Raw genomic sequence first — 49,727 nt, forward strand, 5'->3', positions numbered from 1 at the left:
AGAGCGTCACGCTTGTCGCGTTGAGGAGGCGCATATTACGCTTCTCACTTCGAAAGTCAAGCGATTGTTTTCGCTTTTCTTTCGGCGCCCACTTCACTAGGAAGCTGGCTCATCAGTTCGGCGTGTTCCGCCGTGCTGGTAGGGGCGCATTATAGGGAGCCGCGCCGGGATGACAAGGGCTTTTTGCAAAAACGCGTTCGTTTGCTGAAAAAGCGAACTGAACGCCCCAAAACAACCCCTTGGCATCTCTTTTACGCCGCTTTTTTGCTCAATTCTTCGCTTTGTGCCCGGATATAGTTGACCCAGCTGGTTGCCTTCTGCTGCCAGTTATCCTGTTGCTGCAGCTCACGGGCCAGTTCCAGCGCCTGGGCATACTGCTCCTTATTAAGGTGTGCCAGCACCAGCAACGCTTTGGCGCGATTGCCTTGCTCGCCCTTCACCGACTTGATGGCAGCGAGCTGGGTCATGGCAGCATCAGTCTTGCCCTGTTGCAGCAGCAGTTCGGCGGCGCGCATGGCGGCTTTGGGCTGACCGTGCTGGTTGGCGAGCAGCTGCCAGCTATCGACCGCTTGTGACCACTCCCGGGCACCTTCCCACAATTGGGCAAGCAGTTGGCGGTTTTCAGCACTTTGCTTCATCTGTCCCTTGGCCATGGCCGCTTCCAGCAGACGGGCACCACGATAAGGCAGCCCTTGCCAGGCATAGAGACGAATCAGCTGATTGCGGGCTGACGCATCATCCATCAGTTTTCTGTCGATAGCTGTTTGCAACAGAGCCAACGCCTGATCGCCACGTTTGGCGGAGAGGTTGAGCGACACCGACTGCTGCCACCATTTGCTCTCTTTGGGTTCGTGGCTGATCAACTCGGCCGCCTGATCGGCAGCCACGCCATAACGTTGCTGAGCGGTGAGGGCGGAGAGACGAATGATGGCGGCCTGCTTCTGCCAACCCTTCTTCAACAACTGTTCGCTCTGGCTGGCAGCGTCACCATACTGTTTGTTGTGGTAATAGAGGCCAGCCAGACGCAGGCGCAGTGCATCGTCTTGCTTGAGCGCCAGTGCCGCCTTGTAGCTGGCAATGGCACCAGACCAGTTGGATTGCTGGGCCTGAATATCGCCGCGCAGTCGCAGCAGCTGGAGCTGTTGTTGCTCGGGCCACTCTTTATAGGCAAGGGCCTGTTCGACATAACGGCTCGCCTGGGCGGTCTGTTGCAGATTGGCCGCCAGCGAGGCTTGCAACTGCGCCAGCCAGGCACGCTCGGCATCGCTATTTGGCTTGAGGCCGGATGCCTTGCTCTGGGCTTGTTGCCACTGACCGGACTGATAGAGCTTCATCAGGGGTTCAAGCTGACGGGAGAAGTGAGGGCTGACCTCCATCGCCAGACAGGCTTGGCCGACCAGGGCCAGCAGACAGATCCAGATCCGCAACATAGTTATGACTCCAGTTTGAATTTGAGCGTGATGACTTGCACCAGCTTGTCGGTGGCGCCCGGTCTCGGCTGATAGCGCCACTTGTTGATCGCCTGAATGGCCGCCCGCTCGAACTGACGCTTGGGTTTGGCCTCGACCACTTCCACATCCTGCACGCCACCTTCCGCATTCACGCTAAAGCGCAGGGTGACGAAACCTTCGATCCCTGACTGTTGGGCACGATAGGGGTAGACCGGCTCGATCCGTTGCAACGGCATCAGCATGTCACCGACGCCGATACCCGCACCCTGCTGCTGGCCGTGGTAGTTGCCACTCAATACCGGTGCGGTACTGGTCGCCACTCCGGGGGCATAGACCTGCACCGCGCTGAGGCTGGAAACCAGATCCAGACTCGGCTCAACGGCCGCCAAGGGGGCCGCAGCAGGCATCGGCAGCGGTGTCGAGGCCAATGCCGCGGGAGGCTCTGGCAGAGGCTCGGGTTCCTGCGGTACCGGACGCTCGCGTACCTGCACCTCGGTCACCTCGTTCTGCATATTGATGACGATGGGCTTCTGTTCGCTCGCCACCTTCTCGCCCTGGGGCGGTTCAACCAGCGTGGCCATGAACAGCAGGATGCCCAGACTGAGGGCAATCCCCAGCCCCAGGCTCATCAGCTTGTATTTCATTTCGGCGCCACCGCCACGGCGATATTGGCGATACCCGCCGCCTTGGCCTCATCCATCACCCGCACTACCTTGCCGTGGGGCACTCGCTCATCGGCCTGGATCACTAGACTGGCATCGGGTTGCTCCGCCAGCAGGCGGGCGATGGTGGCCTGTACCCGCTCCACATCGACCTGCTTGCGGTCGAGGAAGATCTGACCCTGAGCCCCGATCGCCAGCATGATGCTGGAAGATTTCTGCGCCTTGGCCTGACTGGCCTGAGGTCTGTGTACCTCGAGCCCGGCTTCGCGCACAAAGGAGGTGGTGACAATAAAGAAGATCAGCATGATGAACACGATATCCAGCATGGGGGTCATGTCGATCTGCACTTCGTCACGCTGGCGTTTGGATTGCCGTCTCATTGCATTACCTTCTCTTCTCGCAGGCCGTCCCGGGTCTTGGCCAGCGCGCGCTTGGCCTGACTCTCGAGCCGACTGAGTAACAACACGCCGGAGAGCGCCACCACCATGCCTGCCATGGTGGGGATGGTGGCACGAGAGATCCCGCCCGCCATGCTCTCCGGGTTAAAGCGGTTGGCCGCAGCCAACGCATCGAATACGCCGATCATGCCGGTCACAGTGCCCAGCAACCCCAGCATGGGACAGAGCACCACCAGGGTGCGGATGAAGATCAGATGACGGTTCAGTTCCAGCTCCGCCTGCGCCAGCCAGCGGCTGCGGATCGCCCGGGCGTGCCAGCTGTGTCGCTCGCTGCGGGCCTGCCAGCGGCCGAGCAGCTGTTGCTGCAAGGGGCCGAAACCCAGATTGAGGTAGAGCAGCCGCTCGATCATCAAAATCCACATCAGCACCAGCAGGGCCAGAATGACCCAGAGCACAGGGCCGCCACGGCCCATGAAACTCTGCAGCTGTTGCCAGACGTCGAGCATCATGCTGCTCGCTCCATCCCGCCGTTATTGCTCTCGGCGCGCTCGGCCAGAATGCCAGCCACCTGCTGCTCCAGCACATTGGAGAGCTCGGTGAAGCGCGATTGCAGCAGGCTGTGGGCCAGGATCAGCGGAATGGCCGCAACCAGTCCCTGTACCGTGGTGACCAGCGCCATGGAGATGCCGCCCGCCATGATCTTGGGATCGCCGGTGCCAAACTGGGTGATGGCCTGGAAGGTGCCGATCATCCCGGTCACGGTACCGAGCAGACCCAGCATGGGGGCGATAGCCGCGATCACCTTGACCATGCCGATGCCGCGCTCCATGCGAGGAGTCTCCTGCAGGATCGCCTCATCAAGACGCAGTTCGAGGGTCTCCATGCTCAGCTCGGGGTGTTTGTCTGCCACCGTCAGCACCCGGCCGAGGGCGTTGTCGGCGTGATACTCGCCGCTCTTGAGCTGGCGTCGTACCAGAGTCAGTTCGCGGGAGAGACTCCACAGCCGTACCGCAGCAATTCCCAGACCGATAGCGGCCAGCAGCACGATAATGGCGCCGACCTGACCACCTTGCTGTACCTGCTGCCAGAAGGTGGGCGCTTGCGCCAGCATCGCCAGCAGAGTGCCATGAGAAGGATCCAGCGGCAGCGCTTCCCCTTCCTGACCCTGATAAGCCGCAACGGCCGAGAGCACGCTACCGGGCAGACCCAGTACCGGGCTCAACCCTTCGGCGGTCGGTTGCAGGAAGCCTTCGCGCCCCAGCAGGGCAAAACTGCCAACCCGGGTCAGCGACTGCTCGCTGGCAGCCCCCTGGGCATCGAGCACCTTGCCGTTGAACTGGGCAATCCAGCCAGATTCGCGGATCTCCTGCAGCAGCGTGGCGGGCAGCAGGGCGAGAGCGGCACGATCCGGCACCTGTTTATCCTGTGCCATGGTTTTCAGCGGGGCGAGACGCTCCGGGTACTGGCCCTCGACGGCGGATTCGCTCAGCATCTTGACCGCATCGCTGGCGCCCTGACGGGTGACCGCGAAGATCTCGTTCATGTCGCCGGAGGCTTGCTCCCACTGGGCGTTAAGCTCGACCAGCTGCTTCTCGTTGCTGGCGAACTTGCCGGCCAGCTCCTTGCTCAGGCGCTGGGCCTCGGCCAATTTGGCGCGGGCACTGTTCAGCTCTTTGGAAACAGATGCCAGATCTTGTTGAGCCTGCTGTTCACGAGCCTGTTCCTGCTGCTGCCACTCATCGGCGACAGCGGCGTTGGCACCGCAGGAGAGGGCAATAAGGAGGGGGAACCACTTCATGGTGACTCTCATGATTGGGCCTCCTGACTGCGGCTGACAGAGAGGGGGACATTGAGCAACTGGGGAACTTTCTTGTCGGCGGCCACATCCATCGCCTCGGCGATAGGGGAGAGCCACTGGCTGTCGAGGGCTTGCCATTGCTTCGCCTCGGCGGACCAGCGCCATGCCTGACTGCGATCGGCCGTCATTGCCAGCAGGGAGACCCGCCCCAGCGCCAGCACATCAACCCGACGCGGGGCACCATCCAACTCCAGCTCTGCGGAATAGCTGTCCATCCGGCTGCCATATTCGGCTTCAATCTGATAGGCCTGCAGCAGCTGACGGAATTTCTCCGCCTCGCTAACGTCTGCGCGAGCCAGGGTCGCTTTCAACTGTTCAACCCGCGCCAGCCGATCTTCCTTGCGCAGCGGGATGTCGTTTTGCACCAGCTGTTCCAGATCTGCCTGCATCTGCAACATCAGCGGGATCAAGCCCTGACGGGTCTCTTGCACCGCTTCCAGCTGCTGGCTCAATTTACCTAGCTCATTTTGCTGATCGGCCACCAGAGATTGCATGTAGCGATTGTAGGCTTCGAGGTCACGCAGTTGCAGCTGGGCATTTTGCAGCTCCAGTCGTGCGGCAACGGCGGCATCGGCCGCTTTTTCCACTCGCTGCTGGGAGGCTTTCCCGGCAGCTATGCTGTTCTTGAGGGCGGGAGCAACCAGCTCATCCCCGATGGCAGCAAAGTGGACTGACAGTGGCAGCAGGGCCACACCCCATAATTTGTTCATTGAAATACATCTTACTAATGATAACTATTATCATTATCTCAAATGCAGGGCGGACTGGCAACGAGAGGATTTTCTTGGCCTTTATGCACAAAAACAGGATAATTTTTAAGCACGCACGGAATAAGTGGCGCCAATAGCCACCGCACAAATATAAATAACGATAAAAAATCTTTTCGATCAGTGTGATAGAGATCGAAAAAGGAGAAAGTAATGCTCAACGATGCGATCTGGGAACATATCGACAAGTTCACCAAGGCAACAAAAACCAGCGATATCCAGCAACTGCTGGAGCGCTTCAGTCATCAAATGGGCTTTGATTACTTTCGGCTGCTGATTATTTTCCCCATCAGCATGCAAAAATCCCACGTGGCACTGTTCAACAACTGTCCGACCACCTGGTTTGACGCCTACAGCGAAAACCAGTATCTGACCCAGGATCCGGTGGTCTATCTGGGGCTGAAACAGACCCAGCCGATCTTCTGGAACAAGCTCGACTGCGACTCGCCCTGGCTGCCCAGCGCCAGCCGCGATGTGATGAACCTGGCGGCTGATTTCGGGGTACGCAATGGCGTCTCCTTTCCGCTGCACACCCCGCAGGGGGAGCACGGCATCCTCTCATTCATCACCAAGGAGAAATCCAACTCCGATCTGATGTTTGAAAATGTTCCGCTGCTGTCATTCTGCGCCAGCTACATCTTCAACTCCGCACTGCAACTGATCAAAAGCAGACCGGATATGATGAAATACCTGACCGAACTGTCGGATCGGGAGAAGGAGTGCCTGTTCTGGGCCAGCGAGGGCAAGACCTCCTGGGAGATCGCCACCATCCTCGGCATCAGTGAGCGGACGGTCAACTTCCACCTGACCCAGGTGACCAACAAGACCGACTCAAAGAACCGCAGTCAGGCCATCGCCAAAGGGATCACCAGCGGCATCATTGTGCCTTCCCTCGATGAGGTCACCATCACCAACCTGCGGCTGTCGTAACCCCTCAGCAGCAACAAAAAGAGCCGCAATTGCGGCTCTTTGTCATTTCAGAAAGTGACTTACTCAACGGTCACCGATTTTGCCAGGTTGCGCGGCTGGTCGACGTCAGTCCCCTTGATCAGGGCAACGTGATAGGAGAGCAGCTGCAGCGGCACGGTATAGACGATGGGGGCTATCATCTCTTCCACATGGTTGAGGTTCATGACCCGCATGGTCTCGTCGCTCTTGAAGCCGGTATCGGCATCGGCGAACACGTAGAGGATACCGCCACGGGCGCGCACCTCTTCCACGTTGGACTTGAGCTTCTCCAGCAGATCGTTGTTCGGCGCCACCACAATGATGGGCATCTCGGCATCGATCAGCGCCAGCGGGCCATGCTTCAGTTCACCAGCGGCGTAGGCTTCGGCGTGGATGTAGGAGATCTCTTTGAGCTTGAGCGCCCCTTCCATGGCGATGGGGTACTGGCTGCCACGACCGAGGAACAGGCTGTGCTGCTTGTCGGCAAACTCTTCGGCCAGGGTTTCGATATCCTTGGCCAGCGCCAGACTCTCTTTAATACGCAGCGGCAGGGCTTGCAGCGCCTTGACCAGTTCAGCCTCGGCGGCGGCGCTCAGGTGGCCACGGCAGTGACCGACGGAGGCCACCAGCATAAGCAGGCCAGCCAGCTGGGTGGTGAACGCCTTGGTGGAGGCTACGCCGATCTCGGCGCCGGCACGGGTCATAAAGGCCAGATCCGATTCACGCACCAGCGAGGAGCCCGGCACGTTACAAATAGCTAGCGAGCTCATATAGCCGGATTCCTTGGCCAGACGCAGGGCGGCCAGGGTATCGGCGGTCTCGCCACTCTGGGAGAGTGTCACCAGCAGGCTGTTGGGGCGCACTACCGACTTGCGATAGCGGAACTCGGAGGCGATCTCTACATCGCAAGAGACGCCAGCGATCTCTTCGAACCAGTAGCGAGCCACCATGCCGGAGTGATAGGAGGTGCCGCAGGCGACGATCTGCACGTGCTCGACCTTGTCAAAGATGGCGCGCGCGCCGTTACCGAACGATTCGACCACCACGTGATCGCTGCCCAGACGCCCTTCCAGGGTGTTGGTGATCGCTTTGGGTTGCTCGTGGATCTCTTTGAGCATGTAGTGACGGTATTCGCCCTTGTCACCGGCATCGTGGGAGAGTTCGGACTCCTGCTCTTCGCGCGCCACGGCGTTGCCGTTGGTATCGAAGATGTGCACGTCACGGCGGGTCACTTCGGCCACATCACCCTCTTCCAGGAAGATGAAACGACGGGTCACCGGCAGCAGCGCCATCTGGTCGGAGGCGATAAAGTTCTCGCCGATACCGCGGCCGATCACCAGCGGTGAACCGGAGCGGGCCACCACCACGCGGCTGTCGTCGCGGCTGTCCATCACCACGGTACCGTAGGCACCGCGCAGCTGCTTCACCGCAGTCTGCATGGCTGCCAGCAGGCTACCGGCGCTCTTCAGCTCGTGATGAACCAGATGGGCAATCACTTCGGTATCGGTGTCGGAGCTGAACACATAGCCCAGCGCCTTCAACTCTTCCCGCAGCTCTTCGTGGTTCTCGATGATGCCGTTGTGCACCACCACGATATGCTCGGAAACGTGGGGGTGGGCATTGCGTTCGGAGGGCTCGCCGTGAGTGGCCCAGCGGGTATGGGCGATGCCGGTACCGCCGTGGACGGACTGCTCGTCAAGCGCCTTGGCCAGCTCGGCCACCTTGCCCAGACGGCGAACCCGCTGCAACGGCTGGTTGGCGCTGAACACGGCCACACCGGCTGAGTCATAACCGCGGTACTCCAGACGGCGCAGGCCCTCTACCAGAATTTCAGCCACATCACGTTGGGCAACAGCCCCGACGATGCCACACATACACTTCTCCTTGAGATACAAATCGTAAAGTCAGTTGGATGGTTCAGAGCTCGATGTCAGCAAGTGACCGGGGCGCAGATAAGCGTCACCCCCTGGGCTTGAATCTGTTCTCTGGCCTCGCTGGCCAGCCCCTCGTCGGTCACCAGGGTATGGATGCTCGACCAGGGAAGTTCGAGATTGGGGATCTTGCGGCCGATCTTTTCCGATTCGACCATCACAATGACCTCCCGCGACACCTCGGCCATGACCCGCGACAGGCCCACCAGCTCGTTGAAGGTGGTGGTGCCACGCTCCGGGTCGATACCGTCGGCACCGATAAATAGCTGGTCGAAGTCGTAGGATCGCAACACCTGTTCCGCCACCTGCCCCTGGAAGGATTCGGAGTGAGGGTCCCAAGTGCCACCGGTCATCAGCAGGGTAGGCTCATTTTCCAGCTCGCGCAGGGCACCGGCCACATTGAGGGAGTTGGTCATCACGATGAGGCCGCGCTTGTTGCCCAGCATGGGGATCATGGCGCTGGTGGTGCTGCCACTGTCGATGATGACGCGGTTGTGATCACGCAGCCGCTCGGCCGCCGCACGGGCAATCGCCAACTTTCGGTTCGAAACTTGTTCAGGATTGGCCTCGACCACCATCTCGCTCGGCAAAGGGACAGCGCCACCGTAACGGCGCAGCAGCAGACCACCGGTCTCCAACACGGCCAGATCTTTACGGATGGTCACTTCGGAGGTAGAAAAGTGTTTGGCGAGGGCGTCGACACTCACTTCACCCTGCTCTTGTACCAGGGTCACTATGGTGTGTCGGCGTTGTTGAGTATTACGTTTGGTCATTTTTAAGTTTCGATTCGAAAGAACATCGAAATATTAGCCCCTTTTTCGGAAAAATAAAACAGCAAATAGGATCCGATTTGGTTCGATGCCAGAATGGGGTGCCAATTTGCGACGAGGATGCCATGCAAAAGAGAGTCATCTGGCTGGTGGAGGATGAGGCCAGCATCGCCGACCCCCTGATTTACGCCCTGCAGACCGACGGGTTCGAGGTAGAGTGGTTCATGCTGGGCCAACAGTTGCTGACACGACTGGAACAGACGCGACCCGACTTCCTGATCCTCGATGTGGGGCTACCCGACATCAGCGGCTTCGAACTCTGCAAGCAGGTGAGGGCGCTGACCGATATTCCCCTGATGTTCCTCACCGCCCGCAGCGAGGAGATAGACCGGCTGATCGGGCTGGAGATCGGTGCCGACGACTATGTGGCCAAACCCTTCTCGCCAAGGGAAGTGTGTGCCCGGGTGCGTGTCATCCTGCGCCGCAGCCAGCCCGTCGCCCCTCAGCCCAGCGCCCTGCTGGTATTGGATGAAGAGCGGGCCCGCATCCATTTTCGCGGCCAGTTGCTGGCCCTCACCCGCTACGAATATCTGCTGCTCAAGACCCTGATGCTTGCGCCGGGCCGGGTCTACTCCCGCCAACAGCTGATGGATCTGGTGTGGCAGGATGCGGAGGAGAGTCTGGATCGCACCGTAGATACCCATATCAAGACCATCCGCGCCAAGCTGCGCGAACATGATCCCGAGGCCAACCTGATCCTCACCCACCGCGGGCTGGGCTACAGCCTGGAGCTGGCATGAGACTCGGGTTGCAACTGCTGTGCGGCCTGCTGCTGATCTTCGCCCTGGCCGCCTGGTTCGTGCTGGAAATCTTCGTCGAGGAGATAAAACCCGGGGTGCGCAGCGCCACCGAGGATACTCTGGTAGACATGACCCAGCTGCTGGCGCCGCTCGCCCTCGATGATCTGCAAGAGGGGAATATGATGAACGGGCGGTTGGCCAGCGCCTTCGCCCGCCTCAACCAGAATCCCATCAATGCGATGATCGACGGCCACCTCAAGCAGCAGGCGGAGTACCGCATCTATGTCACTGACCAGAAGGGCATGGTGATTTACGACTCCGACGGCACGGATCTGGACAAGGATTATTCCCGCTGGAACGATGTCTACCGCACCCTGCGCGGCCAATATGGCGCCCGCAGCACCCGCACCGATCCCGACGATGCCGCCAGCTCGACCATGTATGTGGCGGCGCCGCTGCGGGAAGGGGCCGAGATCATCGGCTCCCTCACCGTCGCCAAACCCAATCGCACCCTGATGCCAGCCATCGAGCGCGGGGAACAGGAGCTGCTGCGGGCCGGCGGCCAGATGCTGCTCATCTCGCTGCTGATCGGCAGCCTGCTGGTGTGGTGGCTAAACCGCGCCATCGGCAAGCTGGTGCACTACGCCGACTCGGTCAGCAAGGGGGAGACGGCACCGCTGCCACGGCTGCACACCGTCGAGCTGGATAGGCTCGGCCGCTCGCTGGAGACCATGCGCCACCAGCTCGATGGCAAAAGCTACATCGAAGCCTATGTCCACAGCCTGACCCACGAGCTGAAGAGCCCGCTGGCCGCCATTCGCGGGGCAGGGGAGATTTTGGCCGAAACGCCGCCTCCCGAAGTCGCCAAACGCTTTATCGGCAACATCAATCTGGAAACCGCGCGCATGCAGCAGCTGATCGAGCGAATGCTGCAACTCGCGCGGCTGGAGTCGGGCCAGGGGCTGGATCGTCAGTCGGTGGAACCGGCAAAACTGGGCAAGCGCACCCTCGACGCCCGCCAGATAATTGCCCAGCGCCGTCAGGTCGAGTTGGTGGCCGAGCTGGCCAGCGCGCCGAAACAGAAGTGGGATCCGCTGCTGGTGGAGCAGGCCATCGGCAACCTGCTGGATAACGCCATCGACTTCTCTCCTGCCTACGGGCTGGTCACCCTGAGCGGCAGCCAGCAGGAGGAGGGCTACTGTTTTCGGGTCACCGACTGCGGCCCCGGCATTCCCGACTACGCCCTGCCGCGCATCTTCGAGCGCTTCTACTCCCTGCCGCGCCCGGACAAGGGCAAGAGCAGCGGTCTGGGGCTTAGCTTCGCCCATGAGGTGGCCCACCAGCATGGCGGCCGTCTGACCCTGAGCAACCGGCCGGAAGGAGGCGCGCTGGCGGAACTCTGGCTGCCGTTCGCCTAGTCCCCCCGCAACTTCACATTCCCCACACAAAGCGGCATTAGACTGCCGCTTTCTCTCATCCATTTGCTCAAGGAAATGCTATGTCCCGCCTGCTTCTCTCCAGCCTGCTGGCTGCCGGTCTGCTCGCAGCCCTGCCTGCCTCCGCCGCCAGCGGCTGCTTTCTCTATGCTGACGGCAACGGCCAGACCCTCTCCAGCGAAGGGGACTGCTCCAGCCAGCTGCCGCCCGCATCTACCTTCAAGATCCCGCTGGCACTGATGGGTTATGACAGTGGCTTTCTGGTAGATGAAGAGCATCCGGCGCTGCCCTACAAGCCGAGCTATGACGGCTGGCTGCCCGCCTGGCGCGAAACCACTACCCCGCGCCGCTGGGAAACCTACTCGGTGGTCTGGTTCTCCCAGCAGATCACCGAGTGGCTGGGGATGGAGCGCTTCCAGCAATACGTCGACCGCTTCGACTATGGCAACCGGGATCTCTCCGGCAATCCGGGCAAACATGACGGCCTGACCCAGGCCTGGCTCAGCTCGAGCCTCGCCATCAGTCCGGAGGAGCAGGCTCGCTTCCTCGGGAAGATGGTGAGCGGCAAGCTGCCAGTCTCGGCGCAGACCCTGCAATACACCGCCAATATCCTCAAGGTGAGCGAGATCGACGGCTGGCAGATCCACGGCAAGACCGGCATGGGCTACCCGAAGAAGCTGGATGGCAGCCTCAACCGCGATCAACAGATCGGCTGGTTCGTCGGCTGGGCCAGCAAACCGGGCAAGCAGCTCATTTTCGTTCATACCGTGGTGCAGAAACCGGGCAAGCAATTCGCCTCTATCAAGGCGAAAGAAGAGGTGCTGGCCGCCCTGCCCGCGCAACTCAAGAAGCTCTGATCCCCACATAACCTGACGACAGGGCTGGAGGCCAAAGCTTCGCAGCCCGCTCCGATCATCAGGGTCAGCCCGCCGACACCGGGCTGACCGCCATCCGCACAAGAGACAAAAATGAAATTATTCCTGTGGCTGCTCTGGCTTCCGGCCAGCATGGCGCTGGCCGCCTGCGACCTCTCCGATCGCCTGAGTCGGCAAGGGGGAATCATCCATGATCGGCTCAACCAGCTCGAATGGCAGGTGTGCAGTCTGGGCAGCGAGTGGCAGGAGGAGAAAGGGTGCATGGGCACACCGGCCCTGCTGACGCTGCTTGAAGCCAAGGATGAAGCGGCCCGCCTTGGCGAGGGGTGGCGACTCCCCACCATCGAGGAGCTCCTCACCCTGCTCGACGAAGATTGCCGGGCGCCGATGACAGACCCCAACTTCTTTCCGGACATCCATGACAACGGGGAAAATGCCGCCCCCTACTGGACATCCAGCACCATCGAGGAGATGCCGGAACTGGTCTACTACATCGACTTTATACACGGAGTGATCGATGGCCATACCGATCGCTTCGCGCAAGCCGCCCGGCTGGTGCGCACCCGCCCCTGAACAATCAGACGGCGCCTGATGGCGCCATTTTGCAACAAGTTCACCTCCACTTCACACAAGCCCATCACCACTTCACGCCAGACTGACAGACTCGCTCCACAGAACAAGGAGACGAGTCATGGTCAAACAGATATTCACACACAAAATCTTTCTGCTGCTGTTGCTCAGCCTGCTGCTGATGGTACCGGTGCAATCCATCATGGAGCTGAACCGGGAGCGGCAGATTTACCGCAATCAGGCGATCCAGAGCATCATGGCCAGCAGCAGTGGCCCGCAACGGCTGATGGGGCCGGTTATCGTGCAGCCCTATACCCGTTCGGTGACGGTCGAGCAGGATGGCAAGCGCTTCGTCCGTCAGGAGCAGACCTATCGCTACCTGCTGCCGGAACAGCTCGACGTGCAGGCCACCATGGAGGTGACTCCGCGCAAGCTCGGCATCTATCAGGCGCAGGTCTATCAGACCCGCCTCACCCTATCCGGCCGCCTGCCCACCCGGCAGAGTTTGCTGAATGACGCGACCTCACCGCTCGGTGAAACGGCCGAGCTGGTGGCGGGCAAACCCTACCTGAGCCTGGTGCTCTCCGATGCCCGCGGTATCAACAGCGTCCCCGAACTGCAACTCGGCACACAGCGGATCCCGTTTGCCCCCGGCGCCCGCCTCGGTGATGCGCTGGCGGGTATCCATGCCCCACTCGACAGCCTGCCGCAGCAGGATGGCACCTTCCATCTGGAGCTCAATCTACAGGGGATGAACGCCCTCGACATAGTCCCGCTGGGCAAGGAGAGCACCCTGCAGCTGGCGGGCAACTGGCCCCACCCCAACTTTATCGGTGACTTTCTGCCGGGCAGTCGCACCCTGAGCCCGCAAGGGTTTGAGGCCAACTGGCAAACCAGCTGGTTCGCCAGCGACATGGAGACCCGCTTCAACCGGATGATGAACGGTGGCGATAGCAATCTCTCCACCTTCAGCGTCAGTCTGGTGCAGCCGGTGGATCACTATCAGCTCAACGAACGGGCAGCCAAATATGCCCTGCTGTTTATCGGCCTCACCTTTATCAGCTTCTTCATGTTCGAGCTGCTCAAGGGGCTGAGGGTTCACCCGATCCAGTACGCGCTGGTAGGGATGGGGCTGGCCATTTTCTATCTAGTGCTGCTGGCGCTGACCGAACACCTCGGTTTTGGCTGGGCCTATCTGGTGGCCGCGCTGGCCAGCGTGCTGCTCAACGGCTTCTATCTGAGCCATGTGCTGGGCGGCCCGAAGCAGGGGATCGGCTTCGCGGCGCTGCTCGGGCTGGTCTATGCCATCCTCTACAGCCTGCTGCAGGCCGAAGAGATCGCCCTGCTGCTCGGTGCCCTGCTCTTGTTCGCCACCCTGACGCTGATCATGATGCTGACCCGCAAGCTCGACTGGTATCAGGTGATGGACTACAGCGCACCCGCGACCACATGGGCGGCCCCCCAGTCATCGACCAGTGACCCCAGCCATCAGTCATAAGCCAAAAAAAACCGGCGCCATCAGGCGCCGGTTCTATTTTATTGATCGGGCATCACTTCTTCTTGACCGGACGAGCCCAGTTTTTAATGTGACGCTGGGGCACCCGGGTGATCACCAGCTCGTTCTCGGCCACATCCTTGGTGATGGTAGAACCCGCCCCCAGAGTCGCCCCCTTGCCGATACGAACAGGCGCTACCAGCTGGGTATCAGAACCGACGAATACATCGTCCTCGATGATAGTCTGGAATTTGTTGACCCCGTCGTAGTTGCAGGTGATGGTACCGGCACCGATATTCACCCCAGCTCCGATCTCGGCATCACCCAGATAGGTCAAATGACCGCACTTGGAACCGACACCAAGACGGGCCTTCTTCATCTCGACGAAGTTGCCAACGTGCGCATCCTGCTCCAGCACGGCACCCGGGCGCAGACGGGCAAACGGGCCGACCGAGCACTGATCCGCCACCTGAGCCCCTTCAACGATGGAGTAGGGCTTCACTTCGGTGTGATCGCCAATGACGCAATCCTTCAGCACGGCACCGGCACCGATACGGACGTGGTTGCCGAGGGTTACCTTGCCTTCGATGATGACGTTGACGTCGATCACCACCTCTTCACCGATCTCGAGGGTTCCGCGCAGATCGAAGCGGGCAGGGTCAATCAGGGTGGCACCGGCGATCATCAGCTTCTCGGCCTGCATCTGCTGGTAGCTGCGTTCAAGGGCAGCCAGCTGGACCCGGTTGTTGGCCCCTTCCACCTCGGCGGCACGCTCCGGATGGACCGCCGCGATCGGACAGCCATCGCCGTGCGCCATGGCGATCACGTCGGTCAGGTAGAATTCGCCCTGGGCATTCTTGTTGTCGAGACGAGACAACCATTGACGCAACTGGCCCCCATTGGCCACCAGCACGCCGGTGTTCACCTCACGAATGGCCAGCTGTTCGACATTGGCATCCTTCTGCTCGACGATGCCGACTACCTGACCATTTTCACGAACGATGCGGCCATAGCCGGTGGGGTTGTCCAGTACCACGGTCAGCAGTGCCATCCCGTTTTCAGCCTTGGCAGCCAGCAGTCGCTGCAGGGTCTCTGGCTGGATCAGCGGGGTATCGCCGTAGAGCACCAGCACATCGTCTTCATCCTTCCAGAACGGGATGGCCTGGGCGACGGCATGACCGGTCCCCAGCTGTTGCGCCTGCACCACCCAGTTCACATCGGCCGCCACGATCCGCTCTTTCAGCAATTCGGCACCGTGGCCATAGACCAGATGCAGCTGCTCGGCGCCGACCTGACGGGCGGTATCGATCACATGGGAAACCATGGGTTTGTTGGCTACCGGGTGCAGTACCTTGGGCAGAACGGAACGCATGCGGGTACCTTTACCCGCCGCCAGGATCACGACGTTGAGAGACATGACTTCGACCTTGAACTTGTGTGGAAATACTCGGCGGAGTCTATCCAACGGGTAAAAAAAAAGCGACCCGAAGGTCGCTTTTTACATCACCGTTATTAGCGGTAATTCTTTTTGACGATATCGATGACTCGCAGTTGAGCCATCGCCTTGGCCAGCTCGGTGGCGGCCTGGGCGTAGTCGATATCACCATGGGAGCTGTGGATCCGCTCTTCGGCTGCGCGCTTGGCTTCCTGGGCTTTCGCCTCATCCAAGTCGTCAGCACGAATCGCAGTGTCCGCCAGCACGGTCACGGATTCAGGTTGTACTTCCAGCATACCGCCGGAGATGTACAGCACCTCTTCAGTTCCGTTCTGCTTCACCAAGCGGACCAGGCCCGGCTTGATGGCAGTCAGCAACGGAGCATGACCGTGGCGGAGACCCAACTCACCTTCGGAGCCTGATACCTGAGCGGATTGCACGCGACCGGAAAACAGTTTTCCTTCGGCGCTCACCACGTCCAGGTGAAAGGAGATCATCTCTGCCATGGGCCCTCCTGTCGAGGCTTACAGTTTCTTGGATTTCTCGACGACTTCGTCGATACCGCCAACCATGTAGAACGCCTGCTCGGGCAGATCGTCATACTCGCCTTTCAGGATGCCCTGGAAACCACGGATGGTCTCTTTCAGCGGCACGTATTTACCCGGAGAACCGGTAAACACTTCTGCTACGAAGAACGGCTGGGACAGGAAACGCTCGATCTTACGGGCACGGGCTACGGTCAGTTTGTCTTCTTCTGACAGTTCATCCATACCCAGGATGGCGATGATGTCCTTCAGCTCTTTGTAGCGCTGCAGTACGGTCTGAACGCCACGAGCGGTCTCGTAGTGCTCTTTGCCAACCACCAGCGGATCCAGCTGACGAGAGGTAGAGTCCAGCGGGTCAACGGCCGGGTAGATACCCAGTGCCGCGATTTGACGGGACAGTACCACGGTCGCATCCAGGTGGGCGAAGGTGGTCGCCGGAGACGGGTCAGTCAAGTCATCCGCAGGCACGTAAACGGCCTGTACGGAGGTGATGGAACCAGTCTTGGTGGAGGTGATACGTTCTTGCAGAACACCCATCTCCTCGGCCAGGGTCGGCTGGTAACCTACTGCAGAAGGCATACGGCCCAGCAGTGCGGATACTTCAGTACCGGCCAGGGTGTAACGGTAGATGTTGTCCACGAAGAACAGCACGTCACGACCTTCGTCACGGAACTTCTCGGCCATGGTCAGGCCGGTCAGCGCAACGCGCAGACGGTTTCCGGGCGGCTCGTTCATCTGACCGTAAACCAGAGATACTTTGTCCAGTACGTTGGACTCCATCATCTCGTGGTAGAAGTCGTTACCCTCACGGGTACGCTCACCAACACCGGCGAACACAGAGTAACCACTGTGCTCGATCGCGATGTTACGGATCAGCTCCATCATGTTTACGGTTTTGCCTACACCGGCACCACCGAACAGACCAACCTTACCACCCTTGGCGAACGGGCATACCAGGTCGATAACCTTGATGCCGGTCTCCAGCAGATCGTTGCTGTTGGACTGATCTTCGTAGCTGGGGGCAGCGCGGTGGATAGACCAGCACTCTTCTTCACCGATCGGACCTTTTTCGTCGATTGGCTCGCCCAGTACGTTCATGATCCGACCCAGAGTCGCAGTACCGACCGGAACCTGGATGGATTTACCGCTATTCACTACTTCCAACCCACGACGCAGACCGTCGGAGGAGCCCATGGTGATGCAACGAACGACGCCGCCACCGATCTGTTGCTGAACTTCCAGCACCAGACCCTGGCCTTGACCTTCGCTAACGACCTTCAGTGCATCGTACACCTGGGGCACGGCATTCTGCGGGAACTCGATGTCCACCACAGCGCCGATGATTTGGACGATGAAACCGTTACTCATGTCAAATCCTCTAAACCTTTGATAACCCTTGCCTTACACCGCAGCAGCACCGGATACGATCTCTGTCAGCTCCTGGGTAATACTGGCCTGACGGGCCTTGTTGTATACCAGTTGCAGATCGTTAATCAGGTTACCGGCGTTGTCAGTCGCGGCTTGCATGGCAACCATTCGGGCTGCCTGTTCACTTGCCAAGTTTTCCACTACACCCTGGTAAACCTGAGATTCGACATAGCGAACCAGCAGGGTATCCAGCAGCTTCTTGGGATCCGGCTCATAGAGGTAATCCCAGTGGTGTTTCTTGGCGAGCTTGCTGTCTTCAGTTACGGGCAAAGGCAGCAGTTGATCGACCCGTGGTTGCTGCACCATGGTGTTGACGAACTTGTTGTACACCAGATACAGCTTGTCAATCTCACCGTTGTCGTAAGCCTTCAGCATGACCTTGACTGAACCAATCAGGTCATTGACGCTCGGACTATCGCCCAGTCCTGCGACATGAGCTTTAACCTTGGCGCCGTGCCGTTCAAAGAAGTTGGAGGCCTTGTTACCGATCAGTGCCAGGTCAACCTTGGCACCTTTCGCGCTCCATTGCTTCATATCATTGAGGGCAGCCTTGAACAGGTTGATGTTCAGACCACCACACAGGCCACGGTCGGTGGAGACGACGATGTAACCCACTCGCTTGACCTCACGTTCGATGAGGTAGGGGTGCTTGTATTCCAAGTTCCCCTGAGCGATATGGCCGATCACCTTGCGCATGGTTTCAGCGTACGGACGGCTGGCAGACATGCGTTCCTGCGCACGGCGCATTTTGCTTGCTGCCACCATTTCCATAGCGCCGGTGATCTTCTGAGTGTTTTTCACACTCCCGATCTTGTTACGTATCTCTTTTGCGCCGGCCATCTCTTACTCTCCATCAAGTGGCAGCTCACGCTGCCACACACGCTTACCAGGTCTGGGTTGCTTTGAAGCTATCCAGCAACGCAGTCAGCTTGCCAACGATCGCGTCGTTGTAGTCGGCTTTGGCATTGATTTCAGCCATCAGCTCGGCATGCTGGGTATTGGCGTAAGAGAGCAGAGCGGCTTCGAAGTCGACGATTTTGTTCAGCTCGACATCGGAGAGATAGCCTTTCTCGGCGGCGAACAGCACCAGAGACTGGTGAGCCACGCTCAGCGGAGAGTACTGCTTCTGCTTCATCAGCTCGGTCACTTTCACACCGTGATCCAGCTGCTTGCGAGTCGCCTCGTCCAGATCGGAAGAGAACTGGGCGAAGGCCGCCAGTTCGCGATACTGGGCCAGCGCGGTACGGATACCACCGGACAGCTTCTTGACGATCTTGGTCTGAGCAGCACCACCTACACGGGATACAGAGATACCCGGGTCAACCGCCGGACGAATACCGGAGTTGAACAGCTGTGAAGTCAGGAAGATCTGACCATCGGTGATGGAGATCACGTTGGTCGGAACGAACGCTGATACGTCACCCGCCTGGGTTTCGATGATCGGCAGCGCGGTCAGAGAGCCGGTCTTGCCTTTCACTTCACCCTTGGTGAACTTCTCTACGTACTCGGCGTTAACGCGAGCAGCACGCTCCAGCAGACGGGAGTGCAGATAGAAAACGTCACCCGGGTAAGCTTCACGTCCTGGCGGACGGCGCAGCAGCAGGGAGATCTGGCGATAAGCTACGGCCTGCTTGGACAGGTCATCATAGATGATCAGCGCGTCTTCACCGCGGTCACGGAAGTACTCACCCATGGAGCAACCGGCATACGGAGCCAGGTACTGCAGGGCAGCCGCTTCGGAGGCAGAGGCAACGACCACGATGGTGTTGGCCAGGGCGCCGTGCTCTTCCAGCTTGCGCACCACGTTGGCGATGGTGGAGGCCTTCTGGCCAATCGCAACGTAGACACACTTAATGCCGGAATCTTTCTGGTTGATGATGGTGTCGATCGCGATGGCGGTCTTACCAACCTGACGGTCACCGATGATCAGCTCACGCTGGCCACGACCGATAGGGATCATGGCATCGATGGCTTTCAGACCGGTCTGGACCGGCTGGTCAACAGACTTACGCTCGATAACGCCCGGTGCGATCACTTCGATCGGCGAGAAGCCGTCGTTGTCGATCGGACCTTTACCGTCGATCGGCTGACCCAGGGTGTTCAACACCCGGCCCAACAGACCACGACCTACCGGCACTTCCAGAATACGGCCAGTACCTTTTACTTTCATTCCTTCTGACAGACCGTCATAGGAACCCATAATCACCGCACCGACGGAGTCACGCTCCAGGTTCAATGCCAGAGCGTAGCGGTTGCCCGGCAGCTCGATCATCTCACCCTGCATGGCATCAGCCAGGCCGTGAATACGAATGATACCGTCGCTCACAGAGACGATAGTACCTTCGTTACGCGCTTCGCTCTTTACATCAAACTGCGCAATGCGCTGCTTGATCAGCTCGGCGATTTCAGTGGAATTCAGTTGCATGCTCTAATACCCCAATCAAGATTGCAGCGCGTCAGCCATGCGATCCAGCTTACCGCGGACTGTGCCGTCGATTACCAGATCACCGGCCTTGATGAGCACCCCGGCCATCAAGGACGCATCGATGCTGCAATTCAGCTTCACTTTGCGCGCGAGACGTTGTTCCAGAGAAGCCTGAATATTGGCTTTCTGCTGGTCGGTCAGTTCGATCGCCGAAATCACGTCAGCCTGAACCTCTTTATCCAGTTCAGCTTTGAACGCTACAAATTCAGCAACGACCGCCGGCAGCACACCCAAGCGACCATTCTCGGCCATCACCCGGATCAGGTTCTGGCCATGCACGTCGAGTTGCTCACCGCAGACACCGACAAACAGCGTTGCCAGCTCTTCGGCGGCCACAGAGCCGTTTACCAGGTTGTGCATGGTCTCGTTTTCCACTACTTGCGCAGCAAAACCGAGCATACCCAGCCACTGGTCAACCGCCTTGTGCTCAACGGCAAACTCGAAAGCAGCCTTGGCGTAGGGGCGAGCGATTGTAGTCAGTTCAGACATAGCCCCGTTCCCGTTACAGTTCTGCTACCAGTTTGTCGACGATGTCGCTGTTGGCAGCCTGGTCGATTTGACGCGCCAGGATCTTCTCTGCACCAGCAATGGCAAGAGCAGCAACCTGCTTACGCAGTTCTTCTTTGGCACGATGACGTTCAGCTTCGATCTCGGCACGGCCCTGAGCCAGGATTTTTTCCCGCTCAGACTGGGCACCAGCGGCAGCTTCATCAATGATCTGGGCTTTACGTTTGTTAGCCTGCTCAATGATTTCAGCAGCCTGCAGCTTGGCTTCTTTCAGCTGATCGGTGGCGTTGGCCTTGGCCAAATCCAGATCTTTCTTGGCACGTTCGGCAGAAGAGAGACCGTCAGCAATAGCTTTCTGACGGGCTTCGATGGCAGCAATCAGCGGCGGCCATACGTACTTCATGCAAAACACTACGAAGAAGAAAAAAGCAATTGCTTGGCCGAGGAGGGTGGCATTGATATTCACAGCCGATGTCCTCTTAAGTTAGTTAATGGGTTATGCCTGGAGAGTCGTAACGACTTAGCCAGCAACCGCAAACATCACGTACAGACCCAGACCAACGGCGATCATCGGGATCGCATCCACCAGACCCATTACGATGAAGAACTGGGTACGCAGAACAGGGATCAGATCCGGTTGACGAGCAGCACCTTCCAGGAACTTGCCACCCAGGATACCGATACCGATGGAAGCGCCGATAGCAGCCAGACCCATCATCATTGCAGCAGCGATGTACAGCAGGTCCATGTTCAAGTTTTCCATGAGGATCTCCAGTTATTTAGATGTAATTGATTGTATAAAAAGGATTATTTGAGTTGCATCAACCATGGTCTTCCTGCGCCATCGACAGATAGACGATGGTCAGAACCATGAAAATGAATGCCTGCAAAGTGATGATCAGGATGTGGAAAATTGCCCAAGGCACGGACAGGATCCACTGTGACCACCAGGGTAACAAACCAGCAATCAGGATAAAGATCAGTTCGCCAGCATACATGTTGCCGAACAGTCGAAGACCCAGAGAAACAGGTTTGGAAATCAGCGTAACAGTTTCCAGGATGAGGTTAACCGGGATGGCCGCCGGGTGGTTGAAAGGCTGAAGCGTCAGCTCCTTCACAAACCCGCCGATACCCTTGACCTTGATGCTGTAATACAGGATCAAGAAGAACACGCCCAAAGCCATGGACATGGTGATGTTAACGTCAGCAGAGGGAACCACACGCAGATAGGGAATACCCATCAATTGTGCAGCGTGAGGGATAAAGTCAACGGGGATCAGATCCATGAAGTTCATCAGGAAGATCCACACAAACACCGTCAGCCCCAAAGGTGCGATGACCTTGTTGCGACCGTGAAAGATGTCTTTGACGTTACCATTCACAAACTCGACCAGCATCTCCACAAAGCACTGCAGCTTACCCGGCACCCCGCTGGTAGCGTTAACGGCTACTTTGCGGAACAGCAGGATAAACAGGGCGCCTAGCACGACGGAAAATACCATTGAGTCGATATTGACCGTCCAGAACCCGGACCCGACTTGAAGGTGGGTCAGGTGGTGGGAGATATATCCCTGAGGAGTCAGGACTTCTCCGGTTGCAGACATGAGTTTTCCTAATAGTGGTTGTTAAGCGTGAATGAAACCATCCACTGTACAACGAGGGCGAGGATATAAGTGGCGAAAAACGAGACGGTAACGACCTCGACTCCCGCACCAAACATCAGGGCGAATAGACCTGTTGTAGAAATGAGCTTAATCCCTGCCCCACCATAAAAGTCCCGCAAAACCAAGCCCACACTCTCGGTTGTCACCTTGCGGCGCAGCACCCAGACAGTAAACAAGGCTTGAGGAACCCAGTACATCCCCCCTCCATAGAGGGCGGAATAACCGGCGCTGGCACCAGTCAGGTAAAACCAGACGGCACTCATCGCCAGGATCAGGATGAGCTGACAAACGAGCATAACCAAGGCCAGTGTCAAACCTTCCAAGGCTATTTTCTGCTTCACCAACCTACCCCTGAACATTACAGAACTGTAAAAAATCGGGATCCGAAGACCCCATGTTAACAGCTCTTAAAGCCGGTCAAATTATACCCTTGAGGGCAGCTATTGCAATATGACAAAAATCCTTAATTTTTGCGGCTTTCCGCGGCAAATCAGGGTTATGGTCATATCAAAAGGAATGGATGTTTTATTACTACAAAAAGCGTAAAAATCACGATTCCGACACGCCAAAATAGCCCAATATACGGTCCAAATCGGACAAATTCTCGTAACTTATTACTAACTTCCCGCTATCCCGCTTGCCAGGCTGAAGTTGCACCTGATTGCCAATTTTTTCTGCCAGTTGGCGCTCCAGGTAGCCGATCTGCGGATCACGGGCCGGTTCGACCCTGGCTTTTGCCGGTTCGAGCGCTTTTTGCACCAGCTTCTCGGTATCGCGCACGGTCAGCCCTTTCTGGGCAACCAGCTTGGCAAGTTCGGACTGGGCCTGGCCGCTCAGAGCCAGCAGGGCACGGGCATGGCCCATGTCGAGGTCGCCGTGCTCGACGAAACGCTTCACATCGTCGTTGAGCTGGTTGAGACGCAACAGGTTGGTCACAGTGGTGCGGGACTTGCCCACCGCCTCGGCCACTTGCTGGTGGGTGAGTTCGAATTCGGTCAGCAGTCTTTGTAAAGCGACAGCCTCTTCGATGGCATTGAGGTCTTCCCGCTGAATATTCTCAATCAGCGCGATGGCGACGGCAGCCTCGTCGGGTACATCCTTGACGATACAGGGCACCACCTCAAGCCGCGCCAGCTGGGACGCGCGCCAGCGCCGCTCACCGGCAATGATTTCGAAGGATTGTTCGCCGAGAGGGCGTACCACGATGGGCTGGATCACCCCTTGGGCACGGATGGAGTTGGCAAGCTCTTCCAGTGCATCCTGGGACATATCCTTGCGGGGCTGGTACTTGCCGGACTGCAACCACTCCACCGGCAGCTTGCGCAGCTCGCCCTGATTGGTGGGGGCCATGGCCTCTTCAGTACGTTGATCGCTCATCACCTGTTTCTGGCGGGCAGCCGTGCTGGTACTGAGCAGGGCATCCAGCCCCTTGCCCAGTCCACGTTTTTTCGGAGTCATATGCTCTCTCGGTCTGCGATGGTCGCCTGACGTTCCTGCTCCTGGCGGCGCAGGATCTCGCCAGCCAGTGCCAGGTAGGCCTTGGCGCCCACCGATGATTTGTCATAGTGCATGGCCGGGGCACCGAAACTCGGGGCTTCAGCCAGTCTAACGTTGCGGGGAATGATGGTGCGGTAGACTTTGTCACCAAAGTGCTGTTTTAGCTGATCGGACACATCATTGGCCAGCCGGTTGCGGTGATCGAACATGGTGCGCAGCACCCCTTCGATCTTGAGCTCCGGATTGACCACGGCGGCCAGCTTGCTGATGGTGTCGACCAGGGCGGTGAGCCCCTCCAGCGCGTAATATTCGCACTGCATGGGCACCAACACGGAGTCGGCGGCGGCCATGGCGTTCACGGTCAGCATGTTGAGAGAGGGCGGGCAGTCGATGAAGACGTAGTCGTATTTGTCCCGCACCGAAGCCAGCGCATTGCGCAGGCGAATTTCGCGGGCGAAAAATTCCATCAGACGGATTTCGGCCGCGGTCACGTCGGCGTTGGCGGCAATCAGGTGATAGCCCCCGGTGGTTTCGGGGATGATCACTTCGCTGATGGGGGCATCCTCGATCAGCAGCTCATAGGCGGTGCGCTCGACGTCATACTTGTCGACACCGCTGCCCATGGTGGCATTGCCCTGCGGATCCAGATCGATCACCAGCACCTTGCGCCGGGTGGCAGCCATGGAGGCGGCCAGATTCACACAGGTGGTGGTTTTACCCACTCCACCCTTCTGGTTGGCTATGGCGATGACTTTTCCCACACGATCCCCTAAATGAAACTGCGACCCTATTCGGGCTGGATATGTTTGAATTCCAGCAGATGACGTTCGCCTTCCAGCTCCGGCACCCGCAACTCATGACAGGCTACCAGACGGATATTGGCAGGCAACTGGGCCAGCTCCTGCTCGGGATATTGTCCCTTGAGCGCCAGGAAGCTGCCCTGTTCTGACGGCAGGTGGTGACACCAGCTCAGCATGTCCTCCAGAGAGGCAAATGCCCGACTCAGTACACCATCAAATCCCACCTCGGGTTGATACTCTTCAACCCGGGATTTGACCGGCGTCACATTGGTCAGACCCAGCTCCTGGATCACCTGGCGGATGAAGTTGATCCGCTTGCCCAGACTGTCGAGCAGGACGAACTGCTTGTCCGGATTAATGATCGCCAGCGGCAATCCCGGCAGGCCGGGACCTGTCCCCACGTCGATGAAGCGCTCACCGTGCAAGTGGGGGCTTACCACCAGGCTATCGAGAATATGCTTGACCAGCATGGCGTCCGGATCTCGTACCGAGGTGAGATTGTAAGCCTTGTTCCACTTGTGCAGCAACTCGACCAACTGCACCAGTTGGCTCTTTTGGGTATCGGTGATAACAATTTCGGCCTGCTTGAGCAGGCCGTTCAATCTTTCCAGCATATTTTCCAACGGTAAGAATCCTCAGGCGGTTTTACGCAGCAGGCCGTGTTTTTTCAGGTGAACCAGCAGGATGGAGATGGCCGCCGGGGTGATACCGGAGATGCGGGAAGCCTGACCAATGGTCTGCGGCTTGGCATCGTTCAGCTTGGCTTTCACCTCGTTGGAGAGGCCGTTCACCTCGCGATAGTCCAGATCCAGTGGCAGCAAGGTGTTCTCGTTGCGCAGCTGCTTTTCCACTTCATCGTGTTGACGCTCGATGTAACCGGCGTACTTGATCTGGATCTCAACCTGTTCGGCCGCGGCAGGATCGGTCACGGAAGGGCCGACCCCTTCGATGGCCATCAGCGCATCATAGGTTACCTCGGGGCGACGCAGCAGCTCTTCCAGACTCTGTTCGCGGGTCAGCGGGGTGTTGACCAGGGCGTTAACCGCTTCCAGTGACGGATGTTGCGGGTGGATCCAGGTTGAACGCATGCGCTGACGCTCCAGCTCGACCTGCTCCATCTTGGCGTTGAATTTGCTCCAGCGCTCGTCATCCACCAGACCCAGTTCGCGACCGATGGCAGTCAGGCGGATATCGGCGTTGTCTTCCCGCAGCAGCAGGCGATATTCGGCACGGCTGGTGAACATGCGGTAAGGCTCGCGGGTCCCCAGGGTGGAGAGATCGTCCATCATCACGCCCATGTAGGCCTGATCCCGACGAGGGTTCCAGGGATCCTTGTCCTGGGCACGCAATGCCGCGTTCAGACCGGCCATCAGGCCTTGTGCCGCCGCCTCTTCGTAACCGGTCGTGCCATTGATCTGGCCGGCGAAGAACAGGTTTGGAATGCACTTGCTCTCCATGTTGGCCTTGAGATCCCGCGGATCGAAGAAATCATATTCGATGGCATAGCCGGGGCGGGTGATGTGGGCGTTCTCGAAGCCGCGCACAGAACGGACGATCTGCACCTGCACGTCAAACGGCAGGCTGGTGGAGATCCCGTTGGGATAGAGTTCGTGGGTGGTCAGGCCTTCCGGCTCGACGAAGATCTGGTGCGCCGTCTTGTCGGCGAAACGGGTGATCTTGTCTTCGATCGACGGGCAGTAGCGCGGGCCGATCCCCTCGATCACCCCGGCGTACATGGGGCTGCGATCCAGGTTATTGCGGATCACCTCGTGGGTACGCTCGTTGGTGTGGGTGACGTAGCAGGGCACCTGACGGGGATGCTGGCTGGCATCGCCGATAAACGAGAAGACCGGACGCGGATCGTCGCCGTGCTGTTCCTGCATGACGGAGAAATCGACGCTGCGGGCATCGATGCGCGGCGGGGTGCCCGTCTTGAGACGATCGATACGCAGCGGCAGTTCACGCAAGCGTTGGGCCAATGCGATCGAGGGAGGATCCCCGGCACGGCCGCCCTTGTAGTTTTCCATCCCGATGTGGATCAAACCATTCAGGAAGGTACCGACCGTCAGCACCACAGTCTTGCCGCTGATGCGGATCCCGCTCTGGGTGACCACACCGGCAACACGATCCCCGTCCATGATCAGATCGTCACAGGCTTGCTGGAAGATCTTCAGGTTCGGGTAGTTCTCCAGCATCTGGCGAACGACGGCCTTGTAGAGCAGGCGATCCGCCTGGGCACGAGTGGCTCGCACTGCCGGGCCCTTGGAGGAGTTGAGGGTGCGGAACTGGATCCCGCCAAGATCGATGGCACGCGCCATGATCCCGCCGAGTGCGTCAACTTCCCTGACCAGGTGTCCCTTGCCGATCCCGCCGATCGCCGGATTACAGGACATGTGTCCCAGCGTATCGATATTGTGGGTCAGCAACAGGGTGTTCATGCCCATACGGGCTGCCGCTGTTGCTGCTTCGGTTCCGGCATGACCGCCACCGACGACGATCACATCAAATTGTTCATGGTATTGCATTGGGATCACCTTGATCTGCACGCCTGAAGATCTTTATTTGCCTGGGCTAAAGGGCGGAACATTCTATCTGTTTCGCGTCCTGAGGGGAACGTCTACTTAACGTTCAGTATGAAGGGAGGATCCACTAATTAGATCTTAAGGATCTTTAGATCGATCTTTTACTGGATCTCTTATTAGGATCCGCCCTTTCTGTTGATAAGCACTTTTTGATCATAAAGATCATTAATTTAAGGACGATCCTAGCTTGTGGAAAAGCTTGGATCCTGGCCCGGTGAACGAGGGGATAACCAGGACTTTTATACACAGAGGTCTGTCAGTCTGGATCTAATACATGGATAACTATAGGTTTTGCAGAGCTTTACACCGTAGTTATGCACATTACCCCTGGGCGTTGTGGGTAACCGTGTAGAACAACTCCCCCGGATCAATCTGTTAATAACATGGTGGATAGTCGATCTGGGGATAAGTGGGGAGATCAAGCTTTTTTTCAGGATCTCCCGCACTCTGATCAGGCGATCACCGTCATCCAGTCGCGGATCCACACTTCTGCTGCATCTTCGGGGATCTCGTGTTGGGTCACATCGATGTCGAGCCGCTCGCCGATCCGGCTGGCACCGCACTCGGCCAGCAGCCGATCCAGCGTCTTGCCACCCTGGCAAAAGGTGTCATAACTGCTGTCACCAAGGGCGATCACGCCATATTTCAATGAATTAAGATCCGGATGCTGCTCGGCAAGATCCTTGGCGAAGGGTTGCAGGTTATCGGGCACATCCCCGGCACCATGGGTGGAAGTGACCACCAGCAGGATGGATCCCGCATCATCCAGCACCTCTGCCAGCTTGGCCGGGTTGTGGATCCGGGTCTGGTGGCCAGCCTGTTCCAGCAGGTTGGCGACGTGGTCTGCGACATATTCGGCGGCGCCCAGCATGGAGCCGACGACGAGATTGAGTTTGGCCATGGAATGGATCCTGATTTCAGACAAAGAAACGGAAAGCCGGATTCTACCGCCAAAGGGTGTGGATAAATATGGATAAAGCTTGGGGATAATGGATCCAGTCAGATAATGTCACCGGATCCATCCTGCCGATCTTTTTTCTGCTTCTTTATATTCCTCTCCATTTTCTTCTCCTCTCATAGCTCTCCTGATGGCTCCCATCTCCCGCGAAATCCTGCCAACGATGCAGCTAGATAACAATGTAGATGCAAATGATTAGCAATTATTGAATCGATTCGATCACGGCTCCTGTAGTAGGATTGCGCTGCTTTATTCGCCCATGGAACGGGGTGATGTCGTGACAAACGACCACAAATAACAATTAAAACAACATAACTCATTGATAAACGAGACTTTAATATGATTGCGCAAAAATACACTACAGGACCCGGCAAGAAGGGCGCCTTCGGCGTGCTTTCGCTCTCCGGTTTGCTCGTCTCCCTGCCGCTGATGGCCGAACAAACCACCGCTGAGCTGCCCAAAGCCAGCGAAACCATGGTGGTGACCGGTACGGCCATGAAGGTGGAAGTGCCGATGGCCGAGACCCCTCGCGCCGTCTCCGTGGTTAATCGCGAGGAGCTGGATCAGCACGCCGTGTTGCAGCTGGATGAAGCGATTCGCTACCGTTCCGGCGTATTGACCGGCCTCTATGGCTCAGACAACAACACCGATTGGTTCAAGGTGCGTGGCTTCGATGCCGCTTCTTATCTGGATGGCAACCGCTTGTTTGGTACCGGCTACTACGTCTGGACGCCGGAACCGTTTGGTCTGGAGAGTGTGGAAGTGCTGAAGGGGCCAGCCTCGATCCTTTACGGTGAGGCACCTCCGGGCGGGGTGATCAATGCCATCAGCAAGCGGCCGACCGCCACGCCGCAAGGGCAGGTGGATCTGCAGCTTGGCAGCCGGGATCATCGTCAGGTCGGGGTGGACGTCTCTGACGCGCTCTCCGACAACAGCCGCTACCGCATGGTTGCTCTTTATAAAGAGCGTGATGGCGTGCTTACCGGCACCTACAACGATCGGGTTTATCTGGCGCCGAGCGTCACCTTCGATCTTTCGGATCGTACCAGCCTGACCCTGCTGGCCAGTTTCCTGCACGACGAAGGGGTCCCGACCAACGGCTTCTTCCCGGTCTATGGCACCCTGAATACGTCAGGTGGCCAGATTGATCCCTCCACCAACCTGAGCCAACCGGATTACGATCGCAACCGCAATACCCAGATCTCCACCGGTTACGAGCTGGCCCACCAGCTCAACCAGACCTGGGAGTTCAAGCAGAACGTCCGTTTCAACTATAACGATCTGCTGCTGCGCCAGACCTATATCTTCCCGACCTATGAAGGCACAACTGCCAGTCGTGGCCTGGTTTACCGTGATGGCAATACCAAGAGTGCCACCATGGATAACCAGATGGTGGGCTACTGGAACACCGACAGCACCGAGCAGACCTTGCTGCTGGGGGTGGATCTGCAGCGTCACGTCAATGAAGGGGTCGAGGCCGACAACTACGCCATGGGCTCCATCAATACCATGAACCCGGATTACAGCGGCTTCCCCGGTTTTGACGAATCGACCGCCACTCACCAGAAGAGCAGCAAGGGCCAGAGCGGCCTCTATGCCCAGCACCAGATCCGCTGGGACGATCGCTGGTTGCTGACTGCCGGTGGCCGTTTCGACTATGTGGAGACCCACAACACCAATACCAGCAAGGACGAGCGCCAGTACGATCACGAGCTTTCCCTCTCGGGCAGCCTGATGTATCTGGCTGACAACGGCCTCTCTCCCTACTTTGCCTATGCCGAGTCGTTCGAGGTGCTGCCGGGGATCGATCCCAACACCCGAAACTCCTACAAGCCGCTCAAGGGCAAGCTCTACGAGACCGGCGTGAAGTATGCGCCTGCCTTCCTCGACGGTTACATCAATCTGGCGCTGTTCGATCTGGCCCAGACCAACTCGCTGGTCTCTACCGGTTCCGGCCAGCAGACCCAGGCGGGTGAAGTGACCTCTCAGGGGATTGAGCTGGAAGGGAGCGTGCAGGTGACAGATGCGCTGCGTCTGACCGCTGCTTATACCTACACCGATGCCAAAACCAACGACACCGGCAGTGGCGATCGCCGTGCCAGCCTGATCCCGCGCCACCAGGCCTCCTTCTGGGGTAACTACAAGGTGCAGCAAGGGGTGGCTTCGGGTCTGGAGCTGGGTACCGGTGTGCGTTATATCGGTTCCAGCGTGGGTATTGGCGCCGTGAATGCGGACTATACCCCCATCTACGGCTCTGCCGAGGTGCCGGCCCATACCGTCTGGGATGCGATGATCGGGTATGACTTTGCCAAGAACTGGCGTGCCCAGCTCAACGTCAACAACCTGCTGGGTGAAACCTACGTGGCCAGTTGTGACTACTACTGCTACTACGGCGAGCCGCGCAGCGTAGTGGGCAGCATCAACTACCGCTGGTAATCGCAGTCGGGCGGGAACCGGGTTCCCGCCCTTCTTTTCACCCGCAGTTGTTCTGATCTCTCTGGAATACCGGTCCGTTATGGAACTCTTGTCTCTTGTTTATCGCCAATATCGTTGGCCTTTTATTGCCATTACCCTGCTCACTCTGCTCAGTGCCGTCAGCGGGATTGGCGTCATTGCTTTTATCAATCAGTCTCTTATCGAATCTATAGGTGATCCGCTGCCGATCCTCGGTCAGCTGGTCGGTCTGATTGTGTTGCTGCTGGTGATCACGCTCGGATCTCAGCTGGCCCTGACCACCCTCGGTCACCATTTTGTCTACCGGTTGCGTGGACGCCTGCTCAAGCAGTTGCTGGATACCGATGTCGCCCGCATCCGCCAGATTGGTCAGGGGCCACTGCTGGCCTCCCTCTCCAGCGATATCGGCCAGATCACCATCGCCTTCGTGCGCCTGCCGGAGCTGGTGCAGGGGCTGGTGCTCACGCTGGGTTCTGCCCTTTACCTCGGCTGGCTTTCTCCGGCCCTGCTCGGGGTGACCGCACTCTGGGTCACCGTCACCATGGTGGTGGGCTGGTTGCTGGTGAACCGTGTTTATCGCCATCTCTCCCACATGCGTCAGGCTGAAGATCGGCTCTATCAGAACTATCAGGCCATCATCGCTGGCAGCAAGGAGCTGGCGCTCAACCGCGAGCGGGCTCACTTCGTTTACCACCAGCTCTATGAGCAAAATGCCCGTGACTACCGCCAGCAGATCATCCGCGCCGACACCTATCACCTTAGCGCGGTGAACTGGTCGAATATCATGATGCTGGGGGCCATCGGTCTGGTCTTCTTTCTGGCCAACGGCCTTGGCTGGGCCAACACCAATGTGGCCGCCACCTTCGCCCTGACCCTGCTGTTCCTGCGCACCCCGCTGTTGCAGGGGATTGGTGCCCTGCCGACCCTGCTTGCCGCTCAGGTGGCGTTCGACAAGATTGCTGCCCTCAATCTGGCCGAGCCGGATGCGGACTTCCCGCTGCCGCCCGCCATCCGCCCCTGGCAGCGTATCGAGTTGGAGCAGGTGAGCTTTCACTATCAGGGGGAGGGCGGTTTTGCCGTTGGCCCCATCGATCTGGTCATCGAAAAGGGGGAGCAGATCTTCATTATCGGTGGCAACGGATCCGGCAAGTCGACCCTGGCCATGCTGCTGACCGGCCTCTATCAGCCGGTATCGGGCCGGATCCTGCTGGATGGCGAGCCGATCACCGATCGCAACGGCTATCTGGCGCTCTTCTCCGCCATCTTCACCGACTATCACCTGTTCCAGCACCTGCTGGGGCCGGAACCCAAGGATGAGCTGGTAGCCGAGTGGCTGGAGCGATTGCAGATGGGCAGCAAGCTCACCATCGAGGATGGTTTTATCGCCGATATCGATCTCTCTCAAGGGCAGCGCAAGCGGGTCGCCCTGCTGCTGGCGCTGGCCGAGCAGCGCGAGGTGATGCTGTTTGACGAGTGGGCTGCGGATCAGGATCCCCAGTTCCGCCGCATCTTCTATCAGGTGCTGCTGCCGCGCCTCAAGGAGATGGGCAAGACGGTGATTGCCATCAGTCACGACGATCACTACTTCCCGCTGGCCGATCGTCTGCTGGAGATGCGTCAGGGCCAGCTCACCGAACTGACCGGCGCGCGCCGCGCCGAAGTGAGCCGCGATGCGATCGCCCATCTGGATTGCGAGGTGCCGGCTTGATACCGGCACCGATGAGACTGGCGGCAAGCCAGCACAGGAATTGCTTATGTTCGAGATGAAATCAGCCAGCTTCACGGTCAATAACCGCACGCTGCTGCACCCCACCGACCTGCGTTTCGAGCAGGGACAGGTCTATGGCCTCATCGGCCACAATGGTTCGGGTAAATCGACCCTGCTCAAGCTGCTGGCTCGCCAGCAACCCCTCAGCGACGGCGAGATCCTGTTCGATGGCAAGCTGCTACCCGACTGGGGCAACCGGGAGTTTGCCCGTCAGGTGGCCTATCTGCCCCAGCATTTGCCGAGCGCCGAGAATCTGCTTGGGCGGGAGCTGGTGGAGATGGGCCGCTACCCTTGGCGCGGCTTGCTGGGCCGGATGGGGGCGGAGGATCACCGTCAGGTCGATCGGGCCATCGCCCTTACCCATACTGAACGCTTTGCCGATCGGCTGGTGGATACCCTCTCCGGCGGCGAGCGGGGGCGGGTCTGGCTGGCGATGCTGCTGGCCCAGGAGAGCCGCTTTATCCTGCTGGACGAGCCGCTGGCCGCGCTGGATGTGGCCCATCAGGTGGAGGTGCTGACGCTAGTCAAGCAGTTGAGCCGTCAGCTAAACCTTGGGGTCATCATCGTCATTCACGACATCAATATGGCCTCCCGCTTCTGTGATCGGCTGGTGGCGCTCCACTCCGGCCGCCTGCTCACCCACGGCGAACCTGAGGGGATCATGACCAGCGAGACTCTGCACGCCATCTATGGCATTCCGATGGAGGTCATTCGCCACCCGGCTCATGCTCATCCCATCGCCATCGTCTGACCGGGGGGCTCTCTTGAACCGTTTATTGAAGAAGATGGCACCCTGCCTTATTAGCCTGCTGCTGCCACTAGCGGCGCAGGCCGACACATCCCCGATCGCCTCTGCACCGCTACCCCGTATCGCCACTGTCGATTGGACCATTGCCGAAACCTTGCTGGCGCTCGGGGTGACGCCGCTGGCGGTGGGGGATGCAGGCCCCTATCAGGCATGGGTTGGCGAGCCACGGCTACCCACCGGAGTGGTGGATATCGGCCTGCGCACCCAGCCCAACCGTGAGCTGCTGGCAGAGCTCAAACCCGATCGCATCCTCATCTCGCCGCTGGCGGCCCCGCTGGCGCCAACTCTTTCCCGCATTGCACCGGTGAGCACCATCGCCCTCTATGATGGGCAAACCGATCTGTGGCAGCGGCTGCACGAGGTGACCCTGACCCTCGCCCGTATGGTGGGCAAAACCGCCGAGGGCGAACGGCTGCTGGCCGGGCTGGATCGGGATCTCGCCAGTATGCAGGCCGGATTGCCTGCGGATCTGCCGCCCCTGCTGGTGGTGCAGTTTATCGATGAGCGCCATGTGCGGGTGTTTGGTCGCCACAGCCTGTTCGATGCGGTGATGACGCGGCTTGGGCTGCGTAATGGCTGGCAGGAGCAGACCAATGACTGGGGTTTCTCGGTGGTCAGCATCGAGCAGTTTATGACCTTGCCCACCGCGCGGCTGGTGGTGGTCGATCCCATCCCGGTAGGGGTGAGCGAACGGCTGCAGGAGCCTGGGCTGTGGCAGCATCTGCCGCTGGTACGCCAAGCCCCCGTGCTGCATCTGCCTGCGGTCTGGAGTTTTGGCGGCGTACTTGCAGCCCGCCGTTTCGCCGGTCTGCTCAGCGATGCATTGCTGCAAGATGCCGAGCGTATGGAGGCTAGCCGATGAAGCGACTGCTCACATCGCCGCTGCTGCGGCCGGTCTCGATCCTGCTGGGGTTGATCCTCTTGCTCGCGTATTGGGAGCTGGCTCGCCAGCTGCCCGGTGCGCTCTGGTGGCAGAGCCTCTTCGCCCCCAATCTGAATGACGTCAGCCAAGCAGTGGTGCATTTCAGCTGGCTGCCCCGCTTGGCTGTCACCCTGCTGGCCGGGGCTGCGCTCGGGCTGGCGGGCACCCTGATGCAGCAGGTGCTGCGCAACCCGCTCGCGTCACCGACCACCTTGGGGGTGGCCTCCGGTGCCCAACTGGCGTTGATGATGGTGACCCTGTTTGCCCCCTCCTGGTTGCTGTTGGGGCGGGAGTGGATCGCCATGGCCGGTGGCAGCCTCGCGATGGCACTGGTGTTTGCCCTGGCCTGGCGTCGCCAGCTCAATCCGGTGGTCATCGTCTTTGCCGGGCTGGTGATCAACCTCTATCTGGCGGCCATCAGCATGGGGCTCTTGCTGTTCTTTCAGGAGGAGCTGAAAGGTTTGCTGGTGTGGGGCAGTGGCTCGCTAGTGCAGAACAGCTGGAGCGGGGTGAGTTACCTGTTACCCCGCCTGCTGGCAGCCGCTGCGCTGGCCGCGGTACTGGTGCGCCCGCTGGCGGTGCTGGAGCTGGATGATGCCAGCGCCCGCAGTCTGGGGGTCTCCCTGCAGCATCTGCGTTTTGCCGGACTGGGGCTGGCGGTGTTTGTCACCGCTTGCGTGGTGAGCGTGGTGGGGTTGATCGGCTTTATCGGGCTGGCGGCGCCCGCCATGGTGCGGCTGCTCGGGATCCGCCAGCTTGGCCAGCGGCTGCTGTGGGCACCGATCCTCGGCGCCCTGCTGCTGGCGGCGACCGATCTGCTGCTGCAGAGCCTGAGCCGCTTCTGGCCGGTATTGATCCCCACCGGCGCCATGACCGCCCTGCTGGGGGCGCCGCTGCTGCTCTGGCTGATCCCGCGCCTTGGCATCAAGTCGGGTACGCCGAAGGCAAACGCCGGCCTGCTGGTGGCCCGCCATCCGGCACCGGCTCGCCTTATTGGCCTGTTGCTGGTCGGGCTGCTGTTGGCCATGGTCGCCTCCCTGCTGGTTGGTCAGGGGATGGACGGTTGGAGCTGGCCAAGCTGGCTCCGCTGGCAGGCCCAGCTGGAGTGGCGGTTGCCGCGCAGTTTGGCGGCGGGGGCGGCTGGCGTGCTGCTGGCGCTGGCGGGCACCCTGTTGCAGCGGGTCAGCAACAACCCGATGGCGAGCCCGGAGCTGCTGGGGGTGAGCGGTGGCACCTTTATGGGGGTGATAGCGACGGCCTTACTGCTGCCAGCTTTGCCGTTGCCCATAATGCTGCTGGGCGGCCTGATCGGGGCCTTCGCTTGTCTCTTGCTGCTGGTGCTGGTCAATCGCAAGCACGGCTTCCAGCCGGAGCGGATCCTGCTCTCCGGTATCGCCATCACGGCACTGTTCGAGCCGCTGCAGGCCATCGCGCTGGCCAACGGTGACCTGCGGGTGCAGCAACTGCTCTCCTGGATGTCCGGTTCTACCTATTACGTCACCCTGCCGGTGGCCTATGGGCTGGTGGGGCTGGCGCTGTTGATGCTGGCCGCATGCCTGCTGGTGAGCCGCTGGCTCGATCTGCTGCCGATGGGAAGTGCTGTAGCGACCGCGCTGGGCATTCGCCTCAACCGTGCCCAGCTCGCCATCCTGCTGCTGGTGGCCGTGCTCACCGCCAGTGCCACCCTGGTGGTCGGGCCGCTCTCATTCGTCGGTCTTCTGGCGCCACATATGGCCAAGCTGATGGGGTTGGTGCGGGCACGCTGGCACCTGCTTGGGGCCGCCGCTTCCGGCGCCCTGCTGATGGTATCGGCTGACTGGGTCGGCCAGCAGGTCCTCTTCCCGCAGGAAGTGCCGGTTGGACTGGTCTCCACCCTGTTAGGGGGCGCTTACTTCATGTGGTGCCTGCGTCGCCTCTAGGTTGGCGGACAAAAAACGCACAATAAAAAGCCCGGGATGAACCCGGGCTTTTTATTGTTTGCCGAACCGGCTTACTTGCCGATGCAGAATGTAAATAATTTATTATCTTCAATATGTTAGTGACTTTTCGGGGGCCACTTGGGGTAAAAGTAACTAAAACAGCATATTGAGAGGCCGCTCACGGGTTTCTGCCATCGTGCAGCGTTCCCACATAGTCCATTCTCGATCGTGCAGCCTTCCCATATGAATCAACGCGATGCCACCACACGCAGTCAAAGCCGCCTTTTAAGTGAGTTTTGAACATATTTTGAACCGACTATAGCACCGTCCGGAACCTGGAAAGCCGCTTTACTCTTCGAACCGTGCAAGTTTCCCATAGGTAGTTTGGCTAACCGTGCAGTCATCCCACATACCGCCATTTTAATCCCAGCCCTTTATCAGCCTGGCTGAGCGGGCTTTTAGGCCCTCTAGAATGGTGCTGCTGATGGTATCGGGGAAGCCTGCTGGCAATTGCTGTGTAACGCGCTCAATAACATCATCAACGGAGTTGGCCAGTTCTGTCAGGATCTCTTCCATAGCAGAACGCTCAAATCCCACAGCTTTCGCCGTTTGGAAGAAATGACGCGGGAATATCTGCTCAATGGCGTACTTCTTTCCCTTGCTGCTTGCTAGGCCCATAGCGAGCTTGGCGTCCCTTCGGTTGAGGCCTCGGCCGCCAAATACTGGATAGACAGATAGGATGTCGTAAAAAGGGGTCAGGCGAAAACGCCCTTCCGGCTCAATAAAGACCGAGAAGTTTTTTGCATGGCCATCGGTGGCCGCCAGCAGCCAGAACAGGACCTGAGATTTCATGAATAGGTAGCGATCCTGTTCTGGTGTCGCAGAGCCCAGCAAGGTTTTCATGATGTCAGTGATCCCCGGTCCTCCATGGTTCTCGTATTTCCGTGCTGACGGAACATTCAATACCTGACAGAAATCTTCTTGGGGAAGGCGCATGATCCAACTGCGATCGGCAGCGTAACGTCTGTCGAAGCGTTCCACAGCCAGTGCTTTGACCTGGCCAACCTGCATCATGAAGCAGTGAGGTACGGGTAGACCAAACTCCTTGGCAATCAGAGTGCAGAGATATTCGTTTTCTACGCTCTGGGAGAGGTCTATCGAGTAGGAGTGGCTTTCAATCTTGCCGATAGGGAGTTTGATTATGTGGGTTGTCGGCGTTGCATTGAGTGGCAAGTACCAACGGCCATCGAGATAGAGCAGTGCAGTCTTTTCTTGCGCCCCGGCGATAGAGATCCGGAACTCCTCTTGCTCCCTGACCATCCCCAAAGGGATTCCTGATTTGTAGCTGGTCAGGATCTGCTCGAGCTCGTCATCGGAAAGTGCCTTGTAGTCGATTCGCCTGACATCTGGAACATCGTGCCCTTCGGTAACCAGCTGTAATGCCCCTACGCTATCCTGGCCAATGCAACTGAGCAGATCGAAGGGCTGGGTTGATGCCGCTTGATAGCGTGCTACAACCCTGTTTCTCACCTCCGTATTATCTGGCAGCAGGTTGTCGAAGAAGTTATAGGCTTCATCGCCCCGGTAGGTCTGATGGCGCAATGGCATGGAGAGTGAGATCGGACGGCTGCCCGGTTGTGCTAGCCATGACTCATGGTACTGAAAATGATGGGTGCCGCTGGTAGTTTTGGTGAATGTGCCTACCCGATAGCCGTTCATATAGACAGCCAGATTGGCCATTACCACTCCTCCTTCCAGCCCGATGCCGGACTCTCGGATGACTCATTGCGGGGTTTGATATCCACTGACAACTCGAGTGCCGCGAGGATCTTGAACAGGGTCTCCAGCTTGGTGGACTCAGGGTTGAGCTCGAAGCTGGAGACTGTGTCTTGCCTAATCCCTACTTTCTCGGCCACTTTGCCTTGAGAGAGCTTTTGAGAAAGCCTGGCATCCTTGATACAGGCGCTCAGCTGCTTGGCGCTGGTTACTTTCATGATTCGACAACCTGGTAGCGTGCCTTCTTCCAATTTACACGCTATGGCAGGTATATCAATATTTACCTGTTATAGGAGGTAAATGTAACTTACACGCTGTAGGCGGTATCTAACATTTATCCCCTATAGCGGGTAAGAGAACAGCAGACGGGGAGATTACCAAGCCATGGGGTAAAGAACTGCCGCGCTACGCTTGGCTGCTGGTTTGTTCGGTGAGTCGAAAAGATGACTCACCTCAAAGCCCAGCTTCTGTAGATTTCCTCCTTTGGCATCCCATTCAGCAGATCAGGAATGGTGAGCAACGTCGCTTAAATACTCAAATACAACTCAAAAGCGACTTTGTGATGACGGATCACACTTAAAGTTTGTGCTGTCAGATCAAAAGGCTATCGAAAGGTTGTGTTTCGATCGTCATGTGGTGGTTCTAAAAAGGTATACCCCATTAAAACCACTTAATACCCTCTCGAAAATCATATTGAAACCACTTATATTGTGTCGTTTTCAGAAGACGGCTGCACTGAACGTCAGAAGCCGACTGCACTATAGCAGCGGAGGGGTTGGATCCATCAGGCAACGACGGGCTGCTGCCGGCCATCAGCGGACGCAGGGAGGACTTTCCGCAACCGGCCGTTCGATGCGGCACCGATGGCCTTCGCGCAGGGGTAGTGAATCCGCCAGGATTGACTTGCGCTGCCCTACCTCTCACTAGTGAGGGGCGGCAGCGCATCAAGCGGTGAGCGCACTCCGGCACCGCCAACTTTCAGCACATGCGTGTAAATCATCGTCGTAGAGACGTCGGAATGGCCGAGCAGATCCTGCACGGTTCGAATGTCGTAACCGCTGCGGAGCAAGGCCGTCGCGAACGAGTGGCGGAGGGTGTGCGGTGTGGCGGGCTTCGTGATGCCTGCTTGTTCTACGGCACGTTTGAAGGCGCGCTGAAAGGTCTGGTCATACATGTGATGGCGACGCACGACACCGCTCCGTGGATCGGTCGAATGCGTGTGCTGCGCAAAAACCCAGAACCACGGCCAGGAATGCCCGGCGCGCGGATACTTCCGCTCAAGGGCGTCGGGAAGCGCAACGCCGCTGCGGCCCTCGGCCTGGTCCTTCAGCCACCATGCCCGTGCACGCGACAGCTGCTCGCGCAGGCTGGGTGCCAAGCTCTCGGGTAACATCAAGGCCCGATCCTTGGAGCCCTTGCCCTCCCGCACGATGATCGTGCCGTGATCGAAATCCAGATCCTTGACCCGCAGTTGCAAACCCTCACTGATCCGCATGCCCGTTCCATACAGAAGCTGGGCGAACAAACGATGCTCGCCTTCCAGAAAACCGAGGATGCGAACCACTTCATCCGGGGTCAGCACCACCGGCAAGCGCCGCGACGGCCGAGGTCTTCCGATCTCCTGAAGCCAGGGCAGATCCGTGCACAGCACCTTGCCGTAGAAGAACAGCAAGGCCGCCAATGCCTGACGATGCGTGGAGACCGAAACCTTGCGCTCGTTCGCCAGCCAGGACAGAAATGCCTCGACTTCGCTGCTGCCCAAGGTTGCCGGGTGACGCACACCGTGGAAACGGATGAAGGCACGAACCCAGTGGACATAAGCCTGTTCGGTTGGTAAGCTGTAATGCAAGTAGCGTATGCGCTCACGCAACTGGTCCAGAACCTTGACCGAACGCAGCGGTGGTAACGGCGCAGTGGCGGTTTTCATGGCTTGTTATGACTGTTTTTTTGTACAGTCTATGCCTCGGGCATCCAAGCAGCAAGCGCGTTACGCCGTGGGTCGATGTTTGATGTTATGGAGCAGCAACGATGTTACGCAGCAGGGCAGTCGCCCTAAAACAAAGTTAGCCATATGAACTCGGAATCAGTACGCATTTATCTCGTTGCTGCGATGGGAGCCAATCGGGTTATTGGCAATGGTCCTAATATCCCCTGGAAAATTCCGGGTGAGCAGAAGATTTTTCGCAGACTCACTGAGGGAAAAGTCGTTGTCATGGGGCGAAAGACCTTTGAGTCTATCGGCAAGCCTCTACCGAACCGTCACACATTGGTAATCTCACGCCAAGCTAACTACCGCGCCACTGGCTGCGTAGTTGTTTCAACGCTGTCGCACGCTATCGCTTTGGCATCCGAACTCGGCAATGAACTCTACGTCGCGGGCGGAGCTGAGATATACACTCTGGCACTACCTCACGCCCACGGCGTGTTTCTATCTGAGGTACATCAAACCTTCGAGGGTGACGCCTTCTTCCCAATGCTCAACGAAACAGAATTCGAGCTTGTCTCAACCGAAACCATTCAAGCTGTAATTCCGTACACCCACTCCGTTTATGCGCGTCGAAACGGCTAACCATTCCGTCAACGGGACGCCAAAATGCTGCGCATTTTGGTTCCCTCCGCTGCGCTCCGGCTCTCGTTACGTCCAACGTTAGCACCACTGAAACCCAGCTTTATTTAGCTCATGTTTATTCAAACGGCATTTAGCTTTTCAGGCGTTATTCAGTGCCTGTTTTGCCTTTTTTCCGGGCTTCGCCTGCATGGGCTGCGCAGGTTTTCAGTCTTTTTGGCCTCTAGCCCTTGCGTAGCAAGCGCAAGCAGCTATCGTTTTTGCAGTGCTGTGCCGCCTCGGTGGCGCAGCGTTTTTTCACGGTTAGCGCCCGTCGCCAAATTCAAGTTATCCGTTTTGGCTTCTGGTTCTAACATTTCGGTCAAGCCGACCCGCATTCTGCGGTCGGCTTACCTCGCCCGTTAGACATCATGAGGGAAGCGGTGACCATCGAAATTTCGAACCAACTATCAGAGGTGCTAAGCGTCATTGAGCGCCATCTGGAATCAACGTTGCTGGCCGTGCATTTGTACGGCTCCGCAGTGGATGGCGGCCTGAAGCCATACAGCGATATTGATTTGTTGGTTACTGTGGCCGTAAAGCTTGATGAAACGACGCGGCGAGCATTGCTCAATGATCTTATGGAGGCTTCGGCTTTCCCTGGCGAGAGCGAGACGCTCCGCGCTATAGAAGTCACCCTTGTCGTGCATGACGACATCATCCCGTGGCGTTATCCGGCTAAGCGCGAGCTGCAATTTGGAGAATGGCAGCGCAATGACATTCTTGCGGGTATCTTCGAGCCAGCCATGATCGACATTGATCTAGCTATCCTGCTTACAAAAGCAAGAGAACATAGCGTTGCCTTGGTAGGTCCGGCAGCGGAGGAATTCTTTGACCCGGTTCCTGAACAGGATCTATTCGAGGCGCTGAGGGAAACCTTGAAGCTATGGAACTCGCAGCCCGACTGGGCCGGCGATGAGCGAAATGTAGTGCTTACGTTGTCCCGCATTTGGTACAGCGCAATAACCGGCAAAATCGCGCCGAAGGATGTCGCTGCCGACTGGGCAATAAAACGCCTACCTGCCCAGTATCAGCCCGTCTTACTTGAAGCTAAGCAAGCTTATCTGGGACAAAAAGAAGATCACTTGGCCTCACGCGCAGATCACTTGGAAGAATTTATTCGCTTTGTGAAAGGCGAGATCATCAAGTCAGTTGGTAAATGATGTCTAACAATTCGTTCAAGCCGACCGCGCTACGCGCGGCGGCTTAACTCCGGCGTTAGATGCACTAAGCACATAATTGCTCACAGCCAAACTATCAGGTCAAGTCTGCTTTTATTATTTTTAAGCGTGCATAATAAGCCCTACACAAATTGGGAGATATATCATGAAAGGCTGGCTTTTTCTTGTTATCGCAATAGTTGGCGAAGTAATCGCAACATCCGCATTAAAATCTAGCGAGGGCTTTACTAAGCTTGCCCCTTCCGCCGTTGTCATAATCGGTTATGGCATCGCATTTTATTTTCTTTCTCTGGTTCTGAAATCCATCCCTGTCGGTGTTGCTTATGCAGTCTGGTCGGGACTCGGCGTCGTCATAATTACAGCCATTGCCTGGTTGCTTCATGGGCAAAAGCTTGATGCGTGGGGCTTTGTAGGTATGGGGCTCATAATTGCTGCCTTTTTGCTCGCCCGATCCCCATCGTGGAAGTCGCTGCGGAGGCCGACGCCATGGTGACGGTGTTCGGCATTCTGAATCTCACCGAGGACTCCTTCTTCGATGAGAGCCGGCGGCTAGACCCCGCCGGCGCTGTCACCGCGGCGATCGAAATGCTGCGAGTCGGATCAGACGTCGTGGATGTCGGACCGGCCGCCAGCCATCCGGACGCGAGGCCTGTATCGCCGGCCGATGAGATCAGACGTATTGCGCCGCTCTTAGACGCCCTGTCCGATCAGATGCACCGTGTTTCAATCGACAGCTTCCAACCGGAAACCCAGCGCTATGCGCTCAAGCGCGGCGTGGGCTACCTGAACGATATCCAAGGATTTCCTGACCCTGCGCTCTATCCCGATATTGCTGAGGCGGACTGCAGGCTGGTGGTTATGCACTCAGCGCAGCGGGATGGCATCGCCACCCGCACCGGTCACCTTCGACCCGAAGACGCGCTCGACGAGATTGTGCGGTTCTTCGAGGCGCGGGTTTCCGCCTTGCGACGGAGCGGGGTCGCTGCCGACCGGCTCATCCTCGATCCGGGGATGGGATTTTTCTTGAGCCCCGCACCGGAAACATCGCTGCACGTGCTGTCGAACCTTCAAAAGCTGAAGTCGGCGTTGGGGCTTCCGCTATTGGTCTCGGTGTCGCGGAAATCCTTCTTGGGCGCCACCGTTGGCCTTCCTGTAAAGGATCTGGGTCCAGCGAGCCTTGCGGCGGAACTTCACGCGATCGGCAATGGCGCTGACTACGTCCGCACCCACGCGCCTGGAGATCTGCGAAGCGCAATCACCTTCTCGGAAACCCTCGCGAAATTTCGCAGTCGCGACGCCAGAGACCGAGGGTTAGATCATGCCTAGCATTCACCTTCCGGCCGCCCGCTAGCGGACCCTGGTCAGGTTCCGCGAAGGTGGGCGCAGACATGCTGGGCTCGTCAGGATCAAACTGCACTATGAGGCGGCGGTTCATACCGCGCCAGGGGAGCGAATGGACAGCGAGGAGCCTCCGAACGTTCGGGTCGCCTGCTCGGGTGATATCGACGAGGTTGTGCGGCTGATGCACGACGCTGCGGCGTGGATGTCCGCCAAGGGAACGCCCGCCTGGGACGTCGCGCGGATCGACCGGACATTCGCGGAGACCTTCGTCCTGAGATCCGAGCTCCTAGGGATCGCCTCAGAAAACGGAAAATAAAGCACGCTAAGCCGTAAGTAAGCGTGCTCCTGTGAAAGCCACAGCTAAAACTGCGTAGTACACATAGAGGTATTTTTTTCTAGATTTATATCGAATTTCGTTATCGAATTTCGCTTATTATTGATCAACTCGTTGCAGATCATGAAGGCGAAAGTATGACGAATAACCCTACCGATGACAGCAGACCATGGTCGGTCTTTCTTATTTTTCTGCGGCTTGGATTGACATCTTTTGGCGGCCCCATTGCGCACTTGGGCTACTTCCGCGCCGAATTTGTCACACGGCGGCGCTGGCTCTCCGAACGGAGCTATGCTGACTTGGTCGCGCTTTGTCAGTTCTTGCCAGGGCCTGCAAGCAGCCAGGTCGGCATAGCGGTAGGACTGTCTCGGGCTGGATACAGCGGGGCGCTGGCTGCTTGGGCTGGCTTCACGCTGCCGTCTGCCATAGCCTTGATCCTTTTTGCGCTCGGCATCTCCAGCTATGGCGATTACGTCTCGCAGGGCGCGTTGCATGGCTTAAAAGTGGTGGCTGTGGCCGTGGTCGCTCAAGCAGTATGGGGCATGGCGCGTAACCTATGCACGGATGGGCTGCGAGTCACCATCATGGCAATTGCTACCTGCGTCGTTTTACTTGTGCCGTCCGCGTGGGGACAGGTTGGCGTGATTGCTATCGCAGGCATCGCAGGCCGGTTATTGTTCAAGCCAGCGAAAGTTGTTGAGCATGACCCCCTACCTATCACGGTCAGTCACCGGGCCGGCGTGCTTTGGCTCTCGCTGTTCTTTGTCTTGCTGATTGGCCTGCCGGTGTTGGCCGAACTGATGCCAAGTCAAACCATGGCAATGGTGGATTCCTTCTATCGTGTCGGATCACTGGTGTTCGGCGGTGGTCACGTTGTGCTGCCATTACTGCAAGCCGAAGTGGTGCCCTCCGGCTGGGTCAACAATGAATCCTTTCTCGCGGGGTACGGGGCAGCTCAAGCGGTGCCCGGCCCTTTGTTCACGTTCGCCGCGTTTCTTGGTGCCTCGATGAACACCGCCCCGTCGGGCTGGATCGGCGGCATTGTGTGTCTGCTGGCTATCTTCGCGCCCTCGTTCTTGCTGGTCGTCGGATCAATGCCATTTTGGGAGCGTTTGCGCCGCAATACAGGCATCCAAGCTGCGCTGGCCGGGATCAATGCCGCTGTAGTCGGCTTGCTGCTGGCCGCGCTGTATCAGCCTGTATGGACTAGCGCCATCTTTCAGCCGCAAGACTTCGGCTTGGCATTAGTTGCCCTTGTCGCACTTATGTTCTGGAAGCTCCCGCCGTGGCTGGTTGTCCTCGGTAGCGGTGCAGCTGGGTGGCTGTTGAGCGTCGCTCTGTGAGGCACAAAAAATGACTGACAAAGACCTCTACGGCGGTTTGATCCGCCTGCACATCCTTCACCATGCAGCCGAGGAACCTGTCTTTGGGCTGGGGATCATCGAAGAGCTACGCCGACACGGCTACGAGATGAGCGCTGGCACCGTGTACCCGATGCTGCACGGCCTGGAAAAAAAAGGCTATCTGACCTCACGCCACGAACGCACCGGGCGACGTGAACGGCGTGTTTATGACATCACTGAACAAGGCAGAACTGCACTTGCTGATGCGAAAACAAAGGTCAAGGAGCTGTTCGGAGAGTTGGTAGAAGGTGGTTGAGTTTTTGCTTCTATGTCAGGTTGAGCTATACCCTAACTGGATTGTCATTTTCAGAAGACGACTGCACCAGTTGATTGGGCGTAATGGCTGTTGTGCAGCCAGCTCCTGACAGTTCAATATCAGAAGTGATCTGCACCAATCTCGACTATGCTCAATACTCGTGTGGGCTCTGTTGCAAAAATCGTGAAGCTTGAGCATGCTTGGCGGAGATTGGACGGACGGAACGATGACGGATTTCAAGTGGCGCCATTTCCAGGGTGATGTGATCCTGTGGGCGGTGCGCTGGTATTGTCGCTATCCGATCAGCTATCGCGACCTTGAGGAAATGCTGGCGGAACGCGGCATTTCGGTCGACCATACGACGATCTATCGCTGGGTCCAGTGCTACGCCCCGGAGATGGAGAAGCGGCTGCGCTGGTTCTGGCGGCGTGGCTTTGATCCGAGCTGGCGCCTGGATGAAACCTACGTCAAGGTGCGGGGCAAGTGGACCTACCTGTACCGGGCAGTCGACAAGCGGGGCGACACGATCGATTTCTACCTGTCGCCGACCCGCAGCGCCAAGGCAGCGAAGCGGTTCCTGGGCAAGGCCCTGCGAGGCCTGAAGCACTGGGAAAAGCCTGCCACGCTCAATACCGACAAAGCGCCGAGCTATGGTGCAGCGATCACCGAATTGAAGCGCGAAGGAAAGCTGGACCGGGAGACGGCCCACCGGCAGGTGAAGTATCTCAATAACGTGATCGAGGCCGATCACGGAAAGCTCAAGATACTGATCAAGCCGGTGTGCGGTTTCAAATCGATCCCCACGGCCTATGCCACGATCAAGGGATTCGAAGTCATGCGAGCCCTGCGCAAAGGACAGGCTCGCCCCTGGTGCCTGCAGCCCGGCATCAGGGGCGAGGTGCGCCTTGTGGAGAGAGCTTTTGGCATTGGGCCCTCGGCGCTGACGGAGGCCATGGGCATGCTCAACCACCATTTCGCAGCAGCCGCCTGATCGGCGCAGAGCGACAGCCTACCTCTGACTGCCGCCAATCTTTGCAACAGAGCCCGCCGTGCTAGTCTGCTCGGTGATGGTGGAGTGAAGCCAACCCGCAATCGGGTTATGAATCTGCATCGCGATTCGCAATCAGCTGTCTCTTGAGCATGTCGAACTCCTGCGATGTTATCTCGCCGTGCTCGTGCTGCTACACCAACTTGTCCAACTCATCCGCCACACCGCTCCCCACCACCTGCGATGGCCAGGTTGTTTGCTGGGCGCATTGGCGGAGTATCGTCTCGACCCGGGACACCCACACCGGCACAACCTTACGGGAGTGATTCACTGTCAAAGAATCGGCCCGGTGCTCTGACGCAAGTATCGGGATGGTCACCATTTGTAAGCCGTAGACCTGAGTGGTGATCAAGACTTCGATACCACCGACCGTACCGGTACTAATCGACGACGGTCGTGTTCGTCGCCTGCCGCAGGGACTCTGCACACCTCCGTTTACGCATGTGCCTGGAGGAGTTGGAAATCGTCGTGTTCGGGAAACATTAAACACAGGATGGCAGCGATCTGAGCCAGCACATGATCAGCTAGCTCACCATCCGGATCGACGGCCCACTGCATCGTCGCGCCAGCGATGACCGAGTGCAGGAGCAACTCAGCTGCCGCAGGAGCACCTGGGGGCAGTCGCTTGCGGATCCCCTCCACCACCGCGCGGTTCCGCTGGATCGCAAGCGTGCGTAGCTCCGGCACCTGGAGCTCGTACCAGGAGATGAGATAGTTCACCGAGAAGTCGTTGCGAGTGTTCATGCTCCGAACGAGCACCTGCAAAAATTCCCAGAGCCCTTGCGGCCCTGCGCCTATCGGTATCGCATTCAGGTAATGCCGCACCTGCTCGACGCCGCGCTCCATCATCCTCACCAGCAGCGTATCGCGGTTGGTGAAGCGCTGGATTAACGCTGCGCGGGAGAGCCCCACCTCCTTTGCTACTCCGCTGAGCGTGAACTCTATGGGACCGCAACGCTTCAGCACTACGGTGGCGGCCTCGAGTACCTCGTCATCGGACTTGAGCTTGGGGCGGGGCATCAGTGTTCACCTTCTGTATGGGTTGGGGCGGAGGCTGTGGCTGCCGCCGCCATTGTAGCAAATTGAAGACGGAGCGAGAGTAGAGCCACGAGCCCCGCAAACACGGCCGATACAACGAGGCCAGGGAGCGGACCAGCAAGGTCGACAAACGCGCCGGCCGCAAGCATAACCATGGGCGAGGCTGACAGCATCACCGCCGAGACCGTGCCGAGTACCCGGCCGAGAAGTTCTGGCGGCGTGCGGTTGTAGATGGCAGCGTTGAGAATGGGAGAGACTGAGCCGGTCAGCAGTCCCACGAGCGCGCCCAACAACATCAGCACCGGCACGCCTGGCAACTGTGAAAGCAGAAGCGAGCCCACCGCAGAGCCACAAAATGCCACCGCCAGCCAGTTCTGCGCTGATATCCGGGCGCCGACCGACGCATGAATGGCAATGCCAAGGAGACCACCAGCCCCCATCATTGAGGAGAACAGCCCGAGCTCTGCTACTTGGCGTCCTGCATCTACAAACAGCGCAGGCATGATGACGCTGCCGTTGGCGCCAACGATGCCCACGAAGATCATCACTATACCAAAGAGAGGGCGCAGCAGGGGTTCGCTCCAGAGAAAAGCGACGCCGGCGCGCATGGAGAGAGTCGCCGTCGTGGTCATCGTCCGAGCGGCACGCGCGGGAAGCACCCACGCGCCGAGCAGACCTGCAAGGACGGAGCAGAACGCCGTCAGCCCGAGCGTTGGCGCAGCGCCAAGCAGGCCGATTGCGGCCCCCCCAAGGGCCGGGCCACCTAGAATCGCGACGTTCCCGATCACCGCTTTCAGTGACGAGACGCGCTCAACGGAGAGCCCGGCGACGTGGCCGAGTTTGGGCAGCTCACTGTCCTGCGCGGCCATACCGGGTGCGTCGAACGCGGCACCGAGCACCACGCAAGCGATCAGCCCAGTGTTCGAGAGGGCGCCAACGGCATCGAGCAGTGGGATGCTCGCCATGGCCACGCCGCCCACCACACCCGAGATCAATGCGACGGGCGCGCGCCCGAACCGATCGACGAGGCCACCACCAACCCACGCGCCGATGATGGTCGCGATGACGCTGCTAGCGGCCGTGGCGCCCGCCCAGGCCGCGCTCTTTGTATGAGACAGGACGAACCATGGAAGCGCGAGGGCCGCCACCGCGTTGCCGATCCGGAAGAGAAAGGTCGCCGCGAACAGCGTCGCGAGCGGGCTATATCGACGTTCGCTCATTCCGCTGCGGCGAGCTGCGCCTTCGCCGCAGCGAGGTACTCTTCGTTACCCGAGTCGAGGGCGAAGAGTGCGTAGGTGACCGCCCCGAACGCAAGGCGCTCCGCGATGTGGTGGGCGAGCCGCGGCCACACCCGGCCACCGGCCGCTTCATACGTGAGGAGGAGCTTCGCGAGCCCCTCTTCACCAAAGACCATAAGGTGCGCGGCCATGTCGATGGCAGGGTCATCAACGCGGGCCTCGCTCCAGTCGATCATCCCGCTGACGCGCTCCGTGTTGTCGATGAGCACATGGCCCACGTAGAGATCGCCATGCACCACCACGGAGAAATCTGGCCACGACGAATCGTCGTCGAGCCAGCGCTGCCACCGGTGGAGGCGCTTGTCGTTCACCACGAACTCGCGTCGGACGCGGTCAACGTCGTCGGCCACCTTCTGACGGGCCTGCGTCGGTGTACGGATGAGCATCCCCGCATCCACGGCGGCGGAAATGGGGACGGCATGCAGGGCGGCGAGCGCGGTCGCGAAGCTCTCCGCGAAGACCTCCGAGTCCTGCGGCACGACCCAGTCGGGCGTGGACGAACCAGGCTGGATGACCATCGCAGTCGAGTCTTCGAGCATGGGATAGGCAACGAGCTCGGCGTTGGCCACGCGCCAGTCCGGCACCGCGAACGGCAGGCGATTCTTGAGCATTGCCAGCACCCGCGCCTCTGGTTCGACCTTCGCGCTTACCTCGGCTCGGCGCGGGATGCGCAGCACCCACCGACGTCCATCGTCGACGGTGGCGATCACGATCCTATAGTCGAGCCCAAGCTCATTGACAGTCAGCGGGCCATGGAGCTTGAGCCCATGTCGGGCTGCAAGTGCGTACAGTTGGGAGGTATCGGCGGTCGTGACTACGGTCATGATTCACTCCTGAGGGCTTGACGGGTTTAGCCACCTAAATGTAACAGTCACGTCGGTTATATTCAATCCGGCACTGTTGCAAAGTTAGCGATGAGGCAGCCTTTTGTCTTATTCAAAGGCCTTACATTTCAAAAACTCTGCTTACCAGGCGCATTTCGCCCAGGGGATCACCATAATAAAATGCTGAGGCCTGGCCTTTGCGTAGTGCACGCATCACCTCAATACCTTTGATGGTGGCGTAAGCCGTCTTCATGGATTTAAATCCCAGCGTGGCGCCGATTATCCGTTTCAGTTTGCCATGATCGCATTCAATCACGTTGTTCCGGTACTTAATCTGTCGGTGTTCAACGTCAGACGGGCACCGGCCTTCGCGTTTGAGCAGAGCAAGCGCGCGACCATAGGCGGGCGCTTTATCCGTGTTGATGAATCGCGGGATCTGCCACTTCTTCACGTTGTTGAGGATTTTACCCAGAAACCGGTATGCAGCTTTGCTGTTACGACGGGAGGAGATATAAAAATCGACAGTGCGGCCCCGGCTGTCGACGGCCCGGTACAGATACGCCCAGCGGCCATTGACCTTCACGTAGGTTTCATCCATGTGCCACGGGCAAAGATCGGAAGGGTTACGCCAGTACCAGCGCAGCCGTTTTTCCATTTCAGGCGCATAACGCTGAACCCAGCGGTAAATCGTGGAGTGATCGACATTCACTCCGCGTTCAGCCAGCATCTCCTGCAGCTCACGGTAACTGATGCCGTATTTGCAGTACCAGCGTACGGCCCACAGAATGATGTCACGCTGAAAATGCCGGCCTTTGAATGGGTTCATGTGCAGCTCCATCAGCAAAAGGGGATGATAAGTTTATCACCACCGACTATTTGCAACAGTGCCC

Annotated in this window: 49 protein-coding genes and 1 pseudogene; 20 read left to right on the forward strand and 30 right to left on the reverse strand. The window is 58.5% G+C overall.

From position 1 onward, the window contains the following. Positions 1-251 precede the first annotated feature (251 nt). The 6 genes from AB5Y73_RS11075 to AB5Y73_RS11100 are packed head-to-tail and all read right to left on the reverse strand — an operon-like array spanning position 252 to position 5,079. A complete protein-coding gene (locus AB5Y73_RS11075) occupies positions 252-1,430 on the reverse strand; it encodes a hypothetical protein (protein WP_107683449.1) in 1,179 nt (392 codons plus the stop codon). 2 nt (positions 1,431-1,432) lie between these two features. Continuing rightward, positions 1,433-2,095: an energy transducer TonB gene (locus tag AB5Y73_RS11080; RefSeq protein ID WP_107683448.1), complete on the reverse strand. Its 663-nt coding sequence runs from the start codon at positions 2,093-2,095 to the stop codon at positions 1,433-1,435. Next, positions 2,092-2,493, reverse strand: a complete 402-nt coding sequence (locus AB5Y73_RS11085) for a biopolymer transporter ExbD (RefSeq protein WP_042082290.1) — start codon at positions 2,491-2,493, stop codon at positions 2,092-2,094. The genes AB5Y73_RS11080 and AB5Y73_RS11085 overlap by 4 nt, the downstream gene beginning before the upstream one ends. Beyond that, positions 2,490-3,020, reverse strand: a complete 531-nt coding sequence (locus tag AB5Y73_RS11090; protein WP_107683447.1) for a MotA/TolQ/ExbB proton channel family protein — start codon at positions 3,018-3,020, stop codon at positions 2,490-2,492. Before AB5Y73_RS11090 ends, AB5Y73_RS11085 begins: the two co-directional genes overlap by 4 nt. Further along, positions 3,017-4,321 (reverse strand): MotA/TolQ/ExbB proton channel family protein, encoded by a 1,305-nt coding sequence (locus AB5Y73_RS11095; protein WP_181497702.1) that lies wholly within the window; start codon positions 4,319-4,321, stop codon positions 3,017-3,019. The genes AB5Y73_RS11090 and AB5Y73_RS11095 overlap by 4 nt, the downstream gene beginning before the upstream one ends. Further along, positions 4,318-5,079, reverse strand: coding sequence for a DUF3450 domain-containing protein (locus AB5Y73_RS11100; RefSeq protein WP_005357258.1), 762 nt, complete (start codon positions 5,077-5,079; stop codon positions 4,318-4,320). The genes AB5Y73_RS11095 and AB5Y73_RS11100 overlap by 4 nt, the downstream gene beginning before the upstream one ends. 210 nt (positions 5,080-5,289) lie before the next feature. Between AB5Y73_RS11100 and AB5Y73_RS11105 the strand changes: the two genes are divergently transcribed. Further along, on the forward strand, positions 5,290-6,066 hold the full coding sequence (locus tag AB5Y73_RS11105) for a LuxR family transcriptional regulator (RefSeq protein WP_005357256.1): 777 nt from the start codon (positions 5,290-5,292) through the stop codon (positions 6,064-6,066). Between the two features lie 59 nt (positions 6,067-6,125). Here the strand turns inward: AB5Y73_RS11105 and glmS are convergent, their stop codons facing one another. Together glmS and AB5Y73_RS11115 are read right to left on the reverse strand one after the other, a co-directional pair. Continuing rightward, positions 6,126-7,958, reverse strand: coding sequence for a glutamine--fructose-6-phosphate transaminase (isomerizing) (gene glmS / locus AB5Y73_RS11110; RefSeq protein WP_107683445.1), 1,833 nt, complete (start codon positions 7,956-7,958; stop codon positions 6,126-6,128). A 56-nt stretch (positions 7,959-8,014) separates the two neighbouring features. Then, positions 8,015-8,788 carry a DeoR/GlpR family DNA-binding transcription regulator gene (locus tag AB5Y73_RS11115; protein ID WP_005339356.1) on the reverse strand — a complete coding sequence of 258 codons (774 nt, stop codon included), beginning with the start codon at positions 8,786-8,788 and terminating at the stop codon, positions 8,015-8,017. Positions 8,789-8,910: 122 nt separating this feature from the next. Between AB5Y73_RS11115 and blrA the strand changes: the two genes are divergently transcribed. The 5 genes from blrA to creD all read left to right on the forward strand — a co-directional run bounded on the left by blrA (position 8,911) and on the right by creD (position 13,964). Beyond that, positions 8,911-9,585, forward strand: coding sequence for a beta-lactam response regulator transcription factor BlrA (gene blrA / locus AB5Y73_RS11120; protein WP_107683444.1), 675 nt, complete (start codon positions 8,911-8,913; stop codon positions 9,583-9,585). After that, positions 9,582-11,003: a beta-lactam sensor histidine kinase BlrB gene (gene blrB, locus AB5Y73_RS11125; RefSeq protein ID WP_107683443.1), complete on the forward strand. Its 1,422-nt coding sequence runs from the start codon at positions 9,582-9,584 to the stop codon at positions 11,001-11,003. The genes blrA and blrB overlap by 4 nt, the downstream gene beginning before the upstream one ends. Positions 11,004-11,083: 80 nt before the next feature. Then, the gene (gene blaOXA, locus AB5Y73_RS11130) at positions 11,084-11,878 is read left to right on the forward strand and encodes an OXA-12 family class D beta-lactamase (protein ID WP_181497703.1); all 795 of its coding nucleotides are present in this window, start codon (positions 11,084-11,086) and stop codon (positions 11,876-11,878) included. 111 nt (positions 11,879-11,989) lie between these two features. Further along, complete coding sequence (locus tag AB5Y73_RS11135) at positions 11,990-12,469, forward strand: DUF1566 domain-containing protein (protein WP_107683441.1); 480 nt, start codon at positions 11,990-11,992, stop codon at positions 12,467-12,469. Positions 12,470-12,587: 118 nt separating this feature from the next. After that, complete coding sequence (creD, locus tag AB5Y73_RS11140; protein WP_181497704.1) at positions 12,588-13,964, forward strand: cell envelope integrity protein CreD; 1,377 nt, start codon at positions 12,588-12,590, stop codon at positions 13,962-13,964. Between the two features lie 52 nt (positions 13,965-14,016). Here creD and glmU read toward each other — a convergent pair whose 3' ends face one another. The 15 genes from glmU to mioC form a co-directional block, all read right to left on the reverse strand. Then, a complete protein-coding gene (gene glmU / locus AB5Y73_RS11145; RefSeq protein ID WP_107683439.1) occupies positions 14,017-15,378 on the reverse strand; it encodes a bifunctional UDP-N-acetylglucosamine diphosphorylase/glucosamine-1-phosphate N-acetyltransferase GlmU in 1,362 nt (453 codons plus the stop codon). Positions 15,379-15,473: 95 nt separating this feature from the next. Then, positions 15,474-15,902 carry a F0F1 ATP synthase subunit epsilon gene (locus tag AB5Y73_RS11150; RefSeq protein WP_005339345.1) on the reverse strand — a complete coding sequence of 143 codons (429 nt, stop codon included), beginning with the start codon at positions 15,900-15,902 and terminating at the stop codon, positions 15,474-15,476. 18 nt (positions 15,903-15,920) lie between these two features. Then, positions 15,921-17,309, reverse strand: coding sequence for a F0F1 ATP synthase subunit beta (gene atpD, locus AB5Y73_RS11155; RefSeq protein ID WP_005339344.1), 1,389 nt, complete (start codon positions 17,307-17,309; stop codon positions 15,921-15,923). A gap of 33 nt (positions 17,310-17,342) precedes the next feature. Further along, entirely contained in the window at positions 17,343-18,209 is an 867-nt protein-coding gene (gene atpG / locus AB5Y73_RS11160; protein WP_005339343.1) for a F0F1 ATP synthase subunit gamma, read from the reverse strand. Between the two features lie 43 nt (positions 18,210-18,252). Then, positions 18,253-19,794, reverse strand: coding sequence for a F0F1 ATP synthase subunit alpha (atpA, locus tag AB5Y73_RS11165; protein ID WP_005339342.1), 1,542 nt, complete (start codon positions 19,792-19,794; stop codon positions 18,253-18,255). A 15-nt stretch (positions 19,795-19,809) separates the two neighbouring features. Next, positions 19,810-20,343: a F0F1 ATP synthase subunit delta gene (gene atpH, locus AB5Y73_RS11170; protein WP_005339341.1), complete on the reverse strand. Its 534-nt coding sequence runs from the start codon at positions 20,341-20,343 to the stop codon at positions 19,810-19,812. A gap of 13 nt (positions 20,344-20,356) precedes the next feature. Further along, positions 20,357-20,827 carry a F0F1 ATP synthase subunit B gene (atpF, locus tag AB5Y73_RS11175; RefSeq protein WP_005339336.1) on the reverse strand — a complete coding sequence of 157 codons (471 nt, stop codon included), beginning with the start codon at positions 20,825-20,827 and terminating at the stop codon, positions 20,357-20,359. Positions 20,828-20,881: 54 nt separating this feature from the next. Further along, positions 20,882-21,124 carry a F0F1 ATP synthase subunit C gene (gene atpE, locus AB5Y73_RS11180; RefSeq protein ID WP_005307205.1) on the reverse strand — a complete coding sequence of 81 codons (243 nt, stop codon included), beginning with the start codon at positions 21,122-21,124 and terminating at the stop codon, positions 20,882-20,884. Between the two features lie 58 nt (positions 21,125-21,182). Further along, positions 21,183-21,965, reverse strand: a complete 783-nt coding sequence (gene atpB / locus AB5Y73_RS11185) for a F0F1 ATP synthase subunit A (protein ID WP_005339335.1) — start codon at positions 21,963-21,965, stop codon at positions 21,183-21,185. 8 nt (positions 21,966-21,973) lie between these two features. Next, positions 21,974-22,384 (reverse strand): ATP synthase subunit I, encoded by a 411-nt coding sequence (locus AB5Y73_RS11190; protein ID WP_019445506.1) that lies wholly within the window; start codon positions 22,382-22,384, stop codon positions 21,974-21,976. 190 nt (positions 22,385-22,574) lie between these two features. Next, positions 22,575-23,483 (reverse strand): ParB/RepB/Spo0J family partition protein, encoded by a 909-nt coding sequence (locus tag AB5Y73_RS11195; RefSeq protein ID WP_005342343.1) that lies wholly within the window; start codon positions 23,481-23,483, stop codon positions 22,575-22,577. Further along, on the reverse strand, positions 23,480-24,283 hold the full coding sequence (locus AB5Y73_RS11200) for a ParA family protein (protein ID WP_005357226.1): 804 nt from the start codon (positions 24,281-24,283) through the stop codon (positions 23,480-23,482). Before AB5Y73_RS11200 ends, AB5Y73_RS11195 begins: the two co-directional genes overlap by 4 nt. A 26-nt stretch (positions 24,284-24,309) precedes the next feature. Beyond that, entirely contained in the window at positions 24,310-24,936 is a 627-nt protein-coding gene (gene rsmG / locus AB5Y73_RS11205) for a 16S rRNA (guanine(527)-N(7))-methyltransferase RsmG (protein WP_031227633.1), read from the reverse strand. Positions 24,937-24,957: 21 nt separating this feature from the next. Beyond that, entirely contained in the window at positions 24,958-26,847 is a 1,890-nt protein-coding gene (gene mnmG / locus AB5Y73_RS11210; protein WP_058056584.1) for a tRNA uridine-5-carboxymethylaminomethyl(34) synthesis enzyme MnmG, read from the reverse strand. A gap of 508 nt (positions 26,848-27,355) precedes the next feature. Then, positions 27,356-27,805 (reverse strand): FMN-binding protein MioC, encoded by a 450-nt coding sequence (mioC, locus tag AB5Y73_RS11215; RefSeq protein WP_181497705.1) that lies wholly within the window; start codon positions 27,803-27,805, stop codon positions 27,356-27,358. Positions 27,806-28,201: 396 nt separating this feature from the next. On the opposite strand from mioC, the gene AB5Y73_RS11220 reads away from it, so the two are divergent. From AB5Y73_RS11220 to fhuB, 5 genes are all read left to right on the forward strand, one after another. Then, positions 28,202-30,298, forward strand: coding sequence for a TonB-dependent siderophore receptor (locus AB5Y73_RS11220; RefSeq protein WP_107683438.1), 2,097 nt, complete (start codon positions 28,202-28,204; stop codon positions 30,296-30,298). Between the two features lie 79 nt (positions 30,299-30,377). Further along, positions 30,378-32,024: a multidrug ABC transporter permease/ATP-binding protein gene (locus AB5Y73_RS11225; protein ID WP_107683437.1), complete on the forward strand. Its 1,647-nt coding sequence runs from the start codon at positions 30,378-30,380 to the stop codon at positions 32,022-32,024. Between the two features lie 46 nt (positions 32,025-32,070). Beyond that, the gene (locus tag AB5Y73_RS11230; RefSeq protein ID WP_107683436.1) at positions 32,071-32,835 is read left to right on the forward strand and encodes an ATP-binding cassette domain-containing protein; all 765 of its coding nucleotides are present in this window, start codon (positions 32,071-32,073) and stop codon (positions 32,833-32,835) included. 34 nt (positions 32,836-32,869) lie between these two features. Then, positions 32,870-33,754 (forward strand): ABC transporter substrate-binding protein, encoded by an 885-nt coding sequence (locus tag AB5Y73_RS11235; RefSeq protein ID WP_107683435.1) that lies wholly within the window; start codon positions 32,870-32,872, stop codon positions 33,752-33,754. After that, positions 33,751-35,733, forward strand: a complete 1,983-nt coding sequence (fhuB, locus tag AB5Y73_RS11240; RefSeq protein ID WP_107683434.1) for a Fe(3+)-hydroxamate ABC transporter permease FhuB — start codon at positions 33,751-33,753, stop codon at positions 35,731-35,733. Before AB5Y73_RS11235 ends, fhuB begins: the two co-directional genes overlap by 4 nt. A 420-nt stretch (positions 35,734-36,153) precedes the next feature. Here fhuB and AB5Y73_RS11245 read toward each other — a convergent pair whose 3' ends face one another. The 3 genes from AB5Y73_RS11245 to intI1 all read right to left on the reverse strand — a co-directional run bounded on the left by AB5Y73_RS11245 (position 36,154) and on the right by intI1 (position 39,436). Next, positions 36,154-37,473 (reverse strand): type II toxin-antitoxin system HipA family toxin, encoded by a 1,320-nt coding sequence (locus AB5Y73_RS11245; protein WP_201915019.1) that lies wholly within the window; start codon positions 37,471-37,473, stop codon positions 36,154-36,156. Further along, the gene (locus AB5Y73_RS11250; protein ID WP_017410478.1) at positions 37,473-37,727 is read right to left on the reverse strand and encodes a helix-turn-helix domain-containing protein; all 255 of its coding nucleotides are present in this window, start codon (positions 37,725-37,727) and stop codon (positions 37,473-37,475) included. Before AB5Y73_RS11250 ends, AB5Y73_RS11245 begins: the two co-directional genes overlap by 1 nt. Before the next feature lie 695 nt (positions 37,728-38,422). Beyond that, complete coding sequence (intI1, locus tag AB5Y73_RS11255) at positions 38,423-39,436, reverse strand: class 1 integron integrase IntI1 (protein ID WP_000845039.1); 1,014 nt, start codon at positions 39,434-39,436, stop codon at positions 38,423-38,425. A 144-nt stretch (positions 39,437-39,580) separates the two neighbouring features. Here intI1 and dfrA12 point away from each other — a divergent pair, with 144 nt between their 5' ends. From dfrA12 to AB5Y73_RS11300, 9 genes and pseudogenes are all read left to right on the forward strand, one after another. Then, positions 39,581-40,078: a trimethoprim-resistant dihydrofolate reductase DfrA12 gene (gene dfrA12 / locus AB5Y73_RS11260; RefSeq protein ID WP_001083725.1), complete on the forward strand. Its 498-nt coding sequence runs from the start codon at positions 39,581-39,583 to the stop codon at positions 40,076-40,078. Positions 40,079-40,189: 111 nt separating this feature from the next. Then, positions 40,190-40,480, forward strand: a complete 291-nt coding sequence (locus AB5Y73_RS11265; protein WP_001336345.1) for a DUF1010 domain-containing protein — start codon at positions 40,190-40,192, stop codon at positions 40,478-40,480. Positions 40,481-40,485: 5 nt separating this feature from the next. Further along, positions 40,486-41,324 (forward strand): annotated as a pseudogene (locus tag AB5Y73_RS11270) (AadA family aminoglycoside 3''-O-nucleotidyltransferase). A gap of 116 nt (positions 41,325-41,440) precedes the next feature. Beyond that, entirely contained in the window at positions 41,441-41,788 is a 348-nt protein-coding gene (locus AB5Y73_RS11275; RefSeq protein ID WP_000679427.1) for a quaternary ammonium compound efflux SMR transporter QacE delta 1, read from the forward strand. Continuing rightward, entirely contained in the window at positions 41,782-42,621 is an 840-nt protein-coding gene (gene sul1, locus AB5Y73_RS11280) for a sulfonamide-resistant dihydropteroate synthase Sul1 (RefSeq protein ID WP_000259031.1), read from the forward strand. The genes AB5Y73_RS11275 and sul1 overlap by 7 nt, the downstream gene beginning before the upstream one ends. 127 nt (positions 42,622-42,748) lie before the next feature. Next, complete coding sequence (locus AB5Y73_RS11285; RefSeq protein ID WP_000376616.1) at positions 42,749-42,952, forward strand: hypothetical protein; 204 nt, start codon at positions 42,749-42,751, stop codon at positions 42,950-42,952. Between the two features lie 155 nt (positions 42,953-43,107). After that, complete coding sequence (gene chrA, locus AB5Y73_RS11290; protein WP_000184001.1) at positions 43,108-44,313, forward strand: chromate efflux transporter; 1,206 nt, start codon at positions 43,108-43,110, stop codon at positions 44,311-44,313. A 10-nt stretch (positions 44,314-44,323) separates the two neighbouring features. Then, complete coding sequence (locus AB5Y73_RS11295) at positions 44,324-44,629, forward strand: PadR family transcriptional regulator (RefSeq protein WP_000130000.1); 306 nt, start codon at positions 44,324-44,326, stop codon at positions 44,627-44,629. 226 nt (positions 44,630-44,855) lie between these two features. After that, the gene (locus tag AB5Y73_RS11300; protein ID WP_201915021.1) at positions 44,856-45,620 is read left to right on the forward strand and encodes an IS6-like element IS6100 family transposase; all 765 of its coding nucleotides are present in this window, start codon (positions 44,856-44,858) and stop codon (positions 45,618-45,620) included. 492 nt (positions 45,621-46,112) lie between these two features. On the opposite strand, the gene mphR(A) is transcribed toward AB5Y73_RS11300, so the two are convergent. The 4 genes from mphR(A) to AB5Y73_RS11320 all read right to left on the reverse strand — a co-directional run bounded on the left by mphR(A) (position 46,113) and on the right by AB5Y73_RS11320 (position 49,663). Beyond that, positions 46,113-46,697, reverse strand: coding sequence for a macrolide-binding transcriptional repressor MphR(A) (gene mphR(A), locus AB5Y73_RS11305; RefSeq protein WP_001137892.1), 585 nt, complete (start codon positions 46,695-46,697; stop codon positions 46,113-46,115). After that, the gene (gene mrx(A), locus AB5Y73_RS11310) at positions 46,697-47,935 is read right to left on the reverse strand and encodes a macrolide resistance MFS transporter Mrx(A) (RefSeq protein ID WP_000004159.1); all 1,239 of its coding nucleotides are present in this window, start codon (positions 47,933-47,935) and stop codon (positions 46,697-46,699) included. Before mrx(A) ends, mphR(A) begins: the two co-directional genes overlap by 1 nt. Next, positions 47,932-48,837: an Mph(A) family macrolide 2'-phosphotransferase gene (locus AB5Y73_RS11315; protein ID WP_000219391.1), complete on the reverse strand. Its 906-nt coding sequence runs from the start codon at positions 48,835-48,837 to the stop codon at positions 47,932-47,934. Before AB5Y73_RS11315 ends, mrx(A) begins: the two co-directional genes overlap by 4 nt. Positions 48,838-48,958: 121 nt before the next feature. Further along, the gene (locus tag AB5Y73_RS11320; protein WP_001067834.1) at positions 48,959-49,663 is read right to left on the reverse strand and encodes an IS6-like element IS26 family transposase; all 705 of its coding nucleotides are present in this window, start codon (positions 49,661-49,663) and stop codon (positions 48,959-48,961) included. Positions 49,664-49,727 lie beyond the last annotated feature (64 nt).

The organism is Aeromonas sp. s7(2024), assembly GCF_040907825.1.
Lineage (GTDB): Bacteria > Pseudomonadota > Gammaproteobacteria > Enterobacterales > Aeromonadaceae > Aeromonas > Aeromonas veronii.

Bases quoted from the DNA above. Each gene is read 5' to 3' on its own strand.
- AB5Y73_RS11135 (WP_107683441.1), top strand. From the start codon at position 11,990: ATGAAATTATTCCTGTGGCTGCTCTGGCTTCCGGCCAGCATGGCGCTG.
- atpA (WP_005339342.1), bottom strand. From the start codon at position 19,794: ATGCAACTGAATTCCACTGAAATCGCCGAGCTGATCAAGCAGCGCATT.
- fhuB (WP_107683434.1), top strand. From the start codon at position 33,751: ATGAAGCGACTGCTCACATCGCCGCTGCTGCGGCCGGTCTCGATCCTG.
- blaOXA (WP_181497703.1), top strand. From the start codon at position 11,084: ATGTCCCGCCTGCTTCTCTCCAGCCTGCTGGCTGCCGGTCTGCTCGCA.
- AB5Y73_RS11275 (WP_000679427.1), top strand. From the start codon at position 41,441: ATGAAAGGCTGGCTTTTTCTTGTTATCGCAATAGTTGGCGAAGTAATC.
- mioC (WP_181497705.1), bottom strand. From the start codon at position 27,805: ATGGCCAAACTCAATCTCGTCGTCGGCTCCATGCTGGGCGCCGCCGAA.
- AB5Y73_RS11295 (WP_000130000.1), top strand. From the start codon at position 44,324: ATGACTGACAAAGACCTCTACGGCGGTTTGATCCGCCTGCACATCCTT.
- dfrA12 (WP_001083725.1), top strand. From the start codon at position 39,581: ATGAACTCGGAATCAGTACGCATTTATCTCGTTGCTGCGATGGGAGCC.
- atpD (WP_005339344.1), bottom strand. From the start codon at position 17,309: ATGAGTAACGGTTTCATCGTCCAAATCATCGGCGCTGTGGTGGACATC.
- AB5Y73_RS11095 (WP_181497702.1), bottom strand. From the start codon at position 4,321: ATGAGAGTCACCATGAAGTGGTTCCCCCTCCTTATTGCCCTCTCCTGC.
- sul1 (WP_000259031.1), top strand. From the start codon at position 41,782: ATGGTGACGGTGTTCGGCATTCTGAATCTCACCGAGGACTCCTTCTTC.
- AB5Y73_RS11265 (WP_001336345.1), top strand. From the start codon at position 40,190: ATGTTTATTCAAACGGCATTTAGCTTTTCAGGCGTTATTCAGTGCCTG.
- AB5Y73_RS11220 (WP_107683438.1), top strand. From the start codon at position 28,202: ATGATTGCGCAAAAATACACTACAGGACCCGGCAAGAAGGGCGCCTTC.
- AB5Y73_RS11090 (WP_107683447.1), bottom strand. From the start codon at position 3,020: ATGATGCTCGACGTCTGGCAACAGCTGCAGAGTTTCATGGGCCGTGGC.
- AB5Y73_RS11300 (WP_201915021.1), top strand. From the start codon at position 44,856: ATGACGGATTTCAAGTGGCGCCATTTCCAGGGTGATGTGATCCTGTGG.
- rsmG (WP_031227633.1), bottom strand. From the start codon at position 24,936: ATGCTGGAAAGATTGAACGGCCTGCTCAAGCAGGCCGAAATTGTTATC.
- AB5Y73_RS11285 (WP_000376616.1), top strand. From the start codon at position 42,749: ATGGACAGCGAGGAGCCTCCGAACGTTCGGGTCGCCTGCTCGGGTGAT.
- atpE (WP_005307205.1), bottom strand. From the start codon at position 21,124: ATGGAAAACTTGAACATGGACCTGCTGTACATCGCTGCTGCAATGATG.
- AB5Y73_RS11230 (WP_107683436.1), top strand. From the start codon at position 32,071: ATGTTCGAGATGAAATCAGCCAGCTTCACGGTCAATAACCGCACGCTG.
- AB5Y73_RS11150 (WP_005339345.1), bottom strand. From the start codon at position 15,902: ATGGCAGAGATGATCTCCTTTCACCTGGACGTGGTGAGCGCCGAAGGA.
- intI1 (WP_000845039.1), bottom strand. From the start codon at position 39,436: ATGAAAACCGCCACTGCGCCGTTACCACCGCTGCGTTCGGTCAAGGTT.
- atpB (WP_005339335.1), bottom strand. From the start codon at position 21,965: ATGTCTGCAACCGGAGAAGTCCTGACTCCTCAGGGATATATCTCCCAC.
- AB5Y73_RS11080 (WP_107683448.1), bottom strand. From the start codon at position 2,095: ATGAAATACAAGCTGATGAGCCTGGGGCTGGGGATTGCCCTCAGTCTG.
- AB5Y73_RS11315 (WP_000219391.1), bottom strand. From the start codon at position 48,837: ATGACCGTAGTCACGACCGCCGATACCTCCCAACTGTACGCACTTGCA.
- blrA (WP_107683444.1), top strand. From the start codon at position 8,911: ATGCAAAAGAGAGTCATCTGGCTGGTGGAGGATGAGGCCAGCATCGCC.
- mnmG (WP_058056584.1), bottom strand. From the start codon at position 26,847: ATGCAATACCATGAACAATTTGATGTGATCGTCGTCGGTGGCGGTCAT.
- glmU (WP_107683439.1), bottom strand. From the start codon at position 15,378: ATGTCTCTCAACGTCGTGATCCTGGCGGCGGGTAAAGGTACCCGCATG.
- AB5Y73_RS11100 (WP_005357258.1), bottom strand. From the start codon at position 5,079: ATGAACAAATTATGGGGTGTGGCCCTGCTGCCACTGTCAGTCCACTTT.
- AB5Y73_RS11245 (WP_201915019.1), bottom strand. From the start codon at position 37,473: ATGGCCAATCTGGCTGTCTATATGAACGGCTATCGGGTAGGCACATTC.
- AB5Y73_RS11225 (WP_107683437.1), top strand. From the start codon at position 30,378: ATGGAACTCTTGTCTCTTGTTTATCGCCAATATCGTTGGCCTTTTATT.
- AB5Y73_RS11320 (WP_001067834.1), bottom strand. From the start codon at position 49,663: ATGAACCCATTCAAAGGCCGGCATTTTCAGCGTGACATCATTCTGTGG.
- AB5Y73_RS11105 (WP_005357256.1), top strand. From the start codon at position 5,290: ATGCTCAACGATGCGATCTGGGAACATATCGACAAGTTCACCAAGGCA.
- AB5Y73_RS11235 (WP_107683435.1), top strand. From the start codon at position 32,870: ATGGCACCCTGCCTTATTAGCCTGCTGCTGCCACTAGCGGCGCAGGCC.
- AB5Y73_RS11250 (WP_017410478.1), bottom strand. From the start codon at position 37,727: ATGAAAGTAACCAGCGCCAAGCAGCTGAGCGCCTGTATCAAGGATGCC.
- atpH (WP_005339341.1), bottom strand. From the start codon at position 20,343: ATGTCTGAACTGACTACAATCGCTCGCCCCTACGCCAAGGCTGCTTTC.
- AB5Y73_RS11190 (WP_019445506.1), bottom strand. From the start codon at position 22,384: ATGTTCAGGGGTAGGTTGGTGAAGCAGAAAATAGCCTTGGAAGGTTTG.
- AB5Y73_RS11195 (WP_005342343.1), bottom strand. From the start codon at position 23,483: ATGACTCCGAAAAAACGTGGACTGGGCAAGGGGCTGGATGCCCTGCTC.
- blrB (WP_107683443.1), top strand. From the start codon at position 9,582: ATGAGACTCGGGTTGCAACTGCTGTGCGGCCTGCTGCTGATCTTCGCC.
- creD (WP_181497704.1), top strand. From the start codon at position 12,588: ATGGTCAAACAGATATTCACACACAAAATCTTTCTGCTGCTGTTGCTC.
- chrA (WP_000184001.1), top strand. From the start codon at position 43,108: ATGACGAATAACCCTACCGATGACAGCAGACCATGGTCGGTCTTTCTT.
- AB5Y73_RS11085 (WP_042082290.1), bottom strand. From the start codon at position 2,493: ATGAGACGGCAATCCAAACGCCAGCGTGACGAAGTGCAGATCGACATG.
- AB5Y73_RS11115 (WP_005339356.1), bottom strand. From the start codon at position 8,788: ATGACCAAACGTAATACTCAACAACGCCGACACACCATAGTGACCCTG.
- glmS (WP_107683445.1), bottom strand. From the start codon at position 7,958: ATGTGTGGCATCGTCGGGGCTGTTGCCCAACGTGATGTGGCTGAAATT.
- AB5Y73_RS11075 (WP_107683449.1), bottom strand. From the start codon at position 1,430: ATGTTGCGGATCTGGATCTGTCTGCTGGCCCTGGTCGGCCAAGCCTGT.
- atpG (WP_005339343.1), bottom strand. From the start codon at position 18,209: ATGGCCGGCGCAAAAGAGATACGTAACAAGATCGGGAGTGTGAAAAAC.